At 74.1% G+C, this 55,392-nt stretch carries 55 protein-coding genes (2 of these 55 running past the window's edge); 27 read left to right on the top strand and 28 right to left on the bottom strand.

Annotated elements, in window-relative coordinates; translation table 11 throughout:
• Nucleotides 1-292: the 5' portion of an SGNH/GDSL hydrolase family protein gene (locus tag ABEA53_RS10830; protein ID WP_345481173.1), read on the bottom strand. Its footprint begins 452 nt before the window's first position; 292 of the gene's 744 nt are visible here — the first part of the coding sequence; it begins with the start codon at nt 290-292; its stop codon lies beyond the left edge, outside the window.
• 267 nt (nt 293-559) lie between these two features.
• On the opposite strand from ABEA53_RS10830, the gene ABEA53_RS10825 reads away from it, so the two are divergent.
• On the top strand, nt 560-1,807 hold the full coding sequence (locus tag ABEA53_RS10825; RefSeq protein WP_345481172.1) for a GAF domain-containing protein: 1,248 nt from the start codon (nt 560-562) through the stop codon (nt 1,805-1,807).
• A gap of 64 nt (nt 1,808-1,871) precedes the next feature.
• On the opposite strand, the gene ABEA53_RS10820 is transcribed toward ABEA53_RS10825, so the two are convergent.
• The 6 genes from ABEA53_RS10820 to ABEA53_RS10795 all read right to left on the bottom strand — a co-directional run bounded on the left by ABEA53_RS10820 (nt 1,872) and on the right by ABEA53_RS10795 (nt 6,127).
• A complete protein-coding gene (locus ABEA53_RS10820) occupies nt 1,872-2,132 on the bottom strand; it encodes a hypothetical protein (protein WP_345481171.1) in 261 nt (86 codons plus the stop codon).
• Nucleotides 2,133-2,221: 89 nt separating this feature from the next.
• On the bottom strand, nt 2,222-2,410 hold the full coding sequence (locus tag ABEA53_RS10815) for a hypothetical protein (RefSeq protein WP_345481170.1): 189 nt from the start codon (nt 2,408-2,410) through the stop codon (nt 2,222-2,224).
• Between the two features lie 108 nt (nt 2,411-2,518).
• Complete coding sequence (locus ABEA53_RS10810) at nt 2,519-3,349, bottom strand: LamG-like jellyroll fold domain-containing protein (protein WP_345481169.1); 831 nt, start codon at nt 3,347-3,349, stop codon at nt 2,519-2,521.
• Nucleotides 3,346-4,248: a S26 family signal peptidase gene (locus tag ABEA53_RS10805; protein WP_345481168.1), complete on the bottom strand. Its 903-nt coding sequence runs from the start codon at nt 4,246-4,248 to the stop codon at nt 3,346-3,348. Before ABEA53_RS10805 ends, ABEA53_RS10810 begins: the two co-directional genes overlap by 4 nt.
• Nucleotides 4,230-4,877: a COG1361 family protein gene (locus ABEA53_RS10800; protein ID WP_345481167.1), complete on the bottom strand. Its 648-nt coding sequence runs from the start codon at nt 4,875-4,877 to the stop codon at nt 4,230-4,232. The genes ABEA53_RS10805 and ABEA53_RS10800 overlap by 19 nt, the downstream gene beginning before the upstream one ends.
• Before the next feature lie 275 nt (nt 4,878-5,152).
• Nucleotides 5,153-6,127: a DMT family transporter gene (locus ABEA53_RS10795; RefSeq protein ID WP_345481166.1), complete on the bottom strand. Its 975-nt coding sequence runs from the start codon at nt 6,125-6,127 to the stop codon at nt 5,153-5,155.
• A gap of 91 nt (nt 6,128-6,218) precedes the next feature.
• Here ABEA53_RS10795 and ABEA53_RS10790 point away from each other — a divergent pair, with 91 nt between their 5' ends.
• The 3 genes from ABEA53_RS10790 (at nt 6,219) to ABEA53_RS10780 (ending at nt 8,283) form a co-directional block, all read left to right on the top strand.
• The gene (locus ABEA53_RS10790) at nt 6,219-7,136 is read left to right on the top strand and encodes a LysR family transcriptional regulator (RefSeq protein ID WP_345481164.1); all 918 of its coding nucleotides are present in this window, start codon (nt 6,219-6,221) and stop codon (nt 7,134-7,136) included.
• A gap of 67 nt (nt 7,137-7,203) precedes the next feature.
• Nucleotides 7,204-7,638, top strand: a complete 435-nt coding sequence (locus tag ABEA53_RS10785) for a VOC family protein (protein WP_345481163.1) — start codon at nt 7,204-7,206, stop codon at nt 7,636-7,638.
• A 3-nt stretch (nt 7,639-7,641) separates the two neighbouring features.
• Nucleotides 7,642-8,283, top strand: a complete 642-nt coding sequence (locus tag ABEA53_RS10780; RefSeq protein WP_345481162.1) for a winged helix-turn-helix transcriptional regulator — start codon at nt 7,642-7,644, stop codon at nt 8,281-8,283.
• Nucleotides 8,284-8,308: 25 nt separating this feature from the next.
• On the opposite strand, the gene ABEA53_RS10775 is transcribed toward ABEA53_RS10780, so the two are convergent.
• Nucleotides 8,309-9,577 (bottom strand): beta-ketoacyl-[acyl-carrier-protein] synthase family protein, encoded by a 1,269-nt coding sequence (locus ABEA53_RS10775; RefSeq protein WP_345481161.1) that lies wholly within the window; start codon nt 9,575-9,577, stop codon nt 8,309-8,311.
• A 13-nt stretch (nt 9,578-9,590) separates the two neighbouring features.
• Between ABEA53_RS10775 and ABEA53_RS10770 the strand changes: the two genes are divergently transcribed.
• Nucleotides 9,591-10,166 carry a TetR/AcrR family transcriptional regulator gene (locus ABEA53_RS10770; protein WP_345481160.1) on the top strand — a complete coding sequence of 192 codons (576 nt, stop codon included), beginning with the start codon at nt 9,591-9,593 and terminating at the stop codon, nt 10,164-10,166.
• A gap of 93 nt (nt 10,167-10,259) precedes the next feature.
• Nucleotides 10,260-10,967, top strand: coding sequence for an alpha/beta hydrolase (locus ABEA53_RS10765; protein WP_345481159.1), 708 nt, complete (start codon nt 10,260-10,262; stop codon nt 10,965-10,967).
• A 51-nt stretch (nt 10,968-11,018) separates the two neighbouring features.
• Here the strand turns inward: ABEA53_RS10765 and ABEA53_RS10760 are convergent, their stop codons facing one another.
• A complete protein-coding gene (locus ABEA53_RS10760; RefSeq protein WP_345481158.1) occupies nt 11,019-12,125 on the bottom strand; it encodes a fatty acid desaturase family protein in 1,107 nt (368 codons plus the stop codon).
• A 153-nt stretch (nt 12,126-12,278) separates the two neighbouring features.
• Here ABEA53_RS10760 and ABEA53_RS10755 point away from each other — a divergent pair, with 153 nt between their 5' ends.
• On the top strand, nt 12,279-13,535 hold the full coding sequence (locus tag ABEA53_RS10755) for an alpha-amylase family glycosyl hydrolase (RefSeq protein WP_345481156.1): 1,257 nt from the start codon (nt 12,279-12,281) through the stop codon (nt 13,533-13,535).
• 291 nt (nt 13,536-13,826) lie between these two features.
• On the opposite strand, the gene ABEA53_RS10750 is transcribed toward ABEA53_RS10755, so the two are convergent.
• The 5 genes from ABEA53_RS10750 to ABEA53_RS10730 all read right to left on the bottom strand — a co-directional run bounded on the left by ABEA53_RS10750 (nt 13,827) and on the right by ABEA53_RS10730 (nt 18,084).
• Nucleotides 13,827-14,645, bottom strand: a complete 819-nt coding sequence (locus tag ABEA53_RS10750; protein ID WP_345481155.1) for an ABC transporter ATP-binding protein — start codon at nt 14,643-14,645, stop codon at nt 13,827-13,829.
• Nucleotides 14,642-15,694, bottom strand: coding sequence for a FecCD family ABC transporter permease (locus ABEA53_RS10745; protein ID WP_425550621.1), 1,053 nt, complete (start codon nt 15,692-15,694; stop codon nt 14,642-14,644). The genes ABEA53_RS10750 and ABEA53_RS10745 overlap by 4 nt, the downstream gene beginning before the upstream one ends.
• On the bottom strand, nt 15,691-16,737 hold the full coding sequence (locus ABEA53_RS10740; protein ID WP_345481154.1) for a FecCD family ABC transporter permease: 1,047 nt from the start codon (nt 16,735-16,737) through the stop codon (nt 15,691-15,693). Before ABEA53_RS10740 ends, ABEA53_RS10745 begins: the two co-directional genes overlap by 4 nt.
• Nucleotides 16,734-17,774 (bottom strand): iron-siderophore ABC transporter substrate-binding protein, encoded by a 1,041-nt coding sequence (locus ABEA53_RS10735; RefSeq protein ID WP_345481153.1) that lies wholly within the window; start codon nt 17,772-17,774, stop codon nt 16,734-16,736. The genes ABEA53_RS10740 and ABEA53_RS10735 overlap by 4 nt, the downstream gene beginning before the upstream one ends.
• A 139-nt stretch (nt 17,775-17,913) precedes the next feature.
• Nucleotides 17,914-18,084, bottom strand: a complete 171-nt coding sequence (locus ABEA53_RS10730; RefSeq protein WP_345481152.1) for a CsbD family protein — start codon at nt 18,082-18,084, stop codon at nt 17,914-17,916.
• A gap of 175 nt (nt 18,085-18,259) precedes the next feature.
• Between ABEA53_RS10730 and ABEA53_RS10725 the strand changes: the two genes are divergently transcribed.
• The 3 genes from ABEA53_RS10725 to ABEA53_RS10715 all read left to right on the top strand — a co-directional run bounded on the left by ABEA53_RS10725 (nt 18,260) and on the right by ABEA53_RS10715 (nt 21,112).
• Nucleotides 18,260-18,871, top strand: coding sequence for a PadR family transcriptional regulator (locus tag ABEA53_RS10725; RefSeq protein ID WP_345481151.1), 612 nt, complete (start codon nt 18,260-18,262; stop codon nt 18,869-18,871).
• 84 nt (nt 18,872-18,955) lie between these two features.
• Nucleotides 18,956-20,230, top strand: a complete 1,275-nt coding sequence (locus tag ABEA53_RS10720) for a M18 family aminopeptidase (protein ID WP_345481150.1) — start codon at nt 18,956-18,958, stop codon at nt 20,228-20,230.
• 69 nt (nt 20,231-20,299) lie between these two features.
• Nucleotides 20,300-21,112, top strand: a complete 813-nt coding sequence (locus ABEA53_RS10715; protein ID WP_345481148.1) for an aldo/keto reductase — start codon at nt 20,300-20,302, stop codon at nt 21,110-21,112.
• Nucleotides 21,113-21,171: 59 nt separating this feature from the next.
• Here the strand turns inward: ABEA53_RS10715 and ABEA53_RS10710 are convergent, their stop codons facing one another.
• From ABEA53_RS10710 to ABEA53_RS10685, 6 genes are all read right to left on the bottom strand, one after another.
• Entirely contained in the window at nt 21,172-21,708 is a 537-nt protein-coding gene (locus ABEA53_RS10710; protein ID WP_345481147.1) for a GNAT family N-acetyltransferase, read from the bottom strand.
• Nucleotides 21,705-23,591, bottom strand: coding sequence for a DNA helicase RecQ (recQ, locus tag ABEA53_RS10705; protein ID WP_425550620.1), 1,887 nt, complete (start codon nt 23,589-23,591; stop codon nt 21,705-21,707). The genes ABEA53_RS10710 and recQ overlap by 4 nt, the downstream gene beginning before the upstream one ends.
• 21 nt (nt 23,592-23,612) lie before the next feature.
• The gene (locus tag ABEA53_RS10700; RefSeq protein ID WP_345481146.1) at nt 23,613-24,230 is read right to left on the bottom strand and encodes a DUF1684 domain-containing protein; all 618 of its coding nucleotides are present in this window, start codon (nt 24,228-24,230) and stop codon (nt 23,613-23,615) included.
• The gene (locus tag ABEA53_RS10695) at nt 24,227-26,467 is read right to left on the bottom strand and encodes a DEAD/DEAH box helicase (protein ID WP_345481144.1); all 2,241 of its coding nucleotides are present in this window, start codon (nt 26,465-26,467) and stop codon (nt 24,227-24,229) included. Before ABEA53_RS10695 ends, ABEA53_RS10700 begins: the two co-directional genes overlap by 4 nt.
• 265 nt (nt 26,468-26,732) lie before the next feature.
• Nucleotides 26,733-27,512, bottom strand: coding sequence for an MBL fold metallo-hydrolase (locus tag ABEA53_RS10690; protein WP_345481143.1), 780 nt, complete (start codon nt 27,510-27,512; stop codon nt 26,733-26,735).
• A gap of 11 nt (nt 27,513-27,523) precedes the next feature.
• A complete protein-coding gene (locus ABEA53_RS10685) occupies nt 27,524-30,721 on the bottom strand; it encodes an efflux RND transporter permease subunit (RefSeq protein ID WP_345481142.1) in 3,198 nt (1,065 codons plus the stop codon).
• Between the two features lie 97 nt (nt 30,722-30,818).
• On the opposite strand from ABEA53_RS10685, the gene ABEA53_RS10680 reads away from it, so the two are divergent.
• Nucleotides 30,819-32,912 (top strand): APC family permease, encoded by a 2,094-nt coding sequence (locus tag ABEA53_RS10680; protein ID WP_345481141.1) that lies wholly within the window; start codon nt 30,819-30,821, stop codon nt 32,910-32,912.
• 64 nt (nt 32,913-32,976) lie between these two features.
• Here ABEA53_RS10680 and ABEA53_RS10675 read toward each other — a convergent pair whose 3' ends face one another.
• A complete protein-coding gene (locus ABEA53_RS10675; protein ID WP_345481139.1) occupies nt 32,977-34,164 on the bottom strand; it encodes an FAD-dependent oxidoreductase in 1,188 nt (395 codons plus the stop codon).
• Nucleotides 34,165-34,306: 142 nt separating this feature from the next.
• On the opposite strand from ABEA53_RS10675, the gene ABEA53_RS10670 reads away from it, so the two are divergent.
• Nucleotides 34,307-34,477, top strand: a complete 171-nt coding sequence (locus tag ABEA53_RS10670) for a DUF3073 domain-containing protein (RefSeq protein WP_345481138.1) — start codon at nt 34,307-34,309, stop codon at nt 34,475-34,477.
• A gap of 126 nt (nt 34,478-34,603) precedes the next feature.
• Here the strand turns inward: ABEA53_RS10670 and purM are convergent, their stop codons facing one another.
• Nucleotides 34,604-35,698 carry a phosphoribosylformylglycinamidine cyclo-ligase gene (purM, locus tag ABEA53_RS10665; RefSeq protein ID WP_345481137.1) on the bottom strand — a complete coding sequence of 365 codons (1,095 nt, stop codon included), beginning with the start codon at nt 35,696-35,698 and terminating at the stop codon, nt 34,604-34,606.
• Between the two features lie 94 nt (nt 35,699-35,792).
• Between purM and purF the strand changes: the two genes are divergently transcribed.
• From purF to ABEA53_RS10645, 4 genes are all read left to right on the top strand, one after another.
• Complete coding sequence (gene purF, locus ABEA53_RS10660; protein WP_345481136.1) at nt 35,793-37,262, top strand: amidophosphoribosyltransferase; 1,470 nt, start codon at nt 35,793-35,795, stop codon at nt 37,260-37,262.
• A 577-nt stretch (nt 37,263-37,839) separates the two neighbouring features.
• Nucleotides 37,840-38,757, top strand: coding sequence for a cation diffusion facilitator family transporter (locus ABEA53_RS10655; protein WP_345481135.1), 918 nt, complete (start codon nt 37,840-37,842; stop codon nt 38,755-38,757).
• Nucleotides 38,758-38,774: 17 nt separating this feature from the next.
• Complete coding sequence (locus ABEA53_RS10650) at nt 38,775-39,554, top strand: alpha/beta fold hydrolase (protein WP_425550619.1); 780 nt, start codon at nt 38,775-38,777, stop codon at nt 39,552-39,554.
• Nucleotides 39,551-40,099: a hypothetical protein gene (locus tag ABEA53_RS10645; RefSeq protein WP_345481133.1), complete on the top strand. Its 549-nt coding sequence runs from the start codon at nt 39,551-39,553 to the stop codon at nt 40,097-40,099. The genes ABEA53_RS10650 and ABEA53_RS10645 overlap by 4 nt, the downstream gene beginning before the upstream one ends.
• Nucleotides 40,100-40,204: 105 nt before the next feature.
• Here the strand turns inward: ABEA53_RS10645 and ABEA53_RS10640 are convergent, their stop codons facing one another.
• Nucleotides 40,205-40,588, bottom strand: coding sequence for a hypothetical protein (locus ABEA53_RS10640; RefSeq protein ID WP_345481132.1), 384 nt, complete (start codon nt 40,586-40,588; stop codon nt 40,205-40,207).
• Nucleotides 40,585-40,956, bottom strand: coding sequence for a sterol carrier family protein (locus ABEA53_RS10635; protein ID WP_345481131.1), 372 nt, complete (start codon nt 40,954-40,956; stop codon nt 40,585-40,587). Before ABEA53_RS10635 ends, ABEA53_RS10640 begins: the two co-directional genes overlap by 4 nt.
• 39 nt (nt 40,957-40,995) lie before the next feature.
• Here ABEA53_RS10635 and purD point away from each other — a divergent pair, with 39 nt between their 5' ends.
• The 5 genes from purD to purQ all read left to right on the top strand — a co-directional run bounded on the left by purD (nt 40,996) and on the right by purQ (nt 45,209).
• Nucleotides 40,996-42,261, top strand: coding sequence for a phosphoribosylamine--glycine ligase (gene purD, locus ABEA53_RS10630; RefSeq protein WP_345481129.1), 1,266 nt, complete (start codon nt 40,996-40,998; stop codon nt 42,259-42,261).
• Complete coding sequence (locus ABEA53_RS10625; RefSeq protein ID WP_345481128.1) at nt 42,258-43,109, top strand: phosphoribosylaminoimidazolesuccinocarboxamide synthase; 852 nt, start codon at nt 42,258-42,260, stop codon at nt 43,107-43,109. The genes purD and ABEA53_RS10625 overlap by 4 nt, the downstream gene beginning before the upstream one ends.
• Nucleotides 43,110-43,352: 243 nt before the next feature.
• Nucleotides 43,353-44,204, top strand: a complete 852-nt coding sequence (locus ABEA53_RS10620) for a VOC family protein (RefSeq protein WP_345481127.1) — start codon at nt 43,353-43,355, stop codon at nt 44,202-44,204.
• A 43-nt stretch (nt 44,205-44,247) separates the two neighbouring features.
• Nucleotides 44,248-44,514 (top strand): phosphoribosylformylglycinamidine synthase subunit PurS, encoded by a 267-nt coding sequence (gene purS, locus ABEA53_RS10615; RefSeq protein ID WP_345481126.1) that lies wholly within the window; start codon nt 44,248-44,250, stop codon nt 44,512-44,514.
• A complete protein-coding gene (gene purQ, locus ABEA53_RS10610; RefSeq protein ID WP_345481124.1) occupies nt 44,511-45,209 on the top strand; it encodes a phosphoribosylformylglycinamidine synthase subunit PurQ in 699 nt (232 codons plus the stop codon). The genes purS and purQ overlap by 4 nt, the downstream gene beginning before the upstream one ends.
• A gap of 10 nt (nt 45,210-45,219) precedes the next feature.
• On the opposite strand, the gene ABEA53_RS10605 is transcribed toward purQ, so the two are convergent.
• Entirely contained in the window at nt 45,220-45,504 is a 285-nt protein-coding gene (locus tag ABEA53_RS10605; RefSeq protein ID WP_345481123.1) for a DUF2316 family protein, read from the bottom strand.
• A 110-nt stretch (nt 45,505-45,614) separates the two neighbouring features.
• On the opposite strand from ABEA53_RS10605, the gene purL reads away from it, so the two are divergent.
• Entirely contained in the window at nt 45,615-47,942 is a 2,328-nt protein-coding gene (gene purL, locus ABEA53_RS10600; RefSeq protein ID WP_345481121.1) for a phosphoribosylformylglycinamidine synthase subunit PurL, read from the top strand.
• A 66-nt stretch (nt 47,943-48,008) separates the two neighbouring features.
• On the opposite strand, the gene ABEA53_RS10595 is transcribed toward purL, so the two are convergent.
• A complete protein-coding gene (locus tag ABEA53_RS10595) occupies nt 48,009-48,311 on the bottom strand; it encodes a chorismate mutase (protein ID WP_345481120.1) in 303 nt (100 codons plus the stop codon).
• 89 nt (nt 48,312-48,400) lie between these two features.
• The gene (locus ABEA53_RS10590; protein WP_345481119.1) at nt 48,401-49,291 is read right to left on the bottom strand and encodes an NAD-dependent epimerase/dehydratase family protein; all 891 of its coding nucleotides are present in this window, start codon (nt 49,289-49,291) and stop codon (nt 48,401-48,403) included.
• A 77-nt stretch (nt 49,292-49,368) separates the two neighbouring features.
• Here ABEA53_RS10590 and ABEA53_RS10585 point away from each other — a divergent pair, with 77 nt between their 5' ends.
• Nucleotides 49,369-49,947 (top strand): TetR/AcrR family transcriptional regulator, encoded by a 579-nt coding sequence (locus ABEA53_RS10585; protein ID WP_345481118.1) that lies wholly within the window; start codon nt 49,369-49,371, stop codon nt 49,945-49,947.
• A gap of 32 nt (nt 49,948-49,979) precedes the next feature.
• On the top strand, nt 49,980-51,740 hold the full coding sequence (locus ABEA53_RS10580) for a cation:proton antiporter (protein ID WP_345481117.1): 1,761 nt from the start codon (nt 49,980-49,982) through the stop codon (nt 51,738-51,740).
• A 61-nt stretch (nt 51,741-51,801) separates the two neighbouring features.
• Here the strand turns inward: ABEA53_RS10580 and ABEA53_RS10575 are convergent, their stop codons facing one another.
• On the bottom strand, nt 51,802-53,088 hold the full coding sequence (locus tag ABEA53_RS10575) for an adenylosuccinate synthase (RefSeq protein WP_345481116.1): 1,287 nt from the start codon (nt 53,086-53,088) through the stop codon (nt 51,802-51,804).
• A gap of 98 nt (nt 53,089-53,186) precedes the next feature.
• Between ABEA53_RS10575 and ABEA53_RS10570 the strand changes: the two genes are divergently transcribed.
• The 3 genes in view from ABEA53_RS10570 to ABEA53_RS10560 are tightly spaced (each overlapping or abutting the next) and all read left to right on the top strand, a layout consistent with a single transcriptional unit that may run on beyond the window.
• Complete coding sequence (locus ABEA53_RS10570) at nt 53,187-53,831, top strand: TetR/AcrR family transcriptional regulator (RefSeq protein ID WP_345481114.1); 645 nt, start codon at nt 53,187-53,189, stop codon at nt 53,829-53,831.
• Complete coding sequence (locus ABEA53_RS10565; protein ID WP_345481113.1) at nt 53,828-54,454, top strand: hypothetical protein; 627 nt, start codon at nt 53,828-53,830, stop codon at nt 54,452-54,454. The genes ABEA53_RS10570 and ABEA53_RS10565 overlap by 4 nt, the downstream gene beginning before the upstream one ends.
• On the top strand, nt 54,451-55,392 hold the start of the coding sequence (locus tag ABEA53_RS10560; protein ID WP_345481112.1) for a YhgE/Pip domain-containing protein. Its footprint extends 1,164 nt past the window's final position; 942 of the gene's 2,106 nt are visible here — the first part of the coding sequence; the start codon lies at nt 54,451-54,453; its stop codon lies beyond the right edge, outside the window. Before ABEA53_RS10565 ends, ABEA53_RS10560 begins: the two co-directional genes overlap by 4 nt.

Below are 55,392 nucleotides of genomic sequence, written 5' to 3'. Positions count from 1 at the left end.
TCTTCACCTCGACGCGCCGGCGGGTCCGTGCAGCGACGGCCTGCGCGAGGTGCATCGGGAAGCCGGCTGCGCCGGAGGCCGCGCCGGGGCTCTCGGCGGGTCCGTTGCCGAGCAGGACGATCCGCAGCGGCGCGCCGGCCCCGCTGCCCGCGGCCACCTCGCGCAGCGTCTCGGGCAGGGTCCGGGACGCCTGGAGCGCGGCCTGCCGGCTCGCGGTCGTGACCACGCCCGCTCGGCGTGCCGCCCGGTAGAACCATCCGGTGCCCGCCGCGACGGCCCTGCGGATGTTCACGCGGCGAGACCACGCGCGTCCGGTCGGCGTCGCCGGCCTCCCGGACGACGGGCGGGGCCGGGGCGAGCAGACACGGAGGGGAGTCAAGCGGGCCGAGGGCGTGCCCGGCGGAGGCCGCGCCGCACTCCGCCGCAGCGGAGCGGGAGCGGGAGCGGGACGACGATGCGGAGTCCACCCCGAACGCGGGATTCTCGCGGCGCCGGAAATCGGGGGAGATTGGGTCCGGGTCGACGGACCGACCCCTCTCCGCCAGGAAGGCACCCCGGCATGCACCTCTACGAGCTGCTCAGAAGCTCGATGCGCCTCTGGTACGCGCGGATGCTGACCTACGCACCGACGACCCCGTCCCCGCGCACCTCGCCGACGACGACGGTCGGCATCGGCGACCCCGACCACGTGCTGGTCATCGGCAACGGGCCGCTGCACGGCTGGGGGGTCGCGTCCCACGGCGTCTCCGTGGTGGGGCACCTCGGCCGCGACCTCTGGACCCGGACGTCGCGCCCGACCCGCGTCGACCTCGTTGGGGACGAGCGGATGACCGCCGCCTCCGCGACCGCATGGGTGAACGGGCGGATCGACGAGCGCTACGACGCGGTCGTCGTAGCGCTCGGCATGAACGACGCGCTGCGGCTCGAGCCCGTGGACCGGTGGGCGGCGTCGCTCGACCGACTGCTCGACGACATCCGCGCCCACGTCGACCTCGCGACCCCGATCGTGCTCGTCGAGCCGCCGCGCATCCGCGCATACGTGATGGCCCGCGGCCTGCTCGGCGTGATCGCCGAGCACCACGCGCGACGGCTCGTCGACGTCCTGCACCGCGCGGCGGAGCGGTCGTCGCGCATCACCGTGATCCCGGCCCCGGTCGAACGGTTCGAAGCCGACCGCCCGCTCGGCTCCAGCGAGGGGTACCGGCACTGGGCCGCGCAGCTCGGCGAGCGGCTCGCCCCCGTCCTCGACGCCGTGCGCACCGCGCGGCCCGCCCATCCGGCCGTCGCCGCCGCCGAGCACGACTGGGCGGGCACCGCGCGTGCCCTCGAGTCGGCCGTCGCCCCGAGCGGCGACGACGCGCTGCAGGGGGTCACGCGACGGGCGCAGGAGTACTTCGGCGTCGCGCTCGCCGCGGTCAACCTGGTCGACGGCGGCCGCACCTGGTTCGTCGCCGAGACGGGCGGTGCGCCGGTGTCGGCACCGAGCGAGCTCACCTACTGCGCCACCACGGTCGCGCAGGACGCGCCGCTGGTCGTGCCGGACGCGCAGCGCGACGCCCGGTTCCGCGACAACCCGTTCCTCGACGTCGTCCAGCTGCCGTTCTACGCAGGGGTCCCCCTCCACGGCACGGACGGCCGCGCGATCGGGACCCTCTGCCTCCTCGACTCCGAGGCGCACGACAGCGGCTTCGCGCCGGTGGCCGACCTCCAGCGCTACGCGGACGAGGCCGAGGTGCTGCTGCAGGCGATGGAGGGTCCGGCGCCGCACGAGTCGGCGCGCGCCGTTCCGACTCCGCAGACCGTCTGAGCGGGGCCGCTGACGACGACGTGGTCGCACCCGCGCAGCCGGCTCACGCACCCAGCAGGACGCGTCAGCGACCGGCGGCCCGCCGAGTCGTGTACTGCTGGAGCTGCTCGGCCAGCGTCTCGGGGCCGGTCCGCCGCGCTCGGCGGACCCGGCGGACCGCTCGCGGGATCAGCAGGAGCAGGGCGACCAGGCCCAACCCGCCGGTGACGGCGGGCAGCACGTCGATCGGGACGCCGCTGCGCAGCGAGAGGACCACCCGCAGGACGGATGCGATCACGAGCCAGACGGCCATCACCGCGTAGACGATGAAGAACACGTGCCGCACGACCACAGCCTCCCCATGAGGGTCGACTTCCCGCAAGGGCTTGTGCGCGGGCGATCCGGCTGATCCCGTTCCGCCTCGTGCTGCAGCGCTCAGTCGCCGGCTCCCGTGGCGTCGCCCCCGTCCCGCGTCAGCAGCTGCTCGCGGCGGTCGAGGAACTCCGCGTCGTCGAGCTCGCCGCGGGCGTGCGCCGACGAGGTCTCCACGAGCTCCTCGGCGTTGTCGATGTCGATGCGGACGCTGCGGCCGTCGTCCGGCTGCGCCGTTCCGTGATCCGTCATGTCCCGTCCCTCCGACGTCGGCGCCCCGACGCTGGAGCGGGCCGTGCGCTCAGCCTGACGCCGGGCGGCTGGAACCGCCATGTCCGTGTGCGGATCGACCGGGTCCGGTCAGACGCCCGCTCGGTAGTGCTGCTCCACCTGGGTCTTCGTGAGGGACGACGTGTAGACGGCCGCGAACCGGAGGTCGCCCGTCAGGTACTGCGCGCCGGCGGAGGGCCAGGTCGGCGTCGTGGCCGAGCAGCCGACCCGCCACGACCCGGCGCTGACCAGGCTGGTGGCGCTGCTCATCGAGCTCACGGAGCCGGCGAGGACGCCGTCCACGTAGAGGGCGGTCCCGGTGCTGGGCGTGAAGACGAGGGTCGCCAGGTGCCACTGCCCGTCGTCGACCCGTGCGGTGGAGACGACGGTGTCGGCGCCGCCGATCCAGCCGCGCGCCTTCCCCCCGTTGTCGACGTAGAGCGCACGGTTGGTCGCGCCGAAGGCGACGAGCGTGCCCGACGCACCCGTGCCGCTCGTCCGGAACCACGCCTCGACGCTGAAGGCGGCGGGGGTCAGCACGCCGACCGCGATGGTGTTGGCGGCGCAGTCACCGGTCCCGTTCAGCCGCCAGACGCCCTCCGGGTCGCGCGGGCACCCCGGCGCCTTCGCCGCGAGGACCGTCGCCGGCGCGGTGTACGCGCCGTTCCGGCCGTTGCCGCTCACATCGGTCGGACCGGCGGCGCTGCGGAACGCGAGGGCGAACAGCGGGTTCGCTCCGTCGTTCAGCCCCGGCGCGACCGTGTCGGCGCACGTGAAGAACGTCGCCGTGCCCGCCTGCCAGCTCGGGCCCGCGACGGAGGCGGACCACGCGCCGAGCGTCGGGCCGGACACGGCGGCCAGCGCAGCCGCGGCGGTGAGGACCGCGCCGACCAGGAGGCGCACGGCGGCCGCGGGGCTCATCGGTGCCGTCCGCGCCGTCGGCCGTTGATGACGGCGAGCGCTGCGGGCACCGCGCAGAGCAGCCCGACGGCGACCCAGCCCCACGCCGGGAGCGCGAGCGCCGAGGACATCCAGAAGTGCCCCTGCTGGTCCGACCTCGCGAGCCACAGGTCGCCCACCTGACCGCTCGAGAGGCGGATGCGCGCGCCGCCCTGCTCGCTCACCTCCACGGGCAGCAGGCCGGTCGAGACGATGCGCGCCATCGTCCGGCCGTGCTGCGAGTCCGTGAGCAGCACCGCGGTGTTGACGAACGGCTTGAGCCACAGCAGCACGGCGGACACCACGAGCGGCACGCCGATCAGCCGCAGCGCGAAGCGCCGGTGCGGCGTGCGGACCGCGCCCGACAGCAGCCAGACGAGGGCGAGGCCGCCGATGAGGACCGGGAGGCTGCGGACCAGCCAGCCGACCCCGGGCAGCACGACCGCGACGCGGCCGATCAGGTCGCGGCCGCGCAGGGTCCACGGGTCCTCCGCACCGTTGATGTCGCCGCGGGTGCGGATGCCGTCGGGCCCGATCGCTCGGATCCGGTGCGTGTACACCTCGTCGGGGGACGCGGGCGGGCGGAAGGAGATCAGGTCGCCGCGCTGCAGGTCCCCCGGCGCGGCCGCGACGTCGACCACGAGCGATCCGACGGGCGCGGCGGTGCCCATCGACGGCGTCTGCACGATGAACCAGCTGCCGCCCGCGAGGCGGAACCCGACCGCGGCGAGCACGGCGACGAGCAGCAGGGCGGCGAGGGCGCCGCAGACGACGACCGTGCGCGACCGGCGCCGCCGCGTTCGCACCGTGGTGCGCAGGGCCCGCCGTCCGGGCGCCCGCACCGCCTCCGCCTGCGCGGTGCTCAGGCGGTGAAGGTCCACGTCACCGGCATGGAGGCGGCGAGCCCCTGGTACGTGTTGTCGGCGCTGGAGGGCAGCCCCACGGTGAAGGTGAAGGTCTCCGAGGTGTTGGCCGCCAGCTGGGCGAGCGGCTTCGTGACGGAGGCCAGGCCGCCGACCGTGCCCGTGTAGGCGTTCGGATTGTTCGGCGAGCTGATCACGAGGGTCATGGTCGAGCAGATGTTCGTCGCCGCACCGTGCGGGGTGCCGGTGAAGGAGGGCGTGCAGGCGCCGCCGGCGACGCTGAAGGTCTTCGCGGTGACGTTGCCCGTGTTCTTGATGACGACCGTCGTGCTCACGGTGTCGCCGGGCGTCAGGGTGGTGCCGCCGCCGAACTTGTTCACGCCGGCGCAGCTCGCGGAGTTCGTCGAGGTGATCGAGGTGCCGTCGGTGGAGGAGCACAGGACGGTGCCGGTCGTGGTCTGCTCCGCCATCGTGAGCACGCCGTCGCCGGCGGAGTTCGTGGTGCCGGTGACGGAGGCGACGAAGCCGGAGAGGGTGCCCGTCGTCGAGCCGGCGAGCAGCGCCGCGCCGAGCACGCCGGCGGCGAGCACGGTGGGCACGACCGCGAAGCGGCGCGACGTGCGAGCGAGAACGGCGTGGCGTCCCATGTGTCCCTCCCCCTGCGGGCGCTCGAGGAGCGTCCGTCCCGGATCCCCATCGGTCCGGCCTTTCGATTGAGGCGATGCTGAAAGGTGCGGGGCCCGCGCTCAACGCCCGACTACGGGGGCATCAGCGATTCGTGCAGTCCCCTTACGGAGCCTGCCGTTCGCGCATCCGGCCTCAGCAGCGGGGTTCGAGGGGGCTCGGGAGCGGGAAACGGTCGCTCTCGAGCACCGCACCTCGACGAATCGTGCACACGGATGCCCCTGGAGGACGGGGGCACTCAATGGTTCGCGGCATCCGAGGCCTCGGCCGCCCGGACCATCCGCGGCGCGGCCTGCGCACACACGGCACGGGGACCCTCCTGGACCGGCCCGAGGCGGTGACGCCGTTCGATCGCCTGCGCGACGGCGCTCGCGATCAGGATGACGGCGGCGCCGCAGAGCGCGACGGGTCCGATCGCCTCCCCGGCCAGGACCACGCCCACGAGCAGCGCCCAGACCGGCTCCGTGCCCATCAGGACGCTCGCGCGCGTCGCCGACGTGCGCCGCACCGCCCACAGCTGCACGACGAAGGCGAAGACCGAGCAGAGCAGCCCGAGGAACAGCACGTCGGCCCAGCCGGCCGCGCCCAGGCCGGCGACGGCCGACGGGAGGCCCGCGGCGCCGACTCCCGAGAAGACGACGGCGCAGACCGCCATCTGCACCAGCACGACGCCCGGCGAGCCGTCCGAGCGCCCGCGGGTGAGGTGACCGCTCGCCGTCACGTGCACGGCCCGCACGACCGCCGCCGCGAGGACCAGCAGGTCTCCGGCCGTCGGCGCGCGGAAGCCGCCGTCGGACACGAGCAGCGCGACGCCGGCCACGGCGGCGACCGCGACGACGAAGAACCGTCCGGGCAGCCGGTCGTGCGAGACCAGGCTCTCCAGGACCGGCGTCGCGACCAGGGCGAGGCTGATGAGCAGACCGGCGTTCGTGGCCGACGTCAGGTGCACGCCCCACGTCTCCAGCCCGATCACGGCGGCCTGCGAGCCGCCGAGCAGCGCCGCGATCGTGAGACCCCGGCCGCGCGGGAGCCGCTCGCGGCGCAGCAGGCAGAGCAGGCCGAGGGCCGCCGCGGCCACGAGGAAGCGGAGCGCGATCGCCGCGGGAACACCCGTCTGCGCCGAGAGGTCCTTGGCCGCGAGGAAGCTGGCGCCCCACACGGCCGCCACGGCGATCAGCAGGACGTCGGCGACCGGAGGGCGGGAGGGGAGCACGGACGCCACTCTGCGGCGTACCGTCGATGAAGAACAACGGCCACCTCCTTGATCGATGGTTGAGCAGACGCTTATGGATACGAACCGGCCGATGGATCCGGCGAGGCTGCGCCTCCTGCGCGAGCTCGGCGATCGGGGCAGCGTCGCCGCCGTCGCCGCGGCGATGCGGGTGAGCCCCTCCGCGGTCTCGCAGCAGCTCGCCGCGCTGCAGGCGGGCGTGGCGGTGCCGCTGACGGTCCGCCGCGGCCGCGCCCTCGTGCTGACGGAGGCCGGCGAGGCCGTCGCGGTCGCCGGCGCCCGCGTGGAGGAGGCGATGGCCGCGGCCCGCGACGCCGTGGGCGCGTTCCTCGACGACGGAGACCGGGTGGTGAGCGTCTCCGCCTTCCACAGCGCGGGGCACGCCCTGTTCGGCCCGCTGCTCGCGGCGCTGGTCGACGAGCCGCGGGTCTCGCTGCGGGACGCCGACGTGGCCCAGGGCGACTTCGCGGGCCTGACCGCCGACCACGACCTCGTCGTGGCGCACCGTCTCGCCCACCATCCCGAGTGGCCCACCCGGCGGCTCGCCGTCGCGCCGCTGTTCGTGGAGCCGCTCGACGTCGCCCTCCCGAGCGGTCACCCGCTCGCCGCACAGGCGGCGCTCACGCCCGAGCAGCTGGCCGACGAGCCCTGGATCGCGGTGCACGACGGCTTCCCGCTCGGAGGCGCGCTCGACCTGCTCGCCGCGCGGGCGGGCCGGCCGCTGCGGATCGCGCACCGCATCAACGAGCTGTTCGTGGCCGCGGAGGTCGTGCGCGGCGGCGCCGCGCTCGCGATCATGCCGCGCATCACCGCCGCGCCGCTCGCCGTGGACGGGCTGGTCCTGCGCCCGATCGCGGGGCTGGAGGCGGTCCGCCACGTCGACGTCCTGGCCCGGCCGGACGCGCTGGCGCTGCGACCGGTGCGCACGGTCCTCACCGCGCTCCGCGCCGTGGCCGCGGAGCGCGCGGCGAGGTCGGCGCACGCCCCTTGACGTCCTACTTGTCTATTGCAAGTGTGGACGCCGTCCACTTCCGGACCGAGGCCGAAGGAGCCCGCTGGTGCCCACGATGTTCGTCAACCTGCCGGTGACCGACCTGGAGCGCGCGAAGGCGTTCTACGAGGCCGTGGGCTTCCGGATCAACCCGCTCTTCACCGACCACAACGCGGCCTGCGTCGTGGTGGAGGAGGACCACAGCTTCTTCATGATCCTCACCCGCGAGTTCTTCCAGTCGATGACGGAGCTGCCCGTCGGCGACCCGGCCGTCAGCCCCTCCGCCTCGACCGCGATCTTCCTCGACAGCCGCGAGGAGGTCGACGCCACGGTCGCCGCGGGGCTGGCCGCGGGTGGTCGCGAGCTCGGGCAGCCGCAGGACTTCGGCTTCATGTACCAGCGCGGGCTCACCGACCCCGACGGCAACGTGATCGACTTCGGCTGGATGGACCCGGTCGCCGCCGCCCAGGGCCCCGAGGCCGCGATGCAGCAGCAGGGCTGACCCGTGGCAGCCCGCGACTACGGGCAGCACTCGGGCGTCGCACGGGCGATGGAGCTGGTCGGCGAGCGCTGGGCCCTGCTCATCGTCCGCGACCTGCTCGTGGGGCCGCGCCGCTACGGCGAGCTCGCCGCCGGCCTCCCCCGCATCCCCACGAACATCCTCGCCGCGCGGCTCAAGGAGCTGCAGGCCGCCGGGATCCTGCGCCGAGCCCCGCGCTCCCGCGTGATCGTCTACGAGCTCACGCCGTTCGGCCGCGAGCTCGAACCCGTGGTGCTGCTGCTCGGCGCGTGGGGCATCCGGGCGCTCGGCGAGCCGAGGGAGGAGCAGGGCATCACCCCGGAGTCGATGACGATGGACCTGCGCAGCGCCTTCCGGCCCGAGGTCGCAGCAGCGCTGCCCGCGACCTCCTACGCCGCGCATCTCGGCCCGGCCGCGCTGCGGATCCGGGTCGAGGGCGGGACCCTGGAGGTGGATCGGGTCGACGGCGCGGTGGACCTCGCGTTCTCCACGGGCCCCGGCATCCACCGGCTGATCTCGGGCGAGCTGCCGCCCGAGACCGCGATCGCGACCGGGGTTGTCGCGGTGCTGCACGGGCGGCAGGACCTGCTCGGCCGGTTCGCGACGACCTTCCACCTGGCCGCCTGACGCGGGCGACCCGGGCGGGAGCCGCTCAGGGGCGGGTGAAGATCAGGCTCGTGTTCTGACCCCCGAAGCCGAAGGAGTCGCTGAGCGCCGCACGGACCTCCTGCTCGCGCGGTGCGCCACGCACGACGTCGAGCGGCACGGCCGGGTCGAGCTCGTCGAGGTTGCGCGTGGGCGGCACCAGCCCTGCGGTCATCGTGCGGATGGCGAGGATCGCCTCCACCGCGCCGGCCGCGCCCAGCAGGTGCCCGATGGCGCCCTTCGGCGCGGTCACGGACGCGGTCGTGCCGAGGCTCTCGGCGATCGCGGCCGCCTCGGTGGTGTCGCCCACCGTGGTGCCGGTCGCGTGCGCGTTGACGTGGTCGATGTCCTCGGGCGCGAGCCCGGCCATCTTCAGGGCGTTCCGGATGGCGCGCACCTGGCCGCGGCCCTCGGGCTGCGGCGCGGTGATGTGGAACGCGTCGGAGGTGACGCTCCACCCGGCGAGCACCGCGTGCACCCGGGCACCGCGGCGCTGCGCGTGCTCCTCGGTCTCGAGCACGAGCATCCCGGCGCCCTCGCCGAGCACGAACCCGCGGCGCGCGGCGTCGAACGGGCGGGACAGAGCGTCGACGGGGCCGCCGTCGGGCTTCGCCGCGGCCTGCGCCTGGGCGAACGCGGCGAGGGTCAGCGGCGCGATCGACGCCTCCACCCCGCCCGCGAACACGATGTCCGCCTCCCCGGTGGCGAGCAGCCGGGCGGCGTCGGCGATCGCCTCGGCACCGGAGGCGCACGCCGCCGCGGTCGTGTAGACGCCGGCGCCCGCCCCGTAGGCGATGCTGACCTGCGCCGCGGCGCCGTTCGGCATGAGCATCGGCACCGCGCGCGGCGACACCCGACGCGCGCCGGACGCCTCCAGCACGTCGTCCTGCCCGAGCAGCGTCTCGAGGCCGCCGATGCCGGTGCCGACCACGACGGCGAACCGGTCGCCGTCCACCTCCGGGGTCCCGGCGTCGGCCCACGCCTCCGCCGCGGCGATCAGCGCGAGCCGCTGGCTGCGGTCGAGGCGCTGCGCCGCGACCCGGCCGAGCTTCTCGTCGACGTCCACCACCGCGGGCGCCGCGATCGGGATCGGCAGCGAGGCGAACCGCTCGCCGTCCGAGGAGAAGTCCCGCACGCCGCTGCGCCCGGCGAGCATCCCGCTCCAGAGCGCCTCGACGTCGTCCCCGAGCGGCGAGACCGCTCCCATGCCCGTGATGACGACCCGCATGACGCTCCTGATTTGTACGGCGAACAACTTCACCTCCAGTTGTACCACGTACAATTCGAGAGTGGCGGGAACCGGGACTCCGCGCGGGGCCGCGACCCGCGCCCGGATCCGCACGGCGATGATGCGCCTGCTGCAGACCGGCCCCGACGTCCCCACGGTCGCCGAGATCGCGAGCGCCGCCGACGTCTACCCGAATCAGATCACGCACCACTTCGGGTCGAAGGACCGCCTGTTCGTCGAAGCGGCGTTCGCCCTGCTGCTGCGGGACACCGATCGGCTGCAGGCCGCCGGCCGACGCATGCAGACGGCGGAATCCTTTCGGGCGGCCCTGGCCCGCACGGCCCTCGCGATGCCGTCGCTGCGGCACGTCGTCGTCGCGCTGTCCCTCGCGCGGGAGAACGAGGACGTGCGGGAGGAGGTGCGGCGCGCCATCGGCATCCTCTTCCGGCAGTCGGAGCGCTACCTCGACCGCATGCTGCAGCGCCACGGCTGGCGCAGCGAGCACGGGACGGCGCGCGACGTGACGACCTTCTGGAGCGCGACCTTCGGCGCGGTCCTGCTCTCCGCGGGCGGCATCCCCGGCGGCCCGTCGGAGGTCGGCCTCGCGGCGACCATGACCATCCGCGCCGACGCCTGAGCGCTGCCCGCAGCAGCGGGCCCGCGGCGCCGCTCCCCGCCCGACCTAGGGTGCAGGGGCGGGCGCCCGATCGCGCCGCGGAGGGGGACGTCCATGGTGGAGATCCTGTTCGTGCACGGCGCGCTGGTGCGCAACGGCGCGTGGTGGTGGCACGCGGTCGCCGAGCTGGTGGAGCGGGACACCGGCGTCACCAGCCGCGCGGTCGCGCTGCCGTCGTGCGGCGAGGGCGCGGCGCCCGGCACCAGCGGCCTCGTCGAGGACGCTGCCGCGCTGCACGCGGCGCTGGACGCGGCCGGCGACGCGATCGTGGTCGGGCACTCCTACGGCGGCACGGTGATCGCCGAGGGCGCGGACCACCCGGCGGCGCGCCACCTGCTCCTCATCTCGTCCTACCTGCCCGAGCCCGGGCTGTCGCAGGGCGCGATCATGAGCGGCGAGCAGGACCCGGTGCGCGTCGCGGACCTCGGCGACGGCACGATCGGCGTCACCGGCTACGACGAGGCGGCGTTCGGCGCCCGCTTCTGGGCCGACGTCACCGACCCGAGGACCCGCTCGGAGGCATGGGCGCGGCTGACCCCGCAGTCCGTCGCGGCCTTCGGCACGCCGACCACCCGGGCCGCGTGGCGGGGCCGCCCCTCCACCTACCTCGTCTGCACCGAGGACCGCAGCACGTCGCTCGCCCTGCAGCGGGAGCACGCCGCCCGCGCCACGCGGTCGGTGGACCTGCCGACGGGCCACCACCCGTTCCTGTCGCGGCCCGATCTGGTGGCCGCGGAGCTGGGCGCGCTCATCGCCGGCTGACGGAGGAGGGGGCGAGCGCCGCAGCGCTCGCCCCCTCCTCGTCGGGCTCGATCAGGCGGTGCGGAACGACTGCGCCGCCGGGCAGTCGAACGGGTCCGCGTGGCGGATGCCGACGCGGTGCAGATAGGTCAGCACGACCCGCCAGGCGGTGGGCAGGGCGTTCTCGACGTAGGGCACCCCGAGCTCGGCGCAGTACTCGCGCACGATCGGGCGCACCTTGCGCAGGTTGGCGCTCGGCATGTTCGGGAACAGGTGGTGCTCGATCTGCAGGTTGAGGCCGCCCATGACGTGCTCCATCGGGCGACCGCCGCGGATGTTGCGGGACGTCAGCACCTGTCGGCGCAGGTAGTCGACCTTCTCGCCGCGCTCGATGACCTTCATGCCGGTGTGGTTCAGCGCGAACGTGCCGCCCATGTAGATCCCGAACGACGCGATCTGCACGACCATGAACACGAGCCCGAGCACCGGGCCGAGCAGGAGCAGGACGACCGCTGCGAAGCCGATCAGGCGGATGCCGATCAGCACGCCCTCCTGCACGCGGTGCGGGACCTTCTCGCCGCCGAGGATCGCCTGGATCGACGACTTGTGCAGGTCGAGGCCGGCGAGCGCGAGGATCCCGACGAACCAGAAGCCCTGACGGCGCGTGAACCATCCGGCGACGCCCGAGCGCTCGGGGGCCTCGTTCGGCACGAACACGACGGCGCCGGGGACGATGTCGTTGTCCTTGCCGACCGTGTTCGGGTTCGCGTGGTGCCGCGTGTGCTTGTTCATCCACCAGCCGTAGCTGAGGCCGACGAACAGGTTGCCGAACACGCGGGAGAACGCCTCACCGCGGGGCCCGGACGTGAAGATCTGCTTGTGCGCCGAGTCGTGCGCCAGGAACGCCGACTGCGTGAACAGCACCGAGAAGTAGACCGCGACGAGCAGCTGCCACCAGGTGCGGCCGAGGGTCGCGAGCAGCACGAACCCGACGGCGAACAGCAGGACCAGCACGGTCATGCGGAGCGCGTAGGACCCCGGGCGGCGGCGGAGCAGGCCCGCCTCCTTCACCCGGCGCGTCAGCTCCGTGTAGTCGGTGGCGTGGCTCGACTGCGCACGCCCCACCGGTGCCGTGCGCGGCGTGGTGGTGCGGACGGGTCGTGGTGCCACTGCGGTCATGGGTCAAGGCTAGGAATCCGAGGGTTCCGGCACGTCCCCCGCCGGAGCCAACTCCTGCCCCGTACCCGGGTACGGGTCGGCGGTTCCGCGGGCGGTCCTGCGTAGATTCTCGGGGCCCGGGAGCGCCCCGCCCCGGCGCGGAAGGACGTCGGCATGCGGTTCGAGCACGTGATCCTGTGGCACGTCTACCCGCTGGGGTTCACAGGGGCCGAGCAGGAGCAGCCGGCGGGCGGCGCGGTGCAGCACCGGCTGCCGCGCATCGAGCGCTGGCTCGACCGGATGATCGAGCTCGGGGCGAACGGGCTGCAGCTCGGGCCGGTGTTCGACTCCGAGACCCACGGGTACGACACCCGGGACCACCTCCGGATCGACCCGCGGCTCGGGGACGAGCAGGACCTCGACGCGCTGATCGCGGCGGCGCACGCGCGCGGGATCGAGGTGGTGCTCGACGGGGTGTTCAACCACGTCGGCCGGTCCTTCCCGCGCTTCGTCCAGGCGGAGCGGGGGGACCCCGCGGCGGCCGCTTGGTTCCGTCGGGAGGGGGACGGCTGGGCGGTCTTCGAGGGCCACGGCGCACTCGTCGCGCTGAACCACGACGAACCCGAGGTGCTGCGGTACGTGATCGACGTGATGCGGCACTGGCTCGACCGCGGCGTCGACGGCTGGCGGCTCGACGCCGCGTACGCAGTGCCGACGGCGTTCTGGCACCGGGTCGCGGAGGCGGTGCACGAGACGCACCCGCACGCCTGGCTGCTCGGCGAGGTGATCCACGGCGACTACGCGCAGTGGGTGGCGGACTCCGGGCTCGACTCGGTGACGCAGTACGAGCTGTGGAAGGCGATCTGGAGCAGCCTCAACGAGCGGAACCTCTGGGAGCTCGCCTGGACGCTCGGCCGGCACCGGGACCTGGTCGCGTCCTTCCTGCCGGCCACTTTCGTCGGCAACCACGACACGACGCGCATCGCCAGCCGCCTCACCGACGAGCGGCACCTCGCGCACGCCCTCACGGTGCTCTTCACGGTGGGCGGCGTCCCGGTCGTCTACAGCGGGGACGAGGAGGGGTTCCGCGGCGTGAAGGAGGACCGCGCCGGCGGCGACGACGCGGTGCGGCCGGCGTTCCCCGACTCCCCCGACGAGCTGTCCCGCCTCGGCGAGCCGATCCTCCGCCTCCACCAGCGGCTCATCGCGCTGCGCCGCCGCAAGCCGTGGCTCGCCCGCGGGCGGTACGAGCAGGTCTCCGTGGAGAACGACGTGCTCGTCTACCGGATGTCGTCGCCGGAGGGGGACGACGCGATCACGGTCGCCCTGAACGTCGGCGATGGGCCGCTGGACCTGGCACCGGCGAACGGCGAGCGCGTGCTCGAGGGCGGACTCGGCCCCCACGAGGCCGCGGTCCTCGGCCGCGACTGACCCGACTCCTCAGAAGTCGCCCCTTCGGGTCCAGGTCGGGCGCCACCTCCTCGACGATCGCGGCGATGCGCCGTGCCACGGTGCGCTCCGGCTCCGCGAGCTCGTCGATCTTCGCGGCGACGTCACGGGCGCCGTCCTCGCGGCTCGCCTGCCGCGCGCCTCACCTCCTGCGCGCGCTCCTTCGTGGCGGCGCGCTCATCGGCGGAGGACGTCCCGGTGCGGTCGGTCATCCCCGCACGCCGGGCCGTGCAGGGGGCGGCGCGATGCTCGGATCCGGCCGGCCCTCGGCGCTCAGCCCTGCGTCGCCGCCTCCGCCACGTGGTGGCGGCCGATGGGCAGCACCATCGGTGCGCCCGACACGGGATCGGGCAGCACGCGGCTCTCGAGCCCGAACACCTGCCGCACCACGTCGGTCGTCAGCACGGCGCCGGGCGCGCCCGCGGCGTGGACGCGGCCGTCCGCGACCGCGACGAGGTGGTCGGCGTACCGCGCGGCCAGGTTCAGGTCGTGCAGCACCATCACCACCGTCGTGCCGCGCTGCCGGTTGAGGTCGGTCAGCAGGTCGAGCACCTCGACCTGGTGGGTGATGTCGAGGAAGGTCGTCGGCTCGTCCAGCAGCAGGATGTCGGTCTGCTGCGCCAGCGCCATCGCGATCCACGTGCGCTGCCGCTGACCGCCGGACAGCTCGTCGACCGCGCGGTCGGCGAGGCCGACGATGTCGGTCATCCGCAGCGCCTCCGCGACCGCCTCGTCGTCGGCGGCCGTCCACCGCGTCAGGAACCCCTGGTGCGGGTGCCGGCCGCGGGCGACGAGGTCCGCGACGGCGATCCCCTCCGGCGCGCTCGGCGACTGCGGCAGCAGGCCGAGGGTGCGGGCCACCTGCTTCGTCGGCAGCCGGTGCAGGTCCTTGCCGTCGAGCACGATCCGTCCGGTGCGGGGCGGCAGGAGGCGGGCCATCGCGCGCAGCAGCGTCGACTTGCCGCACGCGTTCGCGCCGACGATCGCCGTGATCCGGCCGGGCGGCAGCGCGAGGTCGATGCCCTCCGCGACGACGCGGTCGCCGTAGGCCAGGGTGACGCCGTCGACGGCGAGCGTGTGCGACTCGGTCACAGGGACCCTCCCGCGCGATTGGTCCGGATGAGGAGGTAGACGAGGTACGGGGCGCCGAGCACGCCGGTGACGACGCCGACCGGGAAGCGGTTGCCGGTCGCGAACTGGCCGATCAGGTCGGCGCCGAGCACGAGCGCCGCGCCGACGAGGGCGGACGGCACCATCAGGCCGCCGCCCCCGCCGACGAGGCGCGCGGCGATGGGGCCCGACAGGAAGGCGACGAAGGCGATGGGCCCGGCCGCGGCGGTCGCGAAGGCGATGAGCAGCACCGCGGCCACGATGACGACGACGCGCGTGCGCTCGACCCGCACGCCGAGCCCCGCCGCGGACTCGTCGCCGAGCTGGAGCAGGCCGAGGTCGTGCTCGCGGGACAGCAGCACCGGCCCGACCACCACCACGGCGAGCGCCAGCGGCAGCAGCTGGTCCCAGGTCGCGCCGTTCAGGCTGCCGGTCAGCCATCGCATCGCGGTCTGCAGGTCCCAGGTCGCGGCGTGCAGCAGCACGTACGAGACGACGCTCTCGAGCATCGCGGAGACGCCGATGCCGATCAGGATCAGCCGCGTGCCCGCGACCCCGTCCCGGTAGGAGAGCAGGTAGATCACGGCCGCGGTGGCCAGCGCGGCGACGATGGCGACGAGGCTCGTCGCCGCCTCGTCGAGCTGCAGCAGCACGATCGACACCACGGCGGCGGCGCTCGCGCCCGAGCTGATGCCGATCACGTCCGGCGACGCGAGCGGGTTGCGCAGCATCGTCTGGAACGTCACCCCGGCGACCCCGAACGCGAGCCCCGCGAGCGCACCCATGCACGCCCGGGGCAGCCGCAGCTCGCCCACGGTGAAGGAGGCGCCGGGCACGGTCTCGCCGAGGATCGTGCGCAGCACCTCCGACGGCGTGTAGAAGGTGTCGCCCACCATCAGGCTGACGGCGAAGAGCACGAGGACCACGACGGCGAGCGCCGCGCCGGTCGATCGGCGGCGCAGCGCTCGGCGGCGGCGGCCCGTCGCCACGCGCCCCGCCGGGCCCGCCTCCCGGACGGCGACGGCGGTCACAGCGCCCGCACCTTCTGGCGCCGGACGATCCAGATGAAGATCGGCGCTCCGATGATCGCCGTCACGATGCCGACGTCCACCTCCGCGGGACGCGCGACGAGGCGCCCGATCACGTCGGCGGCGGTGAGCAGCACCGCGCCGACGACCGTCGAGAACGGCAGCAGCCAGCGGTGGTCGACGCCGACCAGCAGGCGGCAGAGGTGCGGCACGGCCAGCCCGACGAAGCCGATCGGCCCGGCGACGGCGGTCGCCGCCCCGGCGAGCAGGATCGCGCCGGCGGCCGCGAGCACCCGGGTGCGCGCCACGTGCTCGCCGAGCCCCGCGGCGACGTCGTCGCCGAGCGCGAGCGAGTTCAGGCCCCGCGCGGTGACGACGCACACCAGTGCGCCGACCGCGAGGAACGGCAGCACCTGCAGGATGCGGGAGAAGGAGGCGCCGCCGACCCCGCCGATCTGCCAGAAGCGGAAGTCCGTCAGCGCGTCGACGCGGGGCAGCAGCACCGCGCTGATCAGCGAGCTGAACGCGGCGGAGGTCGCGGCACCGGCGAGGGCGAGTTTCAGCGGCGTCGCTCCGCCGCGCCCGAGCGAGCCGATCGAGTAGACGAGCACCGCGGCACCGGCCGCACCGAGGATCGCGACCCAGATCACCGTCGTCGGGGCGGCGAGGCCGAAGAACGCCAGCCCGACCACCACGGCGAGGGAGGCGCCGGTCGTCACGCCGAGGATGCCCGGGTCGGCGAGCGGGTTGCGGGTCACGCCCTGCATCACCGCCCCGGCGAGCCCGAGCGCGGCGCCGACGACCATCGCCAGCACCGTGCGCGGCACCCGCTGCAGCACCGCCGCCTCCGCGAGGGTGTTCGAGGCGCCGCCGACGCCGGCGACCACGTCCGGCCAGGTCACCGCGCGCACGCCGAAGGCCACCGACGCGGCGCCCACCAGGGCGAGCGCGACGAGGGCGGCGGCGAGCCAGGCGACCCGGACCGGCACCGGCCGACGGGCCGACGCGGCGTCCTGCGCCGTCCGGCCGCGGACGGCGGTCGTCACCCGACCTTGTCCGCGGCGGCGCCGAGGACGTCGAGGTACTTGTCCAGCCCCCAGCCGATGGACAGCGGGGTCGGGTTGGCGTCCGCCGCGAGGGGCGTGCTGTCCGGCAGCAGGACCACGGAACCGCGCTTGATCGCGGGGATCTTCCCGATGAGTGGATCGGCCTGCAGCTTCTTGAGGAACGCGGCGTCGCCGTAGAGCACGATCACGTCGGCGTCGTCGAAGCGGTCGGCGTCCTCAGCGCTCACGGTCAGGTAGAACTGCGACGACTTCGCCGACTCCTCCTTCACCACGGCCGGTGCCGTCATGCCGAGCTGCTCGAGGAACCGCGCGCGCTGGTCGAGGGTCGAGTAGAAGCCGATCTTGCTCAGGTCGCTCGGGTCGAAGTACCCGAACATCGCCGTCTTGCCCTTCAGCTGCGGGTGCTTCGCGACGTCATCGGCGACCTCGCCGTCGAGGCGCGACTCGAGCTGCTTCCCCTCCGCACCGAGCCCGATCGCCTCGCTGTCCATGGTGATCATCTCGTCGAGGGTGGTCCCCCACGCGGTCTTCGGGAAGGCCACGGTCGGCGCGATCTTGCTGAGCGTCTCGTAGTCGCTCTTCGACAGGCCCGAGTAGGCCGCGAGGATCACGTCCGGCCGGGTGTCCGCCACGGCCTCGAAGTCGATGCCGTCGGTCTCGTCGAACAGCACGGGCGTCTTCGCCTTCAGCTGCGTCAGCCGATCCTCGACCCACGGCAGCACGCCGTTCCCGTCGTCGTCGCCCCAGGTCGCCTTGCTCATGCCGACGGGCACGACCCCGAGCGCGAGCGGGACCTCGTGGTTCGCCCAGGCGACGGTCGCGATCCGCTTCGGCTTCGACTTGATGACCGTCTCGCCGAACGCGGTCTTGATGGTGATCGGGAACCGGTCGGCGCCGGTGCTCGACGACGACGCCTCCGTGCCACCGCCCAACGAGTCGGAGGACTGTGCGCAGCCGGCCAGGGCGACGAGCAGGGCCGCGGAGGCGGCGATGGACATCAGACGCGAGGCGCGCATGGGCAGGGCTCCTTCTCGAGCGGTGCAGGTTAGGGAAGCCTAACCTTCTTCTCGCTCCTCCCGCCTCCGCCCTGCGGATCCGCAGACGACGACGCCCCCGGCCGCACGGCCGGGGGCGCTCGTCAGGCGTCGAGCAGGATCAGCGGAAGACGTCCTTGACGTCCTCGCCGACCTTCTTGGCCTTGGCGGAGGCCTGGTCGCCCTGACCATCCGCCTCGAGCCGCTCGTTGTCCGTCGCCTTGCCGGTGGCCTCCTTGGCCTTGCCGGCCAGGTCCTCCGCCGCGTTCGAGATCTTGTCTCCGAGTGCCATGACGGCCTCCTTCCGATCGATGGACCGACCGTGGCACTCGCGCCTCAGAGCGGGCCGAACGTTCCGCAAGCCCATCGACAGCGCGCCGCCGCACGAGTGGAACAGATCCTTGCCGTTCTAGGTTCACCGATATATCGTGATGCGTCACGACAACAGAACCTGAAGGAGAACCACCATGGATCACATTCACCACGACCACCAGCACGGGGCGCCCCTCCGCGGCCGCTTCGACGGCCCATTCGGCCACCGCGGTCCCCGCGGCGGCTTCGGCGGCCCCTGGGACGGTCCCGCGGAGGCGCTGCGCGCCTTCAAGGGATTCGGTCCCGGCCCCGGCTTCGGCCCGCACGGACCCCGCGCCCGCCGCGGCGACGTGCGCAGCGCGATCCTCGGGCTGCTCGCCGACGGTCCCTCGAACGGCTACGGGCTGATCAAGGCGATCGGCGAGAAGACGGAGGGCGCCTGGACCCCGAGCCCCGGCTCGGTCTACCCGACGCTCGCGCAGCTCGTCGACGAGGGCCTCATCAGCCAGGAGGGCGGACCGCGCGGCGCGTACCAGCTGACCGACGCCGGCCGCACCCACGTGGAGGCCCACGCCGAGGAGATCGACGCCGCGTTCCGCAGCGCGGGTGACCGCTACGCGGGCGGCGACGCCCTGATGACCGCCTTCGGCAAGCTCGCCGGCGCGGCCATGCAGTTCCGCGGCGGCGTGACCGCCGAGCAGCGCGCCCGCGCGACCGAGAAGGTCGACGAGCTGCGCCGCGAGCTCTACCGCATCCTCGGGGAGTGAGCTCCACCCCTGCATCGCGCACCCCGGTGCGCGCGGACGGGCCCGGACCGGTTTCGGTCCGGGCCCGTCTGGTTGCATGACCGCGTGGACTCGCGCAGCTACATCGACGACCTCGCGGCTTTCGTCGCCGCCGCACCGAGCTCGTACCACGCGGCGGCGGAGGTGCGCAGGCGGCTCGAGGACGCGGGCTTCACCGCGGTCGACGAGACGGCGGACTGGTCCGCGGTCGCCGTGCCCGGCGCCCGGCTGGTGCTCGTGCGGGACGGCGCGGTCGTCGCCGTCGCGATCCCGGCCGACGCCGACGCCGCGACCCCGTACCGCGTCCTCGGCGCGCACACCGACTCCCCCGGGTTGAAGCTGAAGCCGAAGCCGACCATCGGCGGCGGCGGGTTCCTGCAGGCGGGCGTCGAGGTCTACGGCGGACCGATCCTCGCCTCCTGGTTCGACCGCGAGCTCGAGTTCGCGGGCCGCGTGGTCGACTCGGCCGGGGTCGAGCACCTCGTCCGCACCGGCCCGTGGGCGCGCGTGCCGCACCTCGCCATCCACCTCGACCGCGAGCTGAACAGCGGGTTCTCCCCGGACCGCCAGCGCGACCTGCAGCCGGTGCTCGGCACCGCCGGAGCCGAGAGCGACGTGGTCGGCGCGCTGGCCGCGCTGGCGGGCATCGCGCCCGAGGACGTCGCCGGGTACGACCTCATCACCTGCGACACCCAGCCGCCCCGCCGCTTCGGCGTCGCCGAGGAGCTGTTCGCCTCCCCCCGCCTCGACAACCTCACCTCCGTGCACGCGGGCCTGCGCGCCATGGAGGCGCTCGAGCCGCACGGCGCCGTCGCGGTGCTCGCCGCCTTCGACCACGAGGAGGTCGGGTCGGAGAGCCGCTCCGGCGCCGCCGGGCCGCTGCTCGTCGACGTGATCGAGCGGGTGAACGCCGCGCTCGGCGGGGGCCGCGAGCAGCTGGCGCGCGCGATGGCGGGCTCCTGGTGCTGCTCCGCCGACGCGGGGCACGCGGTGCACCCGAACCGGCCGGAGAAGCACGACCCGGCGAACCGCCCGGTCGCGGGCGGCGGCCCGCTGCTGAAGATCAACGCCGTCCAGCGGTACACCACCGACGCGAGCGGCGCCGCGCTCTGGGGCCGCGTCTGCCGCACCGCAGGCGTGCCGTGGCAGGAGTTCGTGTCGAACAACGACGTCGCCTGCGGGTCCACCATCGGGCCGATCACGGCGACGCGCCTCGGGATCCGCACGTTCGACGTCGGCACCCCGCTGCTGTCGATGCACTCCGCCCGCGAGCTGTGCCACGTCGACGACCCGGGACGCCTCGCCGACGCCGCGGGCGTCTTCCTCGCCGCGGCCGAGTGAGCGCCCAGGTCGGCGGCGGCGGGGCAACGTAGCGTCCCCCTCGCTCGATCCCGCAGCCGAGGAGGCCCCATGCCCGCGCTCACCGACACCTTCACCCTCGCCGGTGACGTCGCGATCCCGAAGATCGGGTTCGGGACGTGGCAGATCCCCGACGGCTCGGAGGCGTACGACGCCGTCCGGGCCGCCCTCGACGCCGGCTACCGCCACATCGACACCGCCCTCGCCTACGGCAACGAGGAGAGCGTCGGCCGGGCCGTCCGCGACAGCGGCGTCGACCGGGGCGAGATCTTCATCACGACGAAGCTGCCCGCCGAGATCAAGGACGCGGAGGGGGCCCGGCGCGCGTTCGAGAAGTCGCAGCGCGGCCTCGACCTCGGCGTCGTCGACCTGTACCTGATCCACGCTCCGTGGCCGTGGGACGCGATCGGCACCGACCACCGCGAGGGCAACATCGAGGTCTGGAAGGTGTTCGAGGAGCTGTACCAGGGCGGCCGCGCCCGCTCGATCGGCGTCTCCAACTTCTCGGTCGACGACCTCGAGTCCCTCACCGCCGCGACGGACGTCGTGCCCCACGCGAACCAGATCCGCTGGTTCGTCGGCAACACGCAGGACGACGTGACCCGCTGGTGCCAGGACCGCGGCGTGCTCGTGGAGGGCTACTCGCCGCTCGCGACGGGGCAGCTGCTCGAGGGCGGCGTGCTCGACGACATCGCGAAGCGCGTCGGCCGCACGCCGGCGCAGGTCGCCATCCGCTACCTGCTCGAGAAGGACGTGCTGCCGCTGCCGAAGTCGGTCACGCCGAAGCGCATCGCCGAGAACGCGGACGTCGACTTCGAGCTGGACGCCGACGCGATCGCGGAGCTCGACGCCATCGACGACTGACCCGTGCTCCATCTTCACGGAGATCCGGCCCGCCGGATCTCCGTGAAGATGGACGAGCGTCAGGGGCGGCGGAGGCGGTAGAGCACGTGGCGGAGGAGGGGGCTGTCCTGCTCCAGCGCCGGGTGGTCGAAGTCCTCGGCGGGGTCGCGCGTCATGCCGATGCGCCGCATCACCGCCTGGGACCGCTCGTTCGGCACGGCCGTGAAGGAGACGAGCTCGGGCAGCTCGAGGTCGTCGAACGCGACGGTCAGCACGCCGCGCGCCGCCTCCGTCGCGAAGCCGGAGCCCCACGCGTCGCGGCGCAGCCGCCAGCCGATCTCGACGGCCGGGGTGAAGTGCGCCTCGAAGCCGGGCTCGTTCAGCCCGGTGAAGCCCAGGAACCGGCCGGTCTCCCGCTCCTCCACCGCCCACAGGCCCCATCCGCGCTCCTCGAGGGCGGCACCGGCCCAGTCGACGAACGCGTCCGACTCCTCGCGCGTCAGCGTCTTCGGGAAGTGCTGCATCACCTCGGGATCCGCGCCGAGCTCGGCCCAGGGGTCCCGGTCCTCCTCCCGCCAGTGCCGGAGGACCAGACGCGGCGTGCAGAACTCGGTCATTCCCCCAGTATCGCCAGCACGTCCGCGCCGTAGCGCTCGAGCTTCGCGGCGCCGATGCCGCTGATCGCGGCCAGCGTCGACTCGGACCGCGGCCGCTGCGTCGCCAGCGCGCGCAGGGTCGCGTCGCCGAAGACGACGTAGGCGGGCACGCCCTGCTCCTTCGCCTGGTCCGCACGCCACGCGCGGAGCCGCTCGAACAGCTCGCGCGACGCGTCGTCGAGGTCGGCGGCGACCGTCGCGCTGCGCTTCGATCCCGAGTGCGCGGCCGCCGCCTTCTCGAGGTCGTGGCGGAGGCGGACGGGGTGCTCCCCCTTCAGCACGGCGGGTCCGAGGCGGCCGAGCCCGAGCGTGCCGTAGTCGTCGGCGACCTGCACCACGCCCTGCGCGATCAGCTGCCGCAGCACGCTGCGCCAGCCGCGGTCGCTGATGTCGGAGCCGATGCCGAACACGCTGAGGTCGTCGTGCTGGTGCTGCTCGACCCGCGGGGTGCGCTTGCCGCGCAGGATGTCGACGATCTGGCCGGCCCCGAAGCGCTGGTTCCGCTCCCGCTGCAGCCGCACGATGGTGGACAGCAGCTTCTGCGCGGCGACCGACCCGTCCCAGGTCTCGACCGGGTTGAGGCACGTGTCGCAGTTGCCGCAGTCCGTCTCGGTCGGCTGGCCGAAGTAGGCGAGCAGCTGGCGTCGGCGACAGGTGACCGCCTCGCACAGCGCGAGCATCGCGTCGAGGTTCGCGGACTGCTTCCGCTTGTGGGCGGCGTCGCCGACGCTCTGGTCGATGAACCGGCGCTGCTGCACGACGTCCTGCAGGCCGTAGGCGAGCCAGGCGGTCGCGGGCAGGCCGTCGCGGCCGGCGCGGCCGGTCTCCTGGTAGTACCCCTCGACCGACTTCGGCACGTCGATGTGGGCGACGAACCGCACGTCGGGCTTGTCGATGCCCATGCCGAACGCGATCGTCGCCACGACCACGACCCCGTCGTCGCGCAGGAAGCGGGACTGGTTCGCCGCGCGGATGCGGGCGTCGAGACCCGCGTGGTACGGGATCGCGTCGACGCCGTGCTCCGCCAGCCAGGTCGCCGTCTGCTCGACGGCGTTGGGCGAGAGCGCGTAGACGATGCCGGCGTCGCCGCGGTGCTCGTCGCGGATCAGCTTGAGCAGCTGCTGCTTCGGGTCGTCCTTCGGCACGATCCGGTACTGGATGTTCGGCCGGTCGAAGCTCGCGACGACGTGCGTCGCCCCCTCGAGGTGCAGCCGCGTCGTCAGCTCGCGGTGCGTGGCCTCGGTGGCCGTCGCCGTGAGCGCCATCGTGGGGACGCCGGGCCAGCGGCCGACGAGGTCGGCGAGCGCGAGGTAGTCGGGGCGGAAGTCGTGCCCCCACTGCGACACGCAGTGCGCCTCGTCGATCGCGAACACCGAGATGCCGGGCCCGGCCGCGACCCGGTCCAGCAGGGAGCGCACCGAGCCGCCCGACAGCCGCTCGGGCGCGATGTAGATCAGGTCGACCTCGCCCGCGAGGAGCGCGCGCTCCACCTCCGCCCGCTCGTCGGGCGACTGGGTGGAGTTGAGGAACTCGGCCCGCACGCCGGCGGCGCGCAGCGCGTCGACCTGGTCGTGCATCAGGGCGATCAGCGGGGACACGACGAGCCCGGTGCCGCGGCGCACGAGCGCGGGCACCTGGTAGCAGAGCGACTTGCCCGCACCCGTCGGCATGAGCACGACGGCGTCGCCGCCGCCGATCACGGCGTCCACGACCTCCGCCTGCCGCCCGCGGAAGGACTCGTACCCGAAGACGCGACGCAGCACCTCGAGGGCGGCGTCCGTCCCGGGAGGCGCGGCGGGCAGCACGTCGGTCACGGCGGGCAGGGTAGTCGGCCGCTCGGACATCCGGCGTCCCTGTCCACAGGCCTACTCCTCGTGGAAGGTGCGCTCCCCGACCGGGACCTCGACGGCGAGCCGGTTCCCCGCCGGTGCGAGCGGGCAGGCCCACTCCGGGTCGTAGGCGCAGGACGGGTTGTAGGCGAAGTTCAGGTCGAGCACCAGCCTGCGGCCCGACAGCCCGAGGTGGGCGCCCTTGACCGAGTCGATCAGGTACCGGCCGCCGCCGTACGTGCCGCCCGGCTTCCCGGCCGTCGCGTCCTTCACGGGGATGAACAGCCCGCCGCCGTAGGACCCGAGCCACCAGACGTCGAGCGCGCCGACGCCGTCGAGGCGGACGAGGCCGATCCGGTCGAACGGCACGACGCCGTCGGTGCCGGTCGGCACGTCGAGGTGCGCGGGCTCCGCGTCCTCCACCTCCGCCTCGAAGCGCCAGGCGGGGTCGTAGTCCGGGAAGGCGAGGCCGGTGAAGCCGTCCCGGTCCTCCGGGAGGAGGGGCGACGCGGGGTGCTCGAGGAACATCGCGTCGCGCCCGGCCCGCCACGCGGTCCACGCCGCGACGGGGTCGGGCGCCTCCTGCGCGGTCCGGTACAGCGCGTGCGTGCGCTGCCGCCAGTCGGCGACCGCGAGCACGGAGTCGGCGCTCATCGGCCGATCGCCGCGACGGGGTCGTCGCCCTTGCGCAGCACGACGAACTCCGCATCGATGCCCGCGCGCTCGAGCAGCTCGGTGAAGCCGCGGCGGCGGCGCGCGGTGATCAGCGTGACGACCGTGCCCGTGGCGCCCGCGCGGCCGGTGCGGCCCGAGCGGTGCAGGTACGTCTTGTAGTCCTCCGCCGAGTCGGCCTGCACGACCAGCTCGACGTCGTCGACGTGGATGCCGCGGGCGGCGACGTCGGTCGCGACCAGCGCGGCGACCTTGCCCTCGCTGAAGCGCCCGAGGTTGCGGGTGCGGCGCGCCTGGTTCAGGTCGCCGTGGAGGCTCTCGGTGCGGATGCCCTCGGCGTCCAGCGCGTCGGCGAGCTCCTCCGCGAAGGAGCGGGTGCGGGCGAAGACGAGCGAGCGCTCCGAGGAGGCGAGCAGCGCAGTGAGCACCGGCACCTTCTCACCCTGCTCGATCACGAGCACGCGGTGGTCGGCGGTGGTCGCCCCCTCCGCCTCCGCGACCTCGTGCACGTCCGGGTCCGGCAGGAACTCCTGCACCAGCTGCGAGACCGCGGCGTCGAGCGTCGCGGAGAACAGCAGGCGCTGACCGACCTCGGGCACCCGGCGCAGGAGGCGCTGGATCGGCTCGACGAAGCCGAGGTCGGCCATGTGGTCCGCCTCGTCCAGCACCGAGATCTCCACCGCGGAGAGGTCGAGGCGGCCCTGCTCGACCAGGTCCTCCATGCGGCCCGGGGTGCCGATCACGATGTCGACGCCCTTCGCGAGCGCGCCGACCTGTCGGGCCTGCGGCACGCCGCCGAAGATCTGCGTCGTGTAGAGGCCGACCGCGCGGGCGATGGGCTGCACGGTGCGGTCGATCTGCAGCGCGAGCTCCCGCGTCGGGGCGAGGATCAGCGCGCGCGGCGGGCGGCCGACGCGACGGCCGCTGCCGGTGCGCCCCGACTCCGCCCAGTTGCGCAGCAGCCGCTCGACCAGCGCCGCGCCGAAGGCGATGGTCTTGCCGGAACCGGTTCGTCCGCGGCCCAGCACGTTGCGGCCCCGCAGCGCGGCGGGGATCGTCGCGGCCTGGATCGGGAACGGCTCCTTCGCGCCGAGCTCCGCGAGCGCCTTCGTGATCTGCTCGCCGAGCCCCAGGTCGGCGAAGGTTCGGCCGGCGACGTCCTCGGCCGTCACCACGTCGCCCTCGAGGCGCTCGAGGACCTCGTCCTGCGGGGCCGTGAAGCGCGGCGCGCGCTCGTCGCGGCCGGACCGCTGGGGCTCGCGGCCGCGGAAGGGGCGGTCGGCGGAGGAGGCGCGGTCGGGGCGCTGCTCGAAGCGACCGCGGCGCGGCTCGTCGGTGCCGGAGGACCGGCGCTCGGGGCGGGCGCCGCGGGGCTGCTCGTCGCGGAACGAGCGCCGCTCGTCGCGCTGCGGGCGGCGGTCGTCGCGCTGCGGACGGCTGTCCCGGTCGAAGCGGTCCTGCCGGGGCGCGCGGTCGTCACGGTCGCGCTGCGGGCGGCGGTCGTCGCGCTGCGGCCGGGCGTCCCGGTCGAAGCGGTCCTGGCGCGGGGCGCGCTCGTCGCGGTCGCGCTGCGGACGGTCGTCGCGCTGCGGGCGCGAGAACCGGTCGTCCCGCTGCGGGCGGTCGGCGGCGGAGCGGCGCTCGGGGCGCTCGAACCGCTCGCCGCGCTGGGGCCGCTCGAAGCGGTCGCCGCGCTCCGGGCGGTCGCTCCGCTGCGGGCGGTCGTCGCGCGGGAAGCGGTCCTGCCGCGGTGCGCGGTCGTCGCGGTCGAAGCGGGCGCCCCGCTCGGGCCGGTCGCCTCGCGAGAACCGGTCGTCGCGGGGAGCGCGGTCGGAGCGCTGCGGGCGGTCGTCACGGAACCCGCGGTCGCCCGCGTTGCGCTGCGGGCGGTCGTCGCGGAACCCGCGGTCGCCCGCGTTGCGCTGCGGGCGGTCCGGACGGTCGCCGCGCTCGAAGCGGTCGCCGCGCGGGCCGTCGCCGCGGCCGCCTCCTGCGCGCTCGTCGCGCTTGTTGATGCGGGGGCCCGGATACCAGTCGATGCCGCGGTTCGGGCGCTGCGAGCCGCGCTCCTCCTCCGCGCCGCCGCGCGGGTCGCGTCGGCCTGCGCGGGCGCCGCCGCGGGCGGACGAGGCGGAGGCGCTGCGCGCGGCGCGCTCGTCGGGGCTCCAGCGGCGCTTCTCGCCGTCGGGGGTGCGGTTGTCGCGGGGACGTGCGGGCATGCGGATGATCCGTCCGATCAGGGCGCTGCGCGCTTCTCGCGTCTGCAGCGGGCCGTGGGTGCGCGCGCCGGATGCGGCGCGTCGACGGCCGTTGGACTCCACGAACGGTCCGGGCCGACCCCCGATCATACAGCCGGAGCGGCATCCGGCCAGGTGTTCGCGGATCCGGAGTTCTCGACCGACACGCCGCTCGGTGGAGGTGCCGCAACGGCGTGTCGGCCGGTTTCTCCGGATCCGCGCACGAAGTGCGGATCCGCGCGGCCCGTCAGTCGGGGCGGCCGGCCGCGCGGGCGGCGTCGACCGCGCGGCGGGCGCCGGTGCGCCACGGGTCGCCGTGACCGGGCAGCACCACGCGGGCCTCCGTCGCGGCGATGGCCTCGAGGGACGCGAGGGCCAGCGCCGAGTCCGCCGTCGCCGCGCCCGCGACGATGCGCGGGCCGGTGCGGGCGTTGTAGGGGTCGAGCGTCACGAGCGCGTCCCCGACGAGCACCGCGTCCCGGTCGGGCAGGTGCAGCGCGCAGTGCCCGTAGGTGTGTCCGGGGCTGAACACGACCACCGGCGAGCCCGGCACGTCGAGCACGTCGCCCGGCGCGATCGGGTGCAGCTCCCCGATCGGCGGCACGGTCAGCGCGCCCGCGACCGCCATCGTTGCGAGGATCGGCAGCCCGGCCGGGTGGGTCAGCGGGTAGAGCAGCCGCGGGTCCTCGTGGGCGTAGTCGTACGGATGCGCCGCGAGGTGCTGCTCGAGCGGGTGGCCGAGCACCGGCACGCCCCACTCCCGCTGCATGCGCCGGCCGACGCCGATGTGGTCGAAGTGCGCGTGCGTGAGCACCAGGGCGCGCACGTCCCCCGGCCCGCGGCCGAGCGCCTGCAGCGCCTGCTCGAGGTACCGCCACACGGCGGGCAGCCCGGCGTCGACGACCGTTACGGCGTCCCCCTCCTCCACGAGGTAGAGGTTCACCGCCGCGTGCGCGAGGCGGTGGACGCCGGGTGCGACGTCGCGGGTCAGGACGGCGCGGGGACGCGCGCGGGAGCGGCTGGGCACGCCGCGCGACGCTAGGCGCCGCGGCTGCCAGCCGCCCGAGCGGTGCCTGCGCCCGACGTGCGAGCGGCCTTCGCCTTCGCCTGCCCGGTGCCGCGCCGCTCCCGGCGCTCGTCGCGCCGCTCGCGCCGCCCCTCGACCAGGAAGTAGAGCGTCGGCAGCACGATCAGCGTCAGGACCGTGGAGGACACGAGCCCGCCGATCACCACGATGGCGAGCGGCTGCGAGATGAAGCCGCCGTGCCCGGTGAGGCCGGACGCCATCGGGACGAGCGCGAAGATCGTGGCGAGCGCCGTCATGAGGATCGGCCGCAGGCGGCGGGTGGCGCCGTCGAGCACCGCGTTCCGCACGGTCTCGCCGCGCTCCCGGTACTGGCGCACCAGATCGATGAGCACGATCGCGTTCGTCACCACGATGCCGACGAGCATGATCAGGCCGATGAAGGAGGCGACGCCGAGCGGGATGCCGGAGGCGAGCTGCAGCAGGATCGCGCCCGTCGCCGCGAACGGCACCGAGATCAGCAGCAGCAGCGGCTGCCGCAGGCTGCGGAACGTCGCGACCATGATCGTGTAGACGATCAGCACCGCGGCGAGCAGCGCCAGGAACAGCTGCGAGAACGCGTTCGTCTGGTCCGAGGCGAGGCCGCCGAGCGACGCCGACGCACCGGCGGGCAGGCGCACGCCGTCGACCGCGCGCTGCACCTCCGCGATCGCGGCGCCCGTGTTCGTGCCCTTCGGCGTCGCGGTGACCGTGGCGCTGCGGGCGCCGTCCGTCGTGGTCACCGCGGCCGGCTCGGTGCTGAGGGCCACGGAGGCGAGGGACGACAGGCGCTTCTTCCCGGTCGGCGTGGGCACCTCGAGGCGCTGGAGGTCCTGCAGCGTCTTCGGCGGGTCCTGCTGCTCGAGGTAGACGGTGATGCTGTCGTTGCCGACGGTGATCGAGCCGATGTCGGTCGGCTGGGTGCGGCCCGCGACGTACTGCGCGAGCGCCGCCTCCGTGAAGCCGGATCCGGCCGCCTCATCCGCGTCGATCTTCACCGCGAGGTACTGCTGCGAGGCGGAGAGGTTGCTGCTCGCCTCCGCGACGGTGCCGAGGCCGCGCACCTTCTCGAGGATCCGGTCGGCCGCCGCGTTCAGGGCGTCGGCGTTCCCGGCCGTGATGTCGACCGAGATGTCCGTCGAGGTGCCGAAGCCGCTGCCGGAGGAGACCTCGAACTCGCCCTGCGAGCCGCCGAGGCGCGAGCGGATCCGCTGCTGCAGCGCGTCCTGGTCCGCGCTCTCGTCGGTGGTGAGCGAGTAGGTGATCTGCGAGCCGGCCCCGCCGACGAAGGCGTCGCGGGCGGCGTTGCCGCTCGTGCCGATGGACGAGCTGACGATCTCGACGCCGTCGACCGACCGCAGCGCGCGATCCGTGCGCCGGGCCGCCGCCGTCTGCTGCTCGAGGCTGGTGCCGTCGGTCACCGTCTGGGTGACCGTGAGCGTGTTCTGCCCGGTGGAGCCGAGGTAGTTCGTCTGCAGCGACGGCAGCAGCGCGCCGGTGCCGCCGAGCACGAGCAGGGCCGCGAGGACCGTGAGCCAGGGGTGCGCGAGGGTGCCCGACAGGATCGGCCGGTAGGCGCGCTGCAGGGGAGGCAGGCGCTTGCCGGACTCGCGCTTGCTGCGGCCGGGGCGGAGGAACCAGTAGGCGAGCACCGGCACGATCGTCAGCGCCACGAACAGCGACGCGGCGAGCGCGATCGCGACGGTGAGCGCGAAGGGCCGGAAGAGCTCGCCCACCGTCTCCTGCACGAAGGCGAGCGGCAGGAACACCGCGATCGTGGTCGCGGTGGACGCGGTGACGGCGCCCGCGACCTCGCGCACGGCCTCGAACACGACCTTGCGACGGGCGTCGGGCGCGATCCGCCCGCGGTCCTCCTTGCTGTTCGCGAAGCCGGGGAAGTCTTCGCGGAAGTGCCGCGCGATGTTCTCGGTGACGACGATGGAGTCGTCGACGACGCGGCCGATCGCGATGGTGATCGCGCCGAGCGTCAGGATGTTCAGCGAGTACTGCGCCGCCTGCATCCCGATCAGGGTGATGAGCACCGAGGTCGGGATGCTGATCGCGGTGACGAGCGTCGCGCGGACGCTCAGCAGGAACAGCAGGATCACGATGACCGCGAACAGCAGGCCGAGTCCGCCCTCCTGCAGCAGCGACTCGATCGACTGCGAGATGAAGGGCGCCTGGTCGAAGACCGGGGTGAACGCGCCGCCCGCGCCGAGCGCGGCGCGCAGGCCGGGCAGGGCGTCCGCGACCTCGCGCGACACCTGCACGGTGTTCGCCTCGGGCAGCTTCGTCACGGACAGCGTCAGCGCCGGCTTGCCGTTGACGAGCGCGACGGTCGAGACCGGGTCCTTGCCCTCCGCCACCGTCGCCACGTCGCCGATGCGCGGCGGGCGGTCCAGCGAGCCGCCGCGGGCGTTCCACTGCTGCTGCGTGACGCCGCTCAGCGGCAGGGCCCTGATGTCGGCGACGTCGCCGAGCTCCGTGCCGATCTCGATGGAGCGGGTGCGGCCGTCCTGGGTGACCGTGCCGCCCGGCACGAGGGCGCCGGAGGCCTGCAGCGTGTTCGAGATGACGGAGTCCTGCAGCCCGTGGTCGGCGAGCGCGTCCTTCGGGGTCACCGTGATGCGGGTGCCCGGGGCGCCGGCGAGCGTCGCGGCGCGGACGCCGTCGAGCTTCTCGAGCTTCGGCAGCACCGAGTCGTTCACGCGCTGCGCGAGGTCGGTCGTCGAGGCGTCGCCGCTGACGGACAGCGCGACGATCGGCAGGTCGTCGAGGCTGCCCGCGACGACCTGCGGGTCGACGCCGTCGGGCAGCCCGGAGCGGATGCCGTTGATGGCCGCGCTGATCTTCTGCTCGGCGTTGTCGAGGTCGGTGCCGTAGGCGAAGCCGATGCTGACGGTGGAGCTGCCGCTCGCGGAGGTGGAGGAGGTGTCCTCGACGCCGCGGATGCCGCGCACCGCCTGCTCGATCGGTCGACTGACGCGCTCGCTCACGATCTGGGGGGAGGCGCCGCGGTAGGTCGAGATGACGGCCAGCTGCGGGAACTGCACGGAGGGGATCAGCTCCTGCCGCAGCCCGGTCGTGGCGAGGATCCCGAAGAACGCGGCGACGATCGTGACCAGCGCGATCAGCGCGCGGTTGCGGAGGCTGAAGGCGGCGAGGAGCTGCACGCGTCGATTATCGCTGACCGATCGGACAGTGCCGCGCCGCCGGCGACCGGGACCCCGCGTGTTGACAGGCGGAGGGCTCCGAGTACTGTGCTGCCCCGTGACTTCGGCGCCCGACGACGACGGCCGTCGCGTCAAACGCCTGATCCTGGGCGAGAAACTGCCCTCGCACAAGCTCGACGACCAGCTGCTGCCGAAGCACCTGGCGCTGCCGATCTTCGCCTCCGACCCGCTCTCCTCGGTGGCCTACGCGCCTCAGGAGCTGCTGCTGATCCTGCTGCTCGGCGGCACGGCCTTCCTCGCCTTCGCCCCCTGGGTCGCGGCGGTCGTCGTGCTGCTGCTGGCGGTGGTCGTGCTCTCCTACCGGCAGCTGATCAAGGCCTACCCGTCCGGCGGCGGCGACTACGAGGTCGCGCAGCGCAACCTCGGCGAGAAGCCCGCGCTCGTCGTGGCGTCCGCGCTGCTCGTCGACTACATCCTCACCGTGTCGGTGTCGGTCGCCTCCGGGGTCGACAACATCATCTCGGCGCTGCCGGGCCTCGCCGGGGTCCGGGTCGAGCTGGCGCTCGCGATCGTCGTCGTGCTGGCCGCGGTCAACCTCCGCGGGGTCCGGGAGTCGAGCAAGGCCTTCGCGCTGCCCACCTACGTGTTCATCGCGAGCGTCGCGCTGATGGTCGTCGTCGCGCTGGTGCGCACGGTGCTCGGCCAGCCGCCGGTCGCCGCGAGCTCCGCCTACGGCGTGCAGGCCGACCAGGTGACGCAGGTCGGCATGGTGCTGCTCGTGCTGCGCGCCTTCGCGAGCGGCTGCTCGGCGCTGACCGGCGTGGAGGCGATCGCGAACGGCGTGCCCGCCTTCCGCCGCCCGAAGGTGCGCAACGCGCAGTCGACGCTCACCTCGATGGGCTTCATCGCGATCTGCCTGTTCGTCGGCCTGCTCGCCGTCGCGCTGATCGCGCGGGTGCACTACGCGGAGGACCCGTGCGCGCTGATCGGCTGGGAGGCGTGCGCCACGGCGCCGCAACCGAGCCTGATGGCGCAGGTCGCCGGCGCCACCTTCGGCACCTCCTCGCCCCTCTTCTACCTGGTGCAGACCGCGACCGCGCTGGTCCTGCTGCTCGCGGCGAACACCGCGTTCAACGGGTTCCCGCTGCTCGGCAGCGTGCTGGCGCGCGACGGCTACGCGCCCAAGGCGCTGTCGACCCGCGGCGACCGCCTCATCTTCAGCAACGGCGTCATCGTCCTGTCGCTGGTGGCGGGCCTGCTGCTGCTCGTCTACCAGGCGAGCGTCACGAACCTGATCCAGCTGTACATCATCGGCGTCTTCGTCTCCTTCACCCTCGGGCAGACGGGCATGGTCCGGCACTGGATCCGCCTGCTGCGCCGCGGTGCGCCCGGCCGCAGCGCGACGATCCGCAGCCTCGCGATCAACCTCGTCGGCGCGACGATGACCGCGACGGTGCTCGTGATCGTCACGATCACGAAGTTCACCCACGGCGCCTGGCTCGTGTTCGTGATCATGCCGATCCTCTGGGTCCTCATGCTCGGCGTCCACCGCTACTACCGGGACGTGGAGAAGGAGATCGAGGTCGACCCGCACACGACCTTCGGCTCGAAGGGCGACCACGCGATCGTGCTGGTCGGGCGCATGCAGAAGCCGGTGCTGAAGGCCATCGACTACGCGATCGCGGCGAAGCACGACTCCCTCGAGGCCGTGCACGTGTCGATCGACGACGCCGCGACGAAGCGGCTCGAGGACGAGTGGGCGCTCATGAACATCTCGGTGCCCCTGACCGTCGTCCCCTCCCCCTACCGCGACATTAGCGTGCCGCTGATCAAGTACGTGAAGGCGCACCGGGCGACCCACGGCGCCGAGGTCGTGACCATCTACACGCCCGTGTACGTCGTGGGCCACTGGTGGGAGCAGCTGCTGCACAACCACAAGGCGCGGCGCATCCGGCAGAAGCTGATGCTCGTGCACGGCGTGACGCTGGCGCTCGTGCCCTGGTTGCTCGACTCGTCGCAGCTGATCTACGGCCGGCGCTCCCGTCCGATCCCCGGTCAGGACCGCCGCGGCGAGCCGATCCGCCCCCGCATGCCCGTCCGCCGCCACGTGAAGGACGGCGCACCCGCGGCGCCGCCCGCCTCCCTCCGCGCGGAGCCGCCGGCCCCGGAGAAGGACCTCACCCCCCGCTAGCCCACCTCGCTCACGCTTCGTGCCGCCTCGACGGCGTCGGGGCGGCACGAAGCGTGAGCGACGTTCAGGCGTCGGTGAAGAAGCGCGCCATCAGCTGGGCGACGTGGTCCTGCTGCTCGTCGCGGGGCACCTCGAGCACCGCCGGCTGCGGGTCCGTGTCGACCGGCACCGTGGTGTCGCCGAGCGCCGCGAACACCTGGCGGGCGAGCGTGCGCCCGGCGCGGTTCGCGCCCACCGTGCTCGCGGTGGGGCCGTAGCCGGCGAAGAAGATGCGCGGGTCCCGCTCCGCCGCCCCGCTCGTGACCTGGACGCCCCCGACCTTCTCGTGGAGGCGGAGGGGGCTCAGGTGCCGGATGTCGGGCCGGAACCCGGTCGCCCAGACGACGGCGTCGATCGGCTCCCAGGCGCCGTCCGGCCAGACGACCGCGTGCGGCTCGAGGTGGTCGAACATCGGCCGGGGCGCGAGCACGCCGCGCTGGATGGCGGAGGCGATGCGCCGCGTCTTCGGCACGCCCGTGCCCGACACGATCGACGGCAGGGCGCGACCGGTGCGGGCGGCCTCGTCCTGCTGGTCCACCGCGTTCACCGCCGCCTCGAGGTCGAGGGTGCCCTGGTCCAGGTAGTCGACGGGCCGCCTGGTGGCCCACCAGGTCTTCGCCGCGACCCCCTCCAGCTCGAGCAGGAAGCCGATCGCCGAGGTGCCGCCCCCGACCACGAGCACCCGCTGCCCCGCGAAGTCCGCCGCGTCGCGGTAGGTGGCGGTGTGCACCTGCAGCCCGGCGAAGTCGCGCACGCCCGGGTAGTAGGGCACGAACGGCGAGCCCCAGGTGCCGGTGGCGTTCACGACCACGCGCGCCGTGATCTCGCCGACGGTCGTGCGGACCACGAGGTCGGCGCCGCGGTCGAAGACGGCCGCCACGGTGACCGGCCGGCGCACGTCCAGCCCGAAGAAGCGCTCGTAGTGGCCGTAGTACTCGGAGACGACGTCGCGCGCCGGGCGGGTGCGGTCCGCGGTCTCGAAGGTGATGCCCGTGCGACGCATGCCGGGCAGGTCATGGACGCGGTGCGCCGATCCGAGGCGCAGCGCGGGCCAGCGGTGCTGCCACGCGCCGCCCGGTCCCGGGCCGCGGTCGAGGACCACCTGGTCGACGCCGCTGCGGACGCCGAGGCGCTGCAGGTAGTAGGCGACCGAGAGACCGGCCTGGCCGGCGCCGATCACCACCACGTCCGCCCGCGCGGGTACAGCGACCACGGCGATCCCCCTCCCCCGGAGGGCGCGAACGCCGACCGCGCCTCCATCCTGCCGCAACGGCGCGTGTTACGATGAGCGCCAGTTTTCGCACTTTTGCCGCCACATCACCCGCCGCGGCGAACACGACGTGAGGGGGTCCCGCATGGGGCGAGGCCGTCAGAAAGCGAAGCACACGAAGATCGCTCGCGATCTCAAGTACTTCAGCCCGGACACGAACTACAACGCCCTCGAGGCCGAGATCGGCAGCCACTCGAGCGAGGCGCACGCCGGCTGGTCCGAAGAGGACTTCGCGGAGAAGGACGCCAACCGCTGAGGCGGTCCTCCTTCTCCGCGCGCACGGTCGAGTCGAACCGCGGGTCCGCTCCGGCGGACCTGCGGTTCGGTCGTTCCGGCCCTGTCGTGCGCCGGCCGGCCGTGAGCCGCTCCTGAGGCGTCCCGCCTAGGAGGCGTAGGCCCCGACGAGGCGCACGGCGCCCCCGTCGACGCCCTTCGCCCCCGCGACGAACCCGTCACCGGACGCGGCGCCGAAGCGCACCGTCCCGGCGCGCCAGGCGTCCACGCCCGCCGCGGTGAGCGCCGCGCCGACGCGGTCGGCGCCGTCGGCCGCGACGACGGCGAGCATGCCGACGCCGAGGTTCCAGGTGCCCTCCGCGTCCTCCAGCGCGAAGCCGCCGGCCTCCGCCAGGCTGCGGAACACGGGCTGCGGGCTCCAGGTGGCGCGGTCGAGGTCGACGACCGCGCCGACGGGAAGCACCCGCGCCAGGTTCGCGGCGATGCCGCCGGTCACGTGCCCGACCGCGTGGACCGCGCCGCCGTCGGCGCCGTCGAGCAGGTCGAGCAGCGGGGCCGTGTAGAGCCGGGTGGGCTCGAGCAGCTCCTCCCCCAGGCTCCGCGACGACCACCCGGAGGCGGCCGTCAGCGACAGCCGGGCGTCGCGGACGATCCGCCGCACGAGCGAGAACCCGTTGCTGTGCAGGCCGGAGGAGGCGAGCGCGAGCACCACGTCGCCGTCGGCGACGCGATCCGGGCCGAGGAGGCGGTCCGCCTCCACGGCGCCGACGGCGGCGCCCGCGAGGTCGTAGTCGTCCGGCGCGATGAGGTCGGGGTGCTCCGCGGTCTCCCCGCCGACCAGCGCGGTCCGCGCCTCCGCGCAGGCCCTCGCGATGCCGCCGACCAGCTCCGCGATGCGCTCGGGCACCACGCGGCCGCAGGCGATGTAGTCCGTCATGAACAGGGGCGCCGCGCCGACCACGACGATGTCGTCGACGACCATGCCCACCAGGTCCTGACCGACGGTGTCGTGCTTGTCGAGCGCCTGGGCGATCGCGATCTTCGTGCCCACGCCGTCGGTGGACGTCGCGAGCACGGGCCGTCGGAACGCCGTGAGGGCCGACGCGTCCCACAGGCCGGCGAAGCCGCCGACCCCGCCAAGCACCTGCGGACCGTGCGTCGCGGCGACGGACCGCTTCATCAGCTCGACCGCGGTGTCGCCGGCGGCGGTGTCCACGCCGGCGGTCGCGTACAGGTCCGTCACGGTGCGGGTCCTCCCGTTGAACAGGGGGCCGACCGCCGCATGCGAGACTGTCGGCTGCTTGCTTCGAGCCTAGGCCAGGGGGATCCACACCCGAATGTGCGGCATCGTCGGCGTCTCCGCCGCCCAGCCGGTCAACCAGCTCGTCTACGACGCCCTGCTGCTGCTGCAGCACCGCGGTCAGGACTCGACTGGGATCGCGACCGATGAGAACGGGACCTTCCACATGGCGAAGGTCAAGGGCCAGGTCAGGGAGGCGTACCGCACCCGCGACATGCGCTCCCTGCTCGGCAGCACGGGGCTCGGCCACGTGCGCTACGCGACCCGCGGCTCCGCCGCGAGCGAGCAGGAGGCCCAGCCGTTCTACGTGAACGCGCCGTACGGCATCGTGCTCGTGCACAACGGCAATCTCACGAACACGCGCGAGCTGACGGCGGACCTGTTCCACGTCGACCGCCGCCACCTCAACACCGACTCGGACACCGAGCTGCTCGTGAACGTGCTCGCGCACGAGCTGCAGGCGCAGGTCTCGGGCCCCGAGCTCGACCCCGACCACGTCTTCACCGCCGTGCGGCGCGTGCACGAGCGCGTCGAGGGCTCCTACGCCGCGATCGCGCTCATCGCCGGCCGGGGCCTGCTCGCGTTCCGCGACCCCTTCGGCATCCGGCCGCTCACCCTCGGGCGCCGCACCGCCGACCACCTGCCCGGCGTGCAGCGGGACGAGTGGATGGTCGCCTCCGAGTCCCTGGTGCTGGAGGCGAACGGCTACGAGGTCGTGCGCGACATCGCCCCGGGCGAGGCCGCCTTCATCACGCCCGACGGGGAGCTGCACCTGCAGCAGTGCGCGGCGGACCCGCGCCTCGTCCCGTGCTCGTTCGAGTACGTCTACCTCGCCCGCCCCGACTCGACGATGTCGGGCATCTCCGTCTACGAGGCGCGACTGCGCCTGGGCGACCGCCTCGCCGACACCGTCGCGAAGTACACGCCCTTCGGCGACGTCGACGTCGTGATGCCGATCCCCGACTCCGCCCGCCCCTCGGCGATGCAGCTCGCGCAGCGGCTGAACGTCACCTACCGCGAGGGGTTCTACAAGAACCGCTACGTCGGCCGGACCTTCATCATGCCGGGGCAGGCGGTGCGCCAGAAGAGCGTGCGGCAGAAGCTGAACGCGCTCGGCTCCGAGTTCAAGGGCAAGAACATCCTGATCGTCGACGACTCGATCGTGCGCGGCACCACCAGCGCGCAGATCGTCGACATGGCCCGCGCGGCCGGCGCGAACAAGGTGACCTTCGCCTCGGCGGCCCCGCCGGTGCGCTTCCCGCACGTGTACGGCATCAACATGCCGACGCGGCAGGAGCTCGTCGCCTCCGGCCGGAAGATCCCCGAGATCGCCCGCGAGATCGGCGCCGACCACCTCATCTACCAGGAGGTCGCGGACATGCGCGACGCGATCCTCGAGGGCTCCGACGTCACCGAGCTCGAGATGAGCTGCTTCACCGGCGAGTACGTCACCGGCACCGTCACCGACGAGTACCTGCGCTGGGTGGAGGCCAACCAGCTCTCCTGAGCCCGGCCGCGTCCCCCCGGCACTCGTCCTGTCCCCCGTTCTGGGGAGGCGAAACAGGGGGACAGACAGGTTGTTCTGTCCGCACCTGCTGCTATGGTCGGTCTCGGCGGCACCCACCGCTGCACTACCCGAACAGACCGAAACGGTCCTGCGCACCCTTCCCCCGAGGGTCCCGGGACCGGCAGGACCACACTTCCCCCCGCGTGTTCCTGCCACGGTCATCCCGGATGACGACGCCGGGCAGCGACTCCCCCGCACTGGCTGCCCGGCGTCGGTCCGTATTCATGGACCTTCGATCCGCGGGCGGATCGAAGGTCTGTGTCGCTTCGCGCCTCGTGGACCGAGGCGCGGCACGCGACATCGGGGACTTCCGCAGGCGGGCTCCTCCGGCAGGGGCGACCCGCGGCTCGGCTTCTCGACGCGCTGCCTCGCCCTCGTGGGCCCTACTCGGACTCGGCGAGCTGCTCCCCCACGGCCGGTGCGACTCGTCCCGCGTCGACCCTCGCCGGGCGATGCACCTGCGGACGGATCGCGTCCTCGCGTGACCCCGGGGGCGCGGCTGGCGCAGACTGAGCGCATGCACGACCACGGGCACGAGGCGCACGGGCACGGCGCGCCCACGCGGGCGCTCGCCGTCGTGTTCTCGATCACCCTGGTGCTGCTCGTCGTGGAGGTCGCCGGCGCCGTCCTCACCGGCAGCCTCGCGCTGCTCGTCGACGCCGCCCACGTGCTCACCGACGTGCTCGGCCTCGGGCTCGCACTCGTCGCGGCCCGCCTCGCCACCCGCTCCGCCACCTCCCGCCGCACCTACGGCTGGGCCCGCGCGGAGGTGCTCGGCGCCGCCGCCCAGGCCGCCGTGCTGCTCGGGGTCGGCGTCTTCGTGGTGGTCGAGGCGGTGCGCCGCTTCGTGGAGCCGGCGGACGTGCCGGGCCCCGCCCTGCTCGTCTTCGGCGGCATCGGGCTCGCCGGCAACCTCGCCTCGCTGCTCGTGCTGCGCCGGTCGGGCGGCGGCGACCTCAACAGCCGCGCGGCGCTGCTCGAGGTGCTGAACGACGCCCTCGGCTCGATCGGGGTGCTCGCGGCCGGGCTCGTGATCGCCCTCACCGGCTGGACCCGCGCCGACGCCGTCGCTGCGGTGCTCGTCGGCGCCCTGATCGTGCCGCGCACCCTCCTGCTGCTGCGGGAGGCCCTCGAGGTGCTGCTGGAGTCGGTGCCGCGCGGGGTCGACCTGCAGGAGGTGCGGGGCCACCTGCTGCAGCAGGAGCACGTGCTCGCGGTGCACGACCTGCACGTCACGCGCGTCTCCTCCTCCCTCCCCGTGCTGTCGGCCCACGTCGTGGTCGAGCCCGCCTGCTTCCGCAACGGCTCCGCGCCCGCCGTGCTCGACGCGCTGCAGCACTGCGTCGCCGCCCACTTCGCGGTGTCGATGACGCACTCGACGTTCCAGCTCGAGCCGCCCGCGCACACGGAGCACGAGGCCGGCACGCACGCCTGATGCGGCAGGATCCAGGCGTGAGCCTGCTGCCTCCCGCCGCCGAGCCGAAGCGGGTCATGGCCTCGGACGGCGTGCCCCTGGCGACCTACGACCTGGGCGACCCCGATGCGCCGGTGGTGCTCGCGGTGCACGGCTTCGCGTCGTCCGCCTACGCGAACTGGATCGTCACGGGGTGGGTGCGGGAGCTGGAGCGGGCCGGGTTCCGCGTGATCGCGCTCGACCAGCGCGGGCACGGCAGCAGCGGCAAGCCGCACGAGCCCGGCGCCTACTCGATGCCGCAGCTCGTGACCGACGTGCAGACGGTGCTCGACGCCTACCTGGTCGACGAGGCGGCGTACGTCGGGTACTCGCTCGGCGCCCGCGTCGGCTGGCACGCGGCCCTCGGCACCACGCATGCGATCACGCGGGCCGTGCTCGGCGGCATCCCCGACGGCGACCCCCTCACGCGATTCCAGGTCGACGAGGCGAAGGCGTACGCCGCCGGTTCCGCACCCCTGACCGACCGGCTGACGCAGGCCTACGTCTCGATGGCGGAGGGGATCCCCGGCAACGACCTGTCGGCGCTCATCGCGCTCGTCGAAGGCATGCGCGGCGGCGAACAGCCCGACCCGGCGGATCCGCCGCAGCAGCCGGTGCTGTTCGCGACGGGCACCGAGGACCCGATCCTCGCGGCGTCCGAGCGGCTGGCCGCCGCCGCACCGGGCGGCGAGTTCTTCGCGATCCCCGACCGCAACCACTTCAACGCCCCGACGGCGCGCGCGTTCCGCACCCGGGCGCTCGAGTTCCTCCGCGCGTGACGCCGGGGAGGCGGCGGCTCGAGACGCTCGGCGCCGGTGCCGGCGGCTTCCTGGTCGGCACCTTCGGCGTGCTCGTGGTCCCCGGCCGGGCGGTGCCCGTGCCGCCGACCCCGCCGCTGCTGGCGCTCGCGCTCGGCGTGGGCCTCGCGTGCGCCGCGGCGCTCGCCGCCCTCGTGCTCGCCGTGCGGCGGAACCGCGGCGGCGAACGGGAGCTCGTGCGGCTGACGATCGAGCGCGGGGTGCTGCCGGAGGGGGTGGCGCGGACCCGGATGCGGAACGCGCTCGAGTCCCGCTTCGACGTGCTGTCGAGCTGGCGCTGGCTCTGGCCGCTGCTCGCCGGCGTGCAGCTGCTCACCGCGGTGTCGAGGGTGCTCGACGCCGGTCAGACCCCCTACGCGCGGGTCTTCTGGTCGATCGCCGTCGTGTTCTGGGTCGCGGTCGGCGTCTCGCTGCCGCTCCGGGCCCGCCGCGAGCGCCCGGTCGTGCGGCGGCTGCTCGTCGAGCTCGACGGCCCGCAGGAGGCCGACCCGTCCCGCCGCGGCTGAGCGCGGCGTCGGCCCCGGCAGCGCTCGTCCGCTTCGGCAGCCCTCAGGCGCCCGCAGCGCTGCCGGGGGCGAGGTGTGCGGGGGCGAGCGCCGCCGAGCAGCGGGTCAGCGCGGGTCGTCGGCAGACGGCGCGGGGTCGACCGGTCGGTCCGCCGCCGGCGGCTCCTGGCCTGCGACCGCGTCCTCCGGGCGCACGTCGTCCGGCGCCCGACGGCCCGACTCGATCAGCTCGACCTCGACGGTGCGCGCCCTGCGCTCCGCGATGCGGTCCAGCACCAGCGCGAACACGCCCACCACGAGCGCGCCGACGGGCGCGAGCAGCAGGATCAGGAACCCGATGGCCTGGATCTTCGGCACCGTCGCGTCCGGCGGCGTCACGTTGACGGCCACGATCGCGATCAGGGCGCCGAGCACGGCGCCGATGAGCAGGAAGACGCCGACCTTCGGCGCGCGGCGGACGCGCACCGAGCGGCGCTGCGGGTCGCTCATCGCATCACCGCCGGTCGCCAGATCGGCAGCCGGCCGGAGAGGTCCGCCCGGGAGCCCGAGGCCTGCACCGCGCCCGCCTCCATCGCGTCCGTCCAGCCGCGACGGCCCGTCGCCACGTGCAGCCACACCTCTGCCCCCATCTCGACCACGTTCGGCGGGGTGCCGCGGGTGTGCTTGAGCCCCTCGATGCACTGCACGGCGCCGAAGGGCGGCACGCGCACCTCCACCGCGCCGCCGGGGTACCGCTCGCCGAGCAGCTGCAGCAGGTAGCGCACCGCCGTGGCCGTCACCGCGCGGTCCGCGTCGCCGCCGATGGCGGCGGCGACCGCCTGGTCGCCCTCGCCGTCCGGGATCCGTGCTCTCGCCACGATGAGAACGGTACGCGCCGCGCCGATAGGTTGGACGCCGTGCGGATCCTCATCGTCGGTTCCGGTGCCCGCGAGCACGCGATCGCCCGGGCGCTGGCCGCGGAGGGCGCGGGTCACGACCTCGTCGTCGCGCCGGGCAACGCCGGGATCGCCGAGCTCGCCGAGGTGCGGCCCGTGCAGGCGACCGACCCCGCGGCGGTCAGCGAGCTCGCGCTGCAGCTGGGCAGCGAGCTCGTCGTCATCGGCCCGGAGGCGCCTCTGGTCGCGGGCGTGGCCGATGCGCTGCGGGAGCGGGGCGTGCCCGTGTTCGGGCCCGCGCAGGAGGCCGCCGCCCTCGAGGGCAGCAAGGCGTTCGCGAAGCGGATCATGGCCGCGGCCGGCGTGCCCACCGGCCGCGCCGTGGACGTGCGGACCGCGGCCGCGCTCGACGACGCGCTCGACACCACCGGCTCCCCCTACGTCGTGAAGGCCGACGGGCTCGCCGCGGGCAAGGGCGTCCTGGTCACCGAGGACCGGGAGGCGGCCCGCGCGCACGCCCTCCGCTGGCTCGAGACCGGCCCCGTGCTGCTGGAGGAGTTCCTCGGCGGGCGCGAGGTGTCGCTCTTCTTCGTCAGCGACGGATCGGTGGCCCTGCCCCTCAGCCCGGCGCAGGACTTCAAGCGCCTCCAGGACGGCGACGGGGGACCGAACACGGGCGGCATGGGCGCCTACTCCCCCCTCCCCTGGCTCGCGGAGGCGTTCGGCGGCGAGGACCGGTTCGTCGAGCAGGTGCAGGAGACGATCGCCGAGCCCGTGATCGCGCAGCTCGCCGCGGAGGGCACCCCCTTCATCGGCCTGCTCTACTGCGGCCTGGTGGTCGACGGCACCTCGATCAAGGTCATCGAGTTCAACGCGCGGTTCGGGGACCCGGAGACGCAGGTCGTGCTGCCGCGCCTCGCCTCCCCGCTCAGCGGTCTGCTGCACGGTGCCGCGATCGGCGTGCTCGCCGGCGTGGACGCGCCCGCCTTCCGGCCCGAGGCCGCCGTCGGCGTGGTGCTGGCGAGCGCCGGCTACCCCGACGAGCCCGAGCTCGGCGCCCCGATCGGCGGGCTCGACGAGGTCGCGGCGCTGCCGGGCGTGCACGTCGACCACGCGGCCACGGCCCTCGACGAGGCCGGGCTCGTGGCGACCGGAGGCCGGGTGCTGACCGTCGTCGGACTCGGGACCGGCGTCGAGGCGGCGCGAGCGGCCGCATACGCGGGCGTCGACCGCATCGCCTTCCCCGGCAACCAGCACCGCACCGACATCGCGAAGGGGATCGGATGACCGCCGACCTGCCCGGCTTCACGTTCCTCACCGCGGGCAAGGTGCGCGACCTCTACGCGCCCGAGGGGCACGACGACCTGCTGCTCCTCGTCGCGGACGACCGCGTCAGCGCGTTCGACCAGGTGCTCTCGCGCCCGATCCCCGGTCGTGCCGCGCTGCTCACCCGGCTCACGCGCTGGTGGTTCGACCGCCTGCCCGAGGTGCCGAACCACCTCGCCGACGCCGACGACGTGGTCGTGCCGGCCGAGGTCGCCGACCGGTCGATGCTCGTCGAGCGCCTGTCCATGCACCCCGTGGAATGCGTCGTGCGCGCCTACGTGACCGGCAGCGGCTACGCCGAGTACCGGCGCACGGGGTCCATCAGCGGCGTCCCGCTGCCCGAGGGCCTGCAGGACGGCGACCGCCTGCCCGAGCCGATCTTCACGCCGGCCTACAAGGCCGAGCAGGGCGAGCACGACGAGAACATCCCGTTCGAGAAGGTGGTCGACCTGGTCGGCGCCGAGACGGCGGAGGCGCTGCGGGCGACCTCCCTCGCCGTCTTCGCCCGGGCGACCGCCCTGGCGGAGGCGAAGGGCGTGCTGCTCGCGGACACGAAGCTCGAGTTCGGCGACGACGAGCAGGGCCGCCTGGTGCTCGCGGACGAGGTGCTCACCCCCGACTCGAGCCGCTACTGGGACGCCGCCGCCTACGCCGAGGGCCGCCGCGGGGTGAGCTTCGACAAGCAGATCATCCGCGACTGGCTCGCCGCGCACTGGGACGGCCACGGCACCCCGCCCGACCTGCCCGACGAGATCGTGCAGCGAACCGCCGACCGCTACCGCGAGCTCGTCGACCTCCTCCCCGCCTGAGCTCCTCGCGCTGGCGCAGGTGCCGCCCTGGTCCCGGTCTCGGCGGCGCGCTCGCGCGCGACCCGGACAGGCGTGCGCTCCTGCGTCCCCGTCCTCGAACCGCTTGGACCAGCACAGTGGCGCATCACGGTCCCAATTGCGGTCGCTCGCTCGCGCGCAGCTGGGACTGCATCGCACAGATGCGGTCGCTCCCGACGGCCGACGGACCTTCCGATTGGATGGTTGACGCGTCATACTCCTCGCATGACCGACGTGCTCGCACCCGCGACGCTGATGGGCGCCGTCACCCTCGACGTCGCCGATCTTGACGCCATGACCCGCTACTACACCGAAGGCGTCCTGCTGGAGGTGCTCGAGGCCGCACCCGGCCAGGTCACGGTGGGCCGGGCGGGCGTGCCGTCGCTGGTGCTGCGCCACTCGGCGGCGCTGCGCCATGCGCCCCGTTCCGCCGCCGGGCTCTACCACACGGCCGTGCTGTTCGACTCGCGGGCCGCCCTCGCCGCCGCCGTGCACGCCGTCGCCACGCGGTACCCGCGGTCCTTCACCGGGTCCAGCGACCACCTCGTCTCGCAGGCGTTCTACTTCGACGACCCGGAGGGCAACGGCGTCGAGCTGTACTGGGACCGTCCGCGCTCCGGCTGGCAGTGGGACGGCTCGACGGTGCGGATGGGCTCGCTGCCGCTCGACCCGAACGCGTTCCTGCAGGAGCACCTCGACGAGCGCGCCCGGCTCGGCGGCGCCGCCGAGGTCGGCCACGTGCACCTCAAGGTCGGCGACATCGCCACGGCGAGCGCCTTCTACGTCGACGTGCTCGGCTTCGAGACCACGGCCCGCTTCGGCGACCAGGCGCTGTTCGTGTCGGCCGGCGGCTACCACCACCACGTCGGCATGAACACGTGGGAGAGCCGCGGCGCCGGCCCCCGCACGCCCGCGCTCGGGCTGGGGCAGGTGGCCCTCCGCCTCCCGGACGCCGACGCGCTCGGCGCGCTCGCCGACCGCCTCCGCACCGCGGGCGTCGCGGTGCGGGACGACGGGCGGGAGCTCGTGTTCGAGGACCCGTGGCGCAACGCGGTGCGGGCGGCGCTCGCCGACTGACGCCGCGGGCCGGAGGCGCCGTGCGACTCGGTACGCTCGACCGGTGCCCGTGATCGTCGTCGAGGTGATGCCCAAGGCCGAGCTGCTGGACCCGCAGGGGAAGGCGGTCGCCGGAGCCCTGAACCGGCTCGGGAGGTCCGCCTACAGCGGCGTCCGCGTCGGCAAGCGCTTCGAGCTGCACGTCGACGGCGAGGTGACCGACGCCCTGCTCGCGGAGGCGCGCGACGTGGCGGAGACGCTGCTCGCGAACCTCGTGATCGAGGACGTGGTGAGCGTGCACGAGCTGCGCGACGCGGAGGCGCTCGCGTGACCCGCGTCGGCGTCGTCACCTTCCCCGGCTCGCTCGACGACGGCGACGCCCGCCGCGCCGTGCGGCTCGCGGGCGCGGAGCCCGTACGGCTCTGGCACGGCGACCACGACCTGCAGGGCGTGGACGCCGTGGTGCTGCCCGGCGGCTTCAGCTACGGCGACTACCTGCGCTGCGGCGCGATCGCCGCGCGGTCCCCGCTGATGACCGAGGTGATCGCCGCCGCCGAGCAGGGCACCCCGGTGCTCGGCATCTGCAACGGCTTCCAGATGCTGACGGAGGCGCACCTGCTGCCCGGCGGGCTGGTGCGCAACGACCACGGCGCCTTCGTCTGCCGCGACCAGCGGCTGCGGGTCGAGCAGACCGGCACCGCGTGGTCCAGCGCCTTCGCGTCCGGCGAGGAGATCGTCATCCCCCTGAAGAACGGGGAGGGCGGCTACGTGGCCGACGCGGACACGATCGCGCGCCTCGAGGGGGAGGGCCGCGTCGTGTTCCGCTACCTCGAGGTCGACCCGAACGGCTCCGCGAACCACATCGCGGGCATCGCGAACGAGCGCGGCAACGTCGTCGGCCTGATGCCGCACCCCGAGCACGCCGTCGAGCCCGGGTTCGGCCCGGACACCCCCGCGGCGATGCGCTCCGGCGTCGACGGCCTGCGCGTCTTCCGCTCCGCGCTCGAGGCGCTGCTCGCCGCCTGAGCCCTCCCGCTCAGTGGAGGGGGAAGCGGACGGAGGCCGCCGCGCGGACGTCCTCCGTCAGCACGGTGAACGGCACCGCCTGCCGGCCCGCCGCGTGCACCAGCACGAGCAGCCGGTCGCGGATCAGCCAGACGTCCTCCGGACGCGCCCGCGACGACACGTGCATCGCCTCGCGCCACTCGTGCTCGTCGAGGTCGGTGCCCGCACGGGCCCGGGCCTCGGTCACGCCGGCGAGCGCGAGGTTCGCGTGCAGCTCCGCCGCGGTGCGGTGCCGCTGCTCCGGCGTCAGGGACATGCGCACACCCTCCTCCTGCCGCGGTCGCGACGGAGTCGGCGCGCGGTGGGCGGTCGCGCGGATCCCGCGAGCGGAACCGGGCCGCCGGAGGCCCCGTACAGTTGGACGACGTGACGAGCGACGCTCCCGCGAGCCCTGCGACCACCGCCCACGTCGACTCCGTCGAGCGCGCTGCGGCGACGCCCGACCGGGAGCAGCCGTACGCGGCGCTCGGCCTCACCGATGACGAGTACGCGAAGGTGCGCGAGCTGCTCGGCCGCCGCCCCACCTCCGGCGAGCTCGCCATGTACTCGGTGATGTGGAGCGAGCACTGCTCGTACAAGTCGAGCAAGCAGTACCTGCGGCGCTTCGGCGACAAGGTGTCGCCGAAGATGCGCGAGCACCTGATGGTCGGCATGGGGCAGAACGCCGGCGTGGTCGACATCGGCCGCGGCTGGGCCGTGACGTTCAAGGCGGAGAGCCACAACCACCCCTCCTACATCGAGCCGTTCCAGGGCGCCGCGACCGGCGTCGGCGGCATCGTGCGCGACATCATCGCCATGGGCGCCCGGCCGGTCGCCGTCATGGACCAGCTGCGCTTCGGCGACCTCGCGGAGGAGGACACGCTGCGGGTCGTGCACGGCGTCGTCGCCGGCGTCGCGCACTACGGCAACTGCCTCGGGCTGCCGAACATCGGCGGCGAGACGGTGTTCGACGCCGTCTACCAGGGCAACCCGCTCGTGAACGTGCTCGCGGTCGGGGTGATGCGGCACGAGGACCTGCGCCTCGCGAACGCGACCGGCGCTGGCAACAAGGTCGTGCTGTTCGGCGCCCGCACCGGCGGCGACGGCATCGGCGGGGCGTCGATCCTCGCCTCCGACACGTTCTCCGCCGGCGGCCCGACCAAGCGCCCCGCGGTGCAGGTCGGCGACCCCTTCGCGGAGAAGGTGCTCATCGAGTGCTGCCTCGACCTGTTCCACGGGGACCTCGTGGAGGCGATCCAGGACCTCGGCGCGGCCGGCATCAGCTGCGCGACGAGCGAGCTCGCGGCGAACGGCGACGGCGGCATGCAGGTCGACCTCGACTCGGTGCTGCTGCGCGACCCCTCGCTGACGGCGGAGGAGATCCTCATGTCCGAGAGCCAGGAGCGGATGATGGCGATCGTCCGCCCCGACCAGCTCGAGGGCTTCCTCGCCGTCACGTCCCGCTGGGACGTGGAGACGAGCGTGCTGGGCGAGGTCACCGACACCGGCCGCCTCGTCATCACCTGGCACGGCGAGACGATCGTCGACGTCGACCCGACGACGGTCGCCGTCGACGGCCCCGTCTACGACCGGCCGGTCGCGCGGCCCGCCGGGCTCGACGCCCTGCAGGCCGACACCGCGGCGGCGCTGCCCCGGCCGACCGAGGGCGACGAGCTGCGGGCGCAGGTGCTGTCGCTGCTCGCCTCCCCCTCCCTCGCCAGCCCAAGCTGGATCACCGACCAGTACGACCGGTACGTGCTCGGCAACACCGCCCTGTCCTTCCCGGACGACGGCGGCATGATCCGCGTCGACGAGGAGTCGGGGCTCGGCGTCGCCGTCGCGACGGACGCGAACGGCCGCTACTGCGCCCTGGACCCGCGTGCCGGCGCGCAGCTGGCGCTGTCGGAGGCGTACCGGAACGTCGCCGTCACCGGAGCGACGCCGCTGGCCGTCACCGACTGCCTGAACTTCGGCGCCCCGACCAACCCCGAGGTGATGTGGCAGCTCTCCGAGGCCGTCGACGGCCTCGCCGACGCCTGCCTCGCGCTCGAGGTGCCCGTCACCGGCGGCAACGTCTCGCTGTACAACCAGACCGGCAGCACCGCGATCCACCCGACGCCGGTCGTCGGCGTGCTCGGGGTCATCGACGACGTCGCCAAGCGGATCCCGTCCGGCTGGCAGGACGACGGCCTGAACCTGTACCTGCTCGGCACGACCGCGCTCGAGCTCGACGGCTCGGCCTGGGCGGGCGTCGTGCACGACCACCTCGGCGGTCGGCCGCCGGTCGCCCGGCTCGAGGCCGAGCGCGACCTGGCCGGCCTGCTCGCCGCCGCGCGCGACGAGCAGCTCGTGTCCGCGGCGCACGACCTCGGCGAGGGCGGCCTCGCCGTCGCGCTGGCGGAGGGGGTGCTGCGCTTCGGCGTCGGCGCCCGCGTGTTCCTCGGCGAGGTGCTCGAGCGCGACGGCGTCGACATCGCGACCGCGCTGTTCAGCGAGTCGACCGCGCGCGTGCTCGTCGCCGTGCCGCGCGAGGAGGACGTGAAGTTCGTCGGCCTGTGCGCCGGCCGTCGCGTGCCCCGCCTGCGCATCGGCGTCACGGACGCGGAGAGCGGCACCCTCGAGGTGCAGGACCGCTTCGAGGTGCCGATCGGCGACCTGCGCTCGGCCTACGAGGGCACGCTTCCGGCCCGGCTCGGCCCGCGCGTCGGCGCCTGACCCGCCTCTGAGCGGCTGCTCCGCCCGCACCAGCGGGCGGAGCAGCCGCTGACGGGCGGAGGAGGCTCAGCCGCCGGCGACGTCCTCCGCGATGCGCTCGTGGTGGTGGATGACCTCCGCGACGATGAAGGCGAGGAACGCCTCCGCGAACGCGGGGTCGAGGTGCGAGTCCTCGGCGAGCGCGCGGAGGCGGGCGATCTGCTGGCGCTCCCGGTCCGGGTCGGCGGCGGGCATGCCGGCGGTGGCCTTGAGGTGCCCCACGCGCTGCGTGCACTTGAAGCGCTCGGCGAGCAGGTGCACGAGCGCCGCGTCGATGTTGTCGATGCTGCTGCGCAGCGACTGCAGCTCCGCGGCCTCGTCCTCGCTCATGCTCCGACCCTAGGGCTCCCCCTCGTCGCTCACGCTTCGTGCCGCACGACGACCGGGCGCGCGGCACGAAGCGTGAGCAAGGACGGGGATCAGGCGCGGAAGTAGGCGTCGGTCGCGAGGTCCTCGAGCAGGGTCGGGCCGGAGGGGGTCCACCCCAGCTCGCCCCGGGTGACCTCGCTGGTCGCCGCCAGGTCCATGCCGAGGACGTGCCCGATGAAACCGAGGCGCCGCGTCGCCTCCTCCTGATCGACGGACCGGGTCGGCAGCCCGAGGCCCCGCCCGATCGCCTCCGCGATCTCCCGCGTCGGGACGCCCTGCTCCGCGACGACGTGGACGGCGGTGCCGCCGTGCGCTCGCTCGACGGCGCGGGCGACCGCGTCCCCGGCATCGGAGACGTGGACGGCCGACCACGCGTTCTCGCCGTCGCCGACGAACAGCGCCGCGCCCGCCTGCCGCGCGGCCTGCACCAGGAAGGCGATGAAGCCGTGGTCGCCGGCGCCGTGGACGGTCGGTGCGAAGCGGAGGCTCGCGGCTCGCAGCCCCGTCCCGGCCGCGGCGTCGAGGGCCAGGTTCTCGGTGCCGCCGCGCATCGCCTCCGGGCCCCGCGCGTCGATGCGGTCCGTCTCGGCGATCGGCCGCCCGAGCCGGTACCCCGCGAGCCCGGAGGCGAGCAGGAACGGCTTGTCGGTGCCGGTCAGGGCGTCGACGAAGGTCTGGACGGCCGCGCGGTTCGTGCCCGTCGGATCGCTGAAGTCGTGCTTGTTCGCGAGGTGGACGACGGCGTCGGCCTCGAGGGCGGCGGCCCGCAGGCCCGCCAGGTCGTCGAGGTCCGTGCGGCGGACTGCGGCACCGAGCCGCTCGAGCTTCGCGGCGGACGCGTCGGACCGGGCGGCGCCGACGACCTCGTGACCGCGGGCCAGCAGCGAGGCGGTGGTGGCCGATCCGATCCAGCCCGATGCTCCGGTGATGAACACGCGCATGCGCTCCTCCTTCTTCGTCAGTGACTGACATCACTGTACACTCCGATGTCAGTCGCTGTCATGGGTACCCTCGGACCGTGACGCGCTGGGAGCCGGGGACGAAGGACCGCCTGCAGGCGGCCGCGATCGCCCTGTTCCTCGAGCGGGGGTACGAGGAGACGACGGTCCAGGACATCGCCGCGGCGACGGGCCTGACGGAGCGGACGTTCTTCCGGCACTACGCCGACAAGCGCGAGGTGCTCTTCAGCGGCGGCGAGCAGTACCGCCAGGGGTTCGTCGACGGCGTGCGCGCCGCCCCCGAGGGCGCAGGTCCGCTCGAGCTCGTCGAGGCCTCCCTCGTCGGCGCCGCCGACTTCTTCCCGCCCGAGCGGCGACCGTGGTCGCAGCGGCGGCAGACCGTCATCGACGCGAATCCCGCACTGCGGGAGCGGGAGTCGCTGAAGCGCGCCGCGATCACGGACACCATCGAGACCTGCCTCGAGGAGCGCGGTGTGACGGCACCGGAGTCCCGGCTCGCCGCCGAGGTCGGCGGAGCCGTCTTCACGACCGCGTTCCGCCAGTGGCTCGCCGACGACGAGGAGCGGCCGCTGCAGGACATCGAGCGCGAGCTGCTGCGCCGCCTGCGGGCGCTCGTCCCGGCCGATCCGGGCACCTGATGGGCGCGACCCTCCCGGTATCCTCGACGGGGATGGAGCACGCCGCGGGAATCGACTTCGGCGTCATCGAGGTCGTCGGCGTCATCGGCATCGTCGTGATCGTGCTGGTCGCCGCGTTCTCGCGCCGCCTCGGCATCGCCGCCCCGATCTTCCTGGTCGTCATCGGCGTCGGGATCTCCTACGCGCCCGGGGTCCCGGAGCTCGAGGTGCCGCACGAGTTCGTGCTCGACGTGCTGCTGCCGCCGATCCTGTACGCGGCGGCGATCCGGCTCTCCTTCGTCGACTTCCGGCGCAACCTCGGCACGATCGTCAGCCTCTCGGTGGTCCTCGTCGTCGTGACCGCCTTCGGCACGGGGTTCGTGCTCTTCGACAGCCTCGACCGGCTCGACCTCGCCGCGGGCATCGCGCTCGGCGCGGTGCTGAGCCCGCCGGACGCGGTCGCGGCGACCGCGGTGGGTCGACGGCTCGGGCTGCCGCCGCGACTGCTCGTGGTGCTCGAGGGCGAGGGCCTCGTCAACGACGCCACCGCGCTCGTGCTGTTCGGCTCCGCCGTCGCGCTCGTCGGGGCGAAGGCCGAGGTGAACCTGCTGCTGACGGCCGAGCAGTTCGCCTTCGCGGTCGTCACGGCGGTCGTGATCGGCTTGATCGTCGGCGTCGTCACGGTGGCCGTCCGCTCGCGGCTCGACGACTCCGTGCTCGCGACCGCGATCTCGATCACCGTGCCGTTCCTCGCCTTCGCGCCGACGAACGCGATCGGCGCCTCCGGCGTGCTGGCCGTCGTCGTCGCCGGGCTCTACACCGGGTACGCGAACCCGGGGTCCGTCTCGGTGCTGACCAGGACGAGCGACCGCATCAACTGGAGCACGATCCAGTTCCTCCTCGAGAACGCCGTCTTCCTGCTGATCGGCCTGCAGATCCGGTCGCTGGTGGAGGACGTGGACGCGAACTCCTCGGAGCTGTCCCTGACGTCGACGATCGCGCTCGGACTCCTCGCCACCGTCATCCTGATCGCGCTCCGGTTCCTGTGGGTCGGCCCGCTGGTGCTGCTGCTCAAGCTGCGCGAGCAGCACGCCGAGGCGCGGACGCTGCGCTCCCTGCAGTTCCTCCAGGCGCGGCTGCGGGAACCGGCTGCCGGGTTCCGCCGGAAGCGGATCAGCGCCCTGCGGCGTCGCTACACCCGGCAGCGGGCGGACCTCGAGCAGCTGCGGAGCCAGTCGATCGACTGGCGCGGCGGCGTCGTGCTCGGCTGGAGCGGCATGCGCGGCGTGGTGACGCTCGCGGCCGCCCAGTCGCTGCCGGACGTGCCGTACCGGTCGCAGCTGATCCTGATCGCCTTCGTCGTCGCGGTCGTGACGCTGCTGCTGCAGGGCGGCACCCTCCCCGCACTGATCCGCGCGCTGCGGATCAGCGGCATCGACGAGGAGGAGGACCAGCAGCAGCTCGCCGCCCTGCTCGACGAGCTGAGCTTCACCGGCCTCGCGGTGCTCGACGACCCGTCGGGGGTCGTGGACAGCACGACCGACGTCGACCCCGAGGTGATCGAGCGGGTCCGCCAGGCCTCCTACCTCCGGGCGGAGGCCGCGTGGGAGCGCAGCCACAGCGGTCACCTGCCGCTCGAGGCGACACCGCACCGGCTCTTCCGCCGGCTCCGCCTCGCGGTCGTGGAGGCCGAGCGCGAGCACCTGCTCGAGCTGCGACGGCAGGGCCTCTACCCGGCCCGCATCGAGGACCGGGCGCAGGCGCTGCTCGATCTCGAGGAGGCCCGCCTCCGTCCCGCCCGCAGCGACCACTGACCCTGTTCACGGATCAGGGGATCCGGTCTGCCGGATCCCCTGATCCGTCAACGCGAGAGCGTCAGCCCAGGAGGTCGCGGCGGACGATGACGCCGTCGCGGGCGGGGCCCACGCCGATCACGGAGATCGGGGCGCGGCTCATCTCCTCGAGCGCGAGCACGTACTCCTGCGCCGCCCTCGGCAGGTCGTCGAACGAGCGGGCGCCGGTGATGTCCTCGTCCCAGCCCGCGAACTCCTCGTAGACCGGGGTCGCGTGGTGGAAGTCGGACTGGCTGACGGGCACCTCGTCGACGCGACGGCCGTCGACCTCGTACGCGACGCAGACCGGGATCCGCTCGAGGCCGGTGAGCACGTCGAGCTTCGTGAGCACGAAGTCGGTGACGCCGTTGATGCGCTGCGAGTAGCGGGCGATCGGGGCGTCGAACCAGCCGGTCCGCCGGGGGCGCCCCGTGGTGGTGCCGAACTCGAACCCGCGCGAGCGGAGGAACTCCCCCGACGCGTCGTGCAGCTCGGTCGGGAACGGCCCGGCGCCGACCCGGGTCGTGTAGGCCTTCGCGACCGCGATGACCCGCTGCATCCGGTTCGGCGCGACCCCGGAGCCGGTCGCGGCGCCGCCGCTCGTCGCGTTGGACGAGGTGACGAAGGGGTAGGTGCCGTGGTCGACGTCGAGCATCGTCGCCTGGCCGCCCTCGAACAGGACGGTGCGGCCTTCGTCGAGCGCGGTGTTGAGCTCGAGCGCGGTGTCGGCCACCATCGGCCGCAGGCGGTCGACGTACTGCAGCAGGTCGGCGACGACCTCGTCGGCACCGATCGCGCGGCGGTTGTAGACCTTCAGCAGCAGGTGGTTCTTCTGGTCGAGGGCGCCCTCGACCTTCTGCCGCAGGATGCCCTCGTCGAACAGGTCCTGGATGCGGATGCCGACGCGGTTGATCTTGTCCGCGTAGGTCGGGCCGATGCCGCGGCCGGTGGTGCCGATCTGGCGCTTGCCGAGGAAGCGCTCGGTCACCCGGTCGATCGTGCGGTGGTACTGCGTGATGACGTGCGCGTTCGCGGAGACGCGGAGGCGGGACACGTCGACGCCGCGCGCGGTCAGCGCCTCCAGCTCGGAGAAGAGCACCTCGAGGTCGATCACGGTGCCGTTCGCGATGACGGGCACGACGCCGGGGCTGAGGATGCCGGAGGGCAGCAGGTGGAGCGCGAACTTCTTGTCGCCGATCACGACCGTGTGGCCGGCATTGTTGCCGCCGTTGAACTTGACGACGTAGTCGACGCGGCCGGCGAGCAGGTCGGTCGCCTTGCCCTTGCCTTCATCGCCCCACTGGGCACCGATCAGGACGATTGCGGGCATAGGAGGATCCCTTCCTCTTGAAGTGCAACCCTATCGAGCCGCCGGACCCCCTGTTCAAGTTGCACGCACGTGTGCAAGTTAAGGCGTAGCCTGGTGACATGAGCGACCCGGTCCGCACGCGCGCCCCGCGCAGCGACGCGGCGAAGAACCGCACGGCGCTGCTCGACGCCGCCCGGATCGAGCTGAACCGCGATCCCGACGCCTCCCTCGACACGATCGCGGCGGCTGCAGGGCTGAGCCGCCGGTCCGTCTACGGGCACTTCCCCTCCCGCGACGCGCTGATCGCCGAGCTGGCCGCGCTGGGCGCCGCCCGCGTGGCCGCCGCGGTCGACGCGATCCACGACGCGGACCCGGTGCTCGACCTCGCGCTGGTCGGCCGGCTCGTCTGGGACGACGTCGAGCACGTGCGCGCCATGACCTGGTCCGTCGTGCGCGGGCCGCTGCGCGAGCAGGTGCTGAGCGGCGCGCTCGGCCCGCTGCACGAGCGGATCGTGGCGGACGTCGAGGCCGCAGCCCGGAACGGCACCGGCCGCACCGACCTGCCGCCGCAGGTGGTGGCGCGGCTCGTCGAGGGCGCGGCCTTCGCGGTGCTCGACGAGAGCGTCCGCTCCCCGCTCGGCCGCGCCGAGGGGCGGCGGCTCGTCGTCCTGGCGGGCCTCGGCGCGCTGGGGCTCTCGTGGCGGGAGGCGCAGGACGTGCTCGCCCGCCACGCCGCACGACTGGTCGAGGAGGCCGCCCGATGACCCTGCTCGAGATCACGGACGCCCGCGTCGGGGAGGAACGCGTCCCCGCGCTCGCCCCGTTCAGCGCGCGGCTGGGCGAGCACGCCGCGGCCGTCGCGGTGGCGGAGGGCGACCGCGGCCCCATGCTCGCCTCGCTGATCGCCGCCGGCCGCCTCGTGCCCGACGGCGGCACCGTGCTGCTCGACGGCAGCGCCGACCCGGCGGCCCTGCGCCGCGCGGTCGCGCTCGTCGACACCCCCGTCGTCGCCGAGCCCGCCCCCTCCCTGCCCGTCCGCAGCGTGGTGCGGGAGGAGCTGCGGTTCGCCGGGCGACCGAGCCGGCGGCGGGACGCGGACGCGCTGCTCACCGCCCTGGACCTCGACCGGTGGACCCGCGCGCCGATCCTCGACCTGCCGCCCACGGACCGCATCCGGCTGCTGCTGGAGCTCGCGGCGCTGCGCGACGGCGTGCGCGCCCTCGTGCTCACCTCCCCCGAGCGGCACGGCGGCCACGCGCGGGAGTGGCGCCGCGTCGCCGAGGACCTCACCGCCCGCGGGCTGCCCGTGCTCGTGATCGGCGGCGCCGCCGTCCGCGAGTCCATCCCCTCCGCCTCCGAGAACGACCCGATCCGAGACCTGGCATGACGATCCTGACCCTGCTGCGCACGGAGCTGCGCCGCCTCACCTCGACGAAGCTCGGGGTGCTCGCCTTCGTGGCGCTGATGACGGTGCCGCTGCTCTACGGCGGCATGTACCTGTGGGGCAACCTCGACCCGTACGGCCGCTTCAGCAGCGTGCCCGCCGGCATCGTCGTCGCCGACACCGGCAGCACCGACGACGGCACGACCGTGAACCGCGGCCGGCAGGCGGCCGACGACCTCGTGAAGGACGGCTCGTTCGACTGGCACGTGCTGAGCGCCGCGGAGGCGCAGCGCGAGCTGCAGCACGGCGGCGTCGACTTCGTCGTCACCTTCCCGCGCGACTTCTCGAAAGACCTCGCCTCGGTCGGCACCACCGACCCCACGAAGGCGCAGCTGCGCCTGACGACGAACGACGCGAACAGCTACCTCTCCTCGACCATCGCGAAGCAGGTGACGACGGAGGTGCGCGACCGCATCGCGTCGCAGGTCGGCCGCACCGCCGCGAAGCGGTTCCTCGTGTCGCTGTCGACCATCCGCGGCGACCTCGCGAAGGCCGCCGACGGCGCCTCCTCCCTCGCCTCCGGCGCCGGGTCGGCCGAGTCGGGCGCGGAGCAGCTGGCCTCCGGCACGGCCACCCTCGCGTCCGGTGCTCGGTCCGCCGCGTCCGGTGCGGCGAGCGCCGCCTCCGGCGCGGACCGGCTCGCGGCCGGCGCCTCCTCCGCCTCGTCCGGGGCCGCGACGCTCGCCTCGGGCGCGAAGCGGACCGCGAGCGGCGCGTCCTCCCTCGCCTCCGGCCTGCACACGCTGGCGAGCAGCAGCGCGGCCCTGCCGTCCGGCGCCTCCTCGGTCGCCTCCGGCGCGAAGCAGGTGGCGTCCGGCAACGCGGCGCTGGCGTCGGCGCTGCGCCAGGCCGCGGGCTCGACCGCCGCCGGAACCGCGCTC

Source organism: Amnibacterium soli (genome assembly GCF_039544415.1).
Taxonomy (GTDB): domain Bacteria; phylum Actinomycetota; class Actinomycetes; order Actinomycetales; family Microbacteriaceae; genus Amnibacterium; species Amnibacterium soli.
This window is presented reverse-complemented; position numbering and strand designations above follow the sequence as displayed.

Coding starts and splice junctions, on each gene's coding strand:
- ABEA53_RS10710 (WP_345481147.1), bottom strand. CDS start 21,708: ATGACCGAGTTCTGCACGCCGCGTCTGGTCCTCCGGCACTGGCGGGAG.
- ABEA53_RS10715 (WP_345481148.1), top strand. CDS start 20,300: ATGCCCGCGCTCACCGACACCTTCACCCTCGCCGGTGACGTCGCGATC.
- ABEA53_RS10810 (WP_345481169.1), bottom strand. CDS start 3,349: ATGAGCCCCGCGGCCGCCGTGCGCCTCCTGGTCGGCGCGGTCCTCACC.
- ABEA53_RS10655 (WP_345481135.1), top strand. CDS start 37,840: ATGCACGACCACGGGCACGAGGCGCACGGGCACGGCGCGCCCACGCGG.
- ABEA53_RS10765 (WP_345481159.1), top strand. CDS start 10,260: ATGGTGGAGATCCTGTTCGTGCACGGCGCGCTGGTGCGCAACGGCGCG.
- ABEA53_RS10590 (WP_345481119.1), bottom strand. CDS start 49,291: ATGCGCGTGTTCATCACCGGAGCATCGGGCTGGATCGGATCGGCCACC.
- ABEA53_RS10620 (WP_345481127.1), top strand. CDS start 43,353: ATGACCGACGTGCTCGCACCCGCGACGCTGATGGGCGCCGTCACCCTC.
- ABEA53_RS10735 (WP_345481153.1), bottom strand. CDS start 17,774: ATGCGCGCCTCGCGTCTGATGTCCATCGCCGCCTCCGCGGCCCTGCTC.
- purF (WP_345481136.1), top strand. CDS start 35,793: ATGTGCGGCATCGTCGGCGTCTCCGCCGCCCAGCCGGTCAACCAGCTC.
- ABEA53_RS10730 (WP_345481152.1), bottom strand. CDS start 18,084: ATGGCACTCGGAGACAAGATCTCGAACGCGGCGGAGGACCTGGCCGGC.
- ABEA53_RS10570 (WP_345481114.1), top strand. CDS start 53,187: ATGAGCGACCCGGTCCGCACGCGCGCCCCGCGCAGCGACGCGGCGAAG.
- ABEA53_RS10760 (WP_345481158.1), bottom strand. CDS start 12,125: ATGACCGCAGTGGCACCACGACCCGTCCGCACCACCACGCCGCGCACG.
- ABEA53_RS10800 (WP_345481167.1), bottom strand. CDS start 4,877: ATGGGACGCCACGCCGTTCTCGCTCGCACGTCGCGCCGCTTCGCGGTC.
- ABEA53_RS10625 (WP_345481128.1), top strand. CDS start 42,258: ATGACCGCCGACCTGCCCGGCTTCACGTTCCTCACCGCGGGCAAGGTG.
- ABEA53_RS10640 (WP_345481132.1), bottom strand. CDS start 40,588: ATGAGCGACCCGCAGCGCCGCTCGGTGCGCGTCCGCCGCGCGCCGAAG.
- ABEA53_RS10565 (WP_345481113.1), top strand. CDS start 53,828: ATGACCCTGCTCGAGATCACGGACGCCCGCGTCGGGGAGGAACGCGTC.
- ABEA53_RS10580 (WP_345481117.1), top strand. CDS start 49,980: ATGGAGCACGCCGCGGGAATCGACTTCGGCGTCATCGAGGTCGTCGGC.
- ABEA53_RS10695 (WP_345481144.1), bottom strand. CDS start 26,467: ATGCCCGCACGTCCCCGCGACAACCGCACCCCCGACGGCGAGAAGCGC.
- ABEA53_RS10755 (WP_345481156.1), top strand. CDS start 12,279: ATGCGGTTCGAGCACGTGATCCTGTGGCACGTCTACCCGCTGGGGTTC.
- ABEA53_RS10725 (WP_345481151.1), top strand. CDS start 18,260: ATGGATCACATTCACCACGACCACCAGCACGGGGCGCCCCTCCGCGGC.
- ABEA53_RS10575 (WP_345481116.1), bottom strand. CDS start 53,088: ATGCCCGCAATCGTCCTGATCGGTGCCCAGTGGGGCGATGAAGGCAAG.
- ABEA53_RS10825 (WP_345481172.1), top strand. CDS start 560: ATGCACCTCTACGAGCTGCTCAGAAGCTCGATGCGCCTCTGGTACGCG.
- ABEA53_RS10700 (WP_345481146.1), bottom strand. CDS start 24,230: ATGAGCGCCGACTCCGTGCTCGCGGTCGCCGACTGGCGGCAGCGCACG.
- ABEA53_RS10595 (WP_345481120.1), bottom strand. CDS start 48,311: ATGAGCGAGGACGAGGCCGCGGAGCTGCAGTCGCTGCGCAGCAGCATC.
- ABEA53_RS10605 (WP_345481123.1), bottom strand. CDS start 45,504: ATGTCCCTGACGCCGGAGCAGCGGCACCGCACCGCGGCGGAGCTGCAC.
- ABEA53_RS10790 (WP_345481164.1), top strand. CDS start 6,219: ATGGATCCGGCGAGGCTGCGCCTCCTGCGCGAGCTCGGCGATCGGGGC.
- ABEA53_RS10815 (WP_345481170.1), bottom strand. CDS start 2,410: ATGACGGATCACGGAACGGCGCAGCCGGACGACGGCCGCAGCGTCCGC.
- recQ (WP_425550620.1), bottom strand. CDS start 23,591: ATGTCCGAGCGGCCGACTACCCTGCCCGCCGTGACCGACGTGCTGCCC.
- ABEA53_RS10670 (WP_345481138.1), top strand. CDS start 34,307: ATGGGGCGAGGCCGTCAGAAAGCGAAGCACACGAAGATCGCTCGCGAT.